Source organism: Sphingomonas sp. LY54 (genome assembly GCF_035594035.1).
Classification (GTDB): Bacteria; Pseudomonadota; Alphaproteobacteria; order Sphingomonadales; family Sphingomonadaceae; genus Allosphingosinicella.
Map to the genome: position 1 here is coordinate 562,637 of NZ_CP141588.1, position 53,647 is coordinate 616,283.

General features: G+C 67.8%; 61 protein-coding genes (1 of these 61 only partly in view). 26 read left to right on the top strand and 35 right to left on the bottom strand.

Features of this window, described 5'->3' with window-relative positions; all coding sequences use genetic code 11:
• The first annotated feature begins 850 nt into the window (after nt 1-850).
• Nucleotides 851-1,441: a GNAT family N-acetyltransferase gene (locus SH591_RS02850; RefSeq protein ID WP_324750436.1), complete on the top strand. Its 591-nt coding sequence runs from the start codon at nt 851-853 to the stop codon at nt 1,439-1,441.
• Here the strand turns inward: SH591_RS02850 and SH591_RS02855 are convergent.
• A complete protein-coding gene (locus SH591_RS02855; RefSeq protein ID WP_324750437.1) occupies nt 1,402-2,127 on the bottom strand; it encodes a hypothetical protein in 726 nt (241 codons plus the stop codon). The genes SH591_RS02850 and SH591_RS02855 overlap by 40 nt on opposite strands.
• 82 nt (nt 2,128-2,209) lie before the next feature.
• Between SH591_RS02855 and lipB the strand changes: the two genes are divergently transcribed.
• From lipB to SH591_RS02870, 3 genes are all read left to right on the top strand, one after another.
• A complete protein-coding gene (gene lipB / locus SH591_RS02860; protein ID WP_324750438.1) occupies nt 2,210-2,944 on the top strand; it encodes a lipoyl(octanoyl) transferase LipB in 735 nt (244 codons plus the stop codon).
• 87 nt (nt 2,945-3,031) lie between these two features.
• The gene (locus SH591_RS02865) at nt 3,032-3,328 is read left to right on the top strand and encodes a hypothetical protein (protein WP_322830747.1); all 297 of its coding nucleotides are present in this window, start codon (nt 3,032-3,034) and stop codon (nt 3,326-3,328) included.
• A gap of 216 nt (nt 3,329-3,544) precedes the next feature.
• Complete coding sequence (locus tag SH591_RS02870) at nt 3,545-4,207, top strand: hypothetical protein (RefSeq protein ID WP_324750439.1); 663 nt, start codon at nt 3,545-3,547, stop codon at nt 4,205-4,207.
• Between the two features lie 18 nt (nt 4,208-4,225).
• On the opposite strand, the gene queE is transcribed toward SH591_RS02870, so the two are convergent.
• From queE to SH591_RS02905, 7 genes are all read right to left on the bottom strand, one after another.
• On the bottom strand, nt 4,226-4,852 hold the full coding sequence (queE, locus tag SH591_RS02875) for a 7-carboxy-7-deazaguanine synthase (protein WP_324750440.1): 627 nt from the start codon (nt 4,850-4,852) through the stop codon (nt 4,226-4,228).
• Nucleotides 4,849-5,541, bottom strand: coding sequence for a 7-cyano-7-deazaguanine synthase QueC (gene queC, locus SH591_RS02880; protein WP_322830750.1), 693 nt, complete (start codon nt 5,539-5,541; stop codon nt 4,849-4,851). The genes queE and queC overlap by 4 nt, the downstream gene beginning before the upstream one ends.
• Before the next feature lie 157 nt (nt 5,542-5,698).
• Nucleotides 5,699-6,139: a DUF3617 domain-containing protein gene (locus tag SH591_RS02885; RefSeq protein ID WP_322830751.1), complete on the bottom strand. Its 441-nt coding sequence runs from the start codon at nt 6,137-6,139 to the stop codon at nt 5,699-5,701.
• 132 nt (nt 6,140-6,271) lie between these two features.
• A complete protein-coding gene (hslO, locus tag SH591_RS02890) occupies nt 6,272-7,195 on the bottom strand; it encodes an Hsp33 family molecular chaperone HslO (RefSeq protein ID WP_324750441.1) in 924 nt (307 codons plus the stop codon).
• A 50-nt stretch (nt 7,196-7,245) separates the two neighbouring features.
• Complete coding sequence (locus tag SH591_RS02895; RefSeq protein ID WP_324750442.1) at nt 7,246-8,436, bottom strand: aspartate aminotransferase family protein; 1,191 nt, start codon at nt 8,434-8,436, stop codon at nt 7,246-7,248.
• Nucleotides 8,437-8,541: 105 nt separating this feature from the next.
• Nucleotides 8,542-8,913 (bottom strand): DUF2721 domain-containing protein, encoded by a 372-nt coding sequence (locus SH591_RS02900; RefSeq protein WP_324750443.1) that lies wholly within the window; start codon nt 8,911-8,913, stop codon nt 8,542-8,544.
• Nucleotides 8,914-9,023: 110 nt separating this feature from the next.
• Complete coding sequence (locus SH591_RS02905; RefSeq protein ID WP_324750444.1) at nt 9,024-9,851, bottom strand: ABC transporter permease; 828 nt, start codon at nt 9,849-9,851, stop codon at nt 9,024-9,026.
• A 65-nt stretch (nt 9,852-9,916) separates the two neighbouring features.
• Between SH591_RS02905 and SH591_RS02910 the strand changes: the two genes are divergently transcribed.
• The 3 genes from SH591_RS02910 (at nt 9,917) to SH591_RS02920 (ending at nt 11,711) form a co-directional block, all read left to right on the top strand.
• Nucleotides 9,917-10,603 (top strand): GcrA family cell cycle regulator, encoded by a 687-nt coding sequence (locus SH591_RS02910; protein ID WP_324750445.1) that lies wholly within the window; start codon nt 9,917-9,919, stop codon nt 10,601-10,603.
• 137 nt (nt 10,604-10,740) lie between these two features.
• A complete protein-coding gene (locus SH591_RS02915; RefSeq protein WP_324750446.1) occupies nt 10,741-10,908 on the top strand; it encodes a hypothetical protein in 168 nt (55 codons plus the stop codon).
• 80 nt (nt 10,909-10,988) lie between these two features.
• The gene (locus tag SH591_RS02920) at nt 10,989-11,711 is read left to right on the top strand and encodes a protein-L-isoaspartate(D-aspartate) O-methyltransferase (protein ID WP_324750447.1); all 723 of its coding nucleotides are present in this window, start codon (nt 10,989-10,991) and stop codon (nt 11,709-11,711) included.
• On the opposite strand, the gene SH591_RS02925 is transcribed toward SH591_RS02920, so the two are convergent.
• On the bottom strand, nt 11,708-12,418 hold the full coding sequence (locus tag SH591_RS02925) for a PilZ domain-containing protein (protein WP_324750448.1): 711 nt from the start codon (nt 12,416-12,418) through the stop codon (nt 11,708-11,710). The two genes, SH591_RS02920 and SH591_RS02925, sit on opposite strands and share 4 nt — an antisense overlap.
• A 137-nt stretch (nt 12,419-12,555) precedes the next feature.
• Between SH591_RS02925 and parE the strand changes: the two genes are divergently transcribed.
• On the top strand, nt 12,556-14,532 hold the full coding sequence (gene parE / locus SH591_RS02930; RefSeq protein ID WP_324750449.1) for a DNA topoisomerase IV subunit B: 1,977 nt from the start codon (nt 12,556-12,558) through the stop codon (nt 14,530-14,532).
• 7 nt (nt 14,533-14,539) lie between these two features.
• Nucleotides 14,540-14,842, top strand: a complete 303-nt coding sequence (locus SH591_RS02935; protein WP_324750450.1) for a hypothetical protein — start codon at nt 14,540-14,542, stop codon at nt 14,840-14,842.
• A gap of 3 nt (nt 14,843-14,845) precedes the next feature.
• Here SH591_RS02935 and apaG read toward each other — a convergent pair whose 3' ends face one another.
• The 10 genes from apaG to SH591_RS02985 form a co-directional block, all read right to left on the bottom strand.
• Nucleotides 14,846-15,244, bottom strand: coding sequence for a Co2+/Mg2+ efflux protein ApaG (gene apaG, locus SH591_RS02940; protein ID WP_322830762.1), 399 nt, complete (start codon nt 15,242-15,244; stop codon nt 14,846-14,848).
• 31 nt (nt 15,245-15,275) lie between these two features.
• Nucleotides 15,276-16,007, bottom strand: coding sequence for a DNA repair protein RecO (gene recO / locus SH591_RS02945; protein WP_324750451.1), 732 nt, complete (start codon nt 16,005-16,007; stop codon nt 15,276-15,278).
• A 15-nt stretch (nt 16,008-16,022) separates the two neighbouring features.
• On the bottom strand, nt 16,023-16,934 hold the full coding sequence (locus SH591_RS02950) for a GNAT family N-acetyltransferase (protein WP_324750452.1): 912 nt from the start codon (nt 16,932-16,934) through the stop codon (nt 16,023-16,025).
• Complete coding sequence (locus SH591_RS02955; RefSeq protein ID WP_324750453.1) at nt 16,921-17,940, bottom strand: polysaccharide deacetylase family protein; 1,020 nt, start codon at nt 17,938-17,940, stop codon at nt 16,921-16,923. Before SH591_RS02955 ends, SH591_RS02950 begins: the two co-directional genes overlap by 14 nt.
• Nucleotides 17,941-17,949: 9 nt before the next feature.
• Nucleotides 17,950-19,872 (bottom strand): excinuclease ABC subunit UvrC, encoded by a 1,923-nt coding sequence (uvrC, locus tag SH591_RS02960; protein WP_324750454.1) that lies wholly within the window; start codon nt 19,870-19,872, stop codon nt 17,950-17,952.
• Nucleotides 19,873-19,976: 104 nt separating this feature from the next.
• A complete protein-coding gene (locus SH591_RS02965; protein ID WP_324750455.1) occupies nt 19,977-20,627 on the bottom strand; it encodes a F0F1 ATP synthase subunit B family protein in 651 nt (216 codons plus the stop codon).
• A complete protein-coding gene (locus SH591_RS02970; RefSeq protein WP_322830768.1) occupies nt 20,620-21,114 on the bottom strand; it encodes a F0F1 ATP synthase subunit B family protein in 495 nt (164 codons plus the stop codon). The genes SH591_RS02965 and SH591_RS02970 overlap by 8 nt, the downstream gene beginning before the upstream one ends.
• A 27-nt stretch (nt 21,115-21,141) precedes the next feature.
• Entirely contained in the window at nt 21,142-21,369 is a 228-nt protein-coding gene (locus SH591_RS02975; protein ID WP_129383163.1) for a F0F1 ATP synthase subunit C, read from the bottom strand.
• 42 nt (nt 21,370-21,411) lie between these two features.
• On the bottom strand, nt 21,412-22,197 hold the full coding sequence (locus SH591_RS02980) for a F0F1 ATP synthase subunit A (protein ID WP_324750456.1): 786 nt from the start codon (nt 22,195-22,197) through the stop codon (nt 21,412-21,414).
• 37 nt (nt 22,198-22,234) lie between these two features.
• Nucleotides 22,235-22,636 carry an AtpZ/AtpI family protein gene (locus SH591_RS02985; protein ID WP_324750457.1) on the bottom strand — a complete coding sequence of 134 codons (402 nt, stop codon included), beginning with the start codon at nt 22,634-22,636 and terminating at the stop codon, nt 22,235-22,237.
• Between the two features lie 106 nt (nt 22,637-22,742).
• Between SH591_RS02985 and SH591_RS02990 the strand changes: the two genes are divergently transcribed.
• A complete protein-coding gene (locus SH591_RS02990) occupies nt 22,743-23,543 on the top strand; it encodes a DUF4163 domain-containing protein (RefSeq protein ID WP_324750458.1) in 801 nt (266 codons plus the stop codon).
• Between the two features lie 36 nt (nt 23,544-23,579).
• Here the strand turns inward: SH591_RS02990 and SH591_RS02995 are convergent, their stop codons facing one another.
• Genes SH591_RS02995 through SH591_RS03005 form a run of 3 tightly spaced genes read right to left on the bottom strand, consistent with a single transcriptional unit; the run spans nt 23,580 to nt 27,338 of the window.
• Nucleotides 23,580-23,975: a YdbL family probable chaperone protein gene (locus SH591_RS02995; RefSeq protein ID WP_322830772.1), complete on the bottom strand. Its 396-nt coding sequence runs from the start codon at nt 23,973-23,975 to the stop codon at nt 23,580-23,582.
• A gap of 1 nt (nt 23,976) precedes the next feature.
• The gene (locus SH591_RS03000) at nt 23,977-24,198 is read right to left on the bottom strand and encodes a YnbE family lipoprotein (protein WP_322830773.1); all 222 of its coding nucleotides are present in this window, start codon (nt 24,196-24,198) and stop codon (nt 23,977-23,979) included.
• Nucleotides 24,195-27,338, bottom strand: coding sequence for an intermembrane phospholipid transport YdbH family protein (locus SH591_RS03005; RefSeq protein WP_324750459.1), 3,144 nt, complete (start codon nt 27,336-27,338; stop codon nt 24,195-24,197). Before SH591_RS03005 ends, SH591_RS03000 begins: the two co-directional genes overlap by 4 nt.
• A gap of 197 nt (nt 27,339-27,535) precedes the next feature.
• On the opposite strand from SH591_RS03005, the gene radC reads away from it, so the two are divergent.
• Nucleotides 27,536-28,219, top strand: a complete 684-nt coding sequence (gene radC, locus SH591_RS03010) for a RadC family protein (RefSeq protein WP_324750460.1) — start codon at nt 27,536-27,538, stop codon at nt 28,217-28,219.
• A 45-nt stretch (nt 28,220-28,264) separates the two neighbouring features.
• Here radC and SH591_RS03015 read toward each other — a convergent pair whose 3' ends face one another.
• Entirely contained in the window at nt 28,265-28,852 is a 588-nt protein-coding gene (locus SH591_RS03015) for an EF-hand domain-containing protein (RefSeq protein ID WP_324750461.1), read from the bottom strand.
• Nucleotides 28,853-29,024: 172 nt separating this feature from the next.
• On the opposite strand from SH591_RS03015, the gene purB reads away from it, so the two are divergent.
• Complete coding sequence (gene purB, locus SH591_RS03020) at nt 29,025-30,338, top strand: adenylosuccinate lyase (protein ID WP_324750462.1); 1,314 nt, start codon at nt 29,025-29,027, stop codon at nt 30,336-30,338.
• A gap of 66 nt (nt 30,339-30,404) precedes the next feature.
• Here purB and dnaJ read toward each other — a convergent pair whose 3' ends face one another.
• Together dnaJ and dnaK are read right to left on the bottom strand one after the other, a co-directional pair.
• The gene (gene dnaJ / locus SH591_RS03025) at nt 30,405-31,535 is read right to left on the bottom strand and encodes a molecular chaperone DnaJ (protein ID WP_324750463.1); all 1,131 of its coding nucleotides are present in this window, start codon (nt 31,533-31,535) and stop codon (nt 30,405-30,407) included.
• A 122-nt stretch (nt 31,536-31,657) separates the two neighbouring features.
• A complete protein-coding gene (gene dnaK / locus SH591_RS03030) occupies nt 31,658-33,574 on the bottom strand; it encodes a molecular chaperone DnaK (RefSeq protein ID WP_322830779.1) in 1,917 nt (638 codons plus the stop codon).
• 129 nt (nt 33,575-33,703) lie between these two features.
• Between dnaK and SH591_RS03035 the strand changes: the two genes are divergently transcribed.
• From SH591_RS03035 to SH591_RS03045, 3 genes are all read left to right on the top strand, one after another.
• Entirely contained in the window at nt 33,704-34,171 is a 468-nt protein-coding gene (locus SH591_RS03035; protein WP_324750464.1) for a copper chaperone PCu(A)C, read from the top strand.
• A gap of 22 nt (nt 34,172-34,193) precedes the next feature.
• The gene (locus tag SH591_RS03040) at nt 34,194-34,655 is read left to right on the top strand and encodes a vgr related protein (protein WP_324750465.1); all 462 of its coding nucleotides are present in this window, start codon (nt 34,194-34,196) and stop codon (nt 34,653-34,655) included.
• Nucleotides 34,656-34,778: 123 nt separating this feature from the next.
• Nucleotides 34,779-35,105: a hypothetical protein gene (locus SH591_RS03045; protein ID WP_324750466.1), complete on the top strand. Its 327-nt coding sequence runs from the start codon at nt 34,779-34,781 to the stop codon at nt 35,103-35,105.
• On the opposite strand, the gene SH591_RS03050 is transcribed toward SH591_RS03045, so the two are convergent.
• Genes SH591_RS03050 through hrcA form a run of 3 tightly spaced genes read right to left on the bottom strand, consistent with a single transcriptional unit; the run spans nt 35,106 to nt 37,944 of the window.
• The gene (locus SH591_RS03050) at nt 35,106-36,317 is read right to left on the bottom strand and encodes a serine hydrolase domain-containing protein (RefSeq protein ID WP_324750467.1); all 1,212 of its coding nucleotides are present in this window, start codon (nt 36,315-36,317) and stop codon (nt 35,106-35,108) included.
• Nucleotides 36,318-36,358: 41 nt separating this feature from the next.
• Nucleotides 36,359-36,904, bottom strand: coding sequence for a nucleotide exchange factor GrpE (gene grpE, locus SH591_RS03055; RefSeq protein ID WP_322830784.1), 546 nt, complete (start codon nt 36,902-36,904; stop codon nt 36,359-36,361).
• Nucleotides 36,901-37,944 carry a heat-inducible transcriptional repressor HrcA gene (hrcA, locus tag SH591_RS03060; protein WP_322830785.1) on the bottom strand — a complete coding sequence of 348 codons (1,044 nt, stop codon included), beginning with the start codon at nt 37,942-37,944 and terminating at the stop codon, nt 36,901-36,903. The genes grpE and hrcA overlap by 4 nt, the downstream gene beginning before the upstream one ends.
• Nucleotides 37,945-38,055: 111 nt before the next feature.
• On the opposite strand from hrcA, the gene rph reads away from it, so the two are divergent.
• Genes rph through hemW form a run of 3 tightly spaced genes read left to right on the top strand, consistent with a single transcriptional unit; the run spans nt 38,056 to nt 40,581 of the window.
• Nucleotides 38,056-38,772, top strand: coding sequence for a ribonuclease PH (gene rph, locus SH591_RS03065; protein ID WP_322830786.1), 717 nt, complete (start codon nt 38,056-38,058; stop codon nt 38,770-38,772).
• Nucleotides 38,769-39,428, top strand: coding sequence for an RdgB/HAM1 family non-canonical purine NTP pyrophosphatase (gene rdgB / locus SH591_RS03070; RefSeq protein ID WP_324750468.1), 660 nt, complete (start codon nt 38,769-38,771; stop codon nt 39,426-39,428). Before rph ends, rdgB begins: the two co-directional genes overlap by 4 nt.
• The gene (gene hemW, locus SH591_RS03075) at nt 39,388-40,581 is read left to right on the top strand and encodes a radical SAM family heme chaperone HemW (RefSeq protein WP_416385204.1); all 1,194 of its coding nucleotides are present in this window, start codon (nt 39,388-39,390) and stop codon (nt 40,579-40,581) included. The genes rdgB and hemW overlap by 41 nt, the downstream gene beginning before the upstream one ends.
• Here the strand turns inward: hemW and SH591_RS03080 are convergent.
• Nucleotides 40,578-41,783, bottom strand: coding sequence for a penicillin-binding protein activator (locus SH591_RS03080; RefSeq protein WP_324750469.1), 1,206 nt, complete (start codon nt 41,781-41,783; stop codon nt 40,578-40,580). The two genes, hemW and SH591_RS03080, sit on opposite strands and share 4 nt — an antisense overlap.
• Nucleotides 41,784-41,795: 12 nt before the next feature.
• Here SH591_RS03080 and rsmI point away from each other — a divergent pair, with 12 nt between their 5' ends.
• The gene (rsmI, locus tag SH591_RS03085) at nt 41,796-42,626 is read left to right on the top strand and encodes a 16S rRNA (cytidine(1402)-2'-O)-methyltransferase (RefSeq protein WP_324750470.1); all 831 of its coding nucleotides are present in this window, start codon (nt 41,796-41,798) and stop codon (nt 42,624-42,626) included.
• Complete coding sequence (locus tag SH591_RS03090) at nt 42,623-42,973, top strand: YraN family protein (protein WP_324750471.1); 351 nt, start codon at nt 42,623-42,625, stop codon at nt 42,971-42,973. Before rsmI ends, SH591_RS03090 begins: the two co-directional genes overlap by 4 nt.
• A gap of 99 nt (nt 42,974-43,072) precedes the next feature.
• Here the strand turns inward: SH591_RS03090 and SH591_RS03095 are convergent, their stop codons facing one another.
• Nucleotides 43,073-45,205 carry a S46 family peptidase gene (locus SH591_RS03095; protein WP_324750472.1) on the bottom strand — a complete coding sequence of 711 codons (2,133 nt, stop codon included), beginning with the start codon at nt 45,203-45,205 and terminating at the stop codon, nt 43,073-43,075.
• 150 nt (nt 45,206-45,355) lie between these two features.
• Between SH591_RS03095 and gshB the strand changes: the two genes are divergently transcribed.
• Nucleotides 45,356-46,300, top strand: a complete 945-nt coding sequence (gene gshB / locus SH591_RS03100) for a glutathione synthase (RefSeq protein ID WP_324750473.1) — start codon at nt 45,356-45,358, stop codon at nt 46,298-46,300.
• Between the two features lie 3 nt (nt 46,301-46,303).
• On the top strand, nt 46,304-46,927 hold the full coding sequence (locus SH591_RS03105) for a DedA family protein (RefSeq protein ID WP_324750474.1): 624 nt from the start codon (nt 46,304-46,306) through the stop codon (nt 46,925-46,927).
• Here the strand turns inward: SH591_RS03105 and SH591_RS03110 are convergent.
• Both SH591_RS03110 and SH591_RS03115 read right to left on the bottom strand, forming a co-directional pair.
• The gene (locus tag SH591_RS03110; RefSeq protein ID WP_324750475.1) at nt 46,924-47,847 is read right to left on the bottom strand and encodes a tyrosine recombinase XerC; all 924 of its coding nucleotides are present in this window, start codon (nt 47,845-47,847) and stop codon (nt 46,924-46,926) included. The two genes, SH591_RS03105 and SH591_RS03110, sit on opposite strands and share 4 nt — an antisense overlap.
• Nucleotides 47,832-48,392, bottom strand: coding sequence for a DUF484 family protein (locus SH591_RS03115; protein WP_324750476.1), 561 nt, complete (start codon nt 48,390-48,392; stop codon nt 47,832-47,834). The genes SH591_RS03110 and SH591_RS03115 overlap by 16 nt, the downstream gene beginning before the upstream one ends.
• A gap of 323 nt (nt 48,393-48,715) precedes the next feature.
• Between SH591_RS03115 and SH591_RS03120 the strand changes: the two genes are divergently transcribed.
• Nucleotides 48,716-49,861, top strand: a complete 1,146-nt coding sequence (locus tag SH591_RS03120; RefSeq protein ID WP_324750477.1) for a glycosyltransferase — start codon at nt 48,716-48,718, stop codon at nt 49,859-49,861.
• On the opposite strand, the gene fsa is transcribed toward SH591_RS03120, so the two are convergent.
• From fsa to SH591_RS03135, 3 genes are all read right to left on the bottom strand, one after another.
• The gene (gene fsa, locus SH591_RS03125) at nt 49,858-50,511 is read right to left on the bottom strand and encodes a fructose-6-phosphate aldolase (RefSeq protein WP_324750479.1); all 654 of its coding nucleotides are present in this window, start codon (nt 50,509-50,511) and stop codon (nt 49,858-49,860) included. The genes SH591_RS03120 and fsa overlap by 4 nt on opposite strands.
• A gap of 78 nt (nt 50,512-50,589) precedes the next feature.
• The gene (locus SH591_RS03130; RefSeq protein ID WP_324750480.1) at nt 50,590-51,270 is read right to left on the bottom strand and encodes a DUF4197 domain-containing protein; all 681 of its coding nucleotides are present in this window, start codon (nt 51,268-51,270) and stop codon (nt 50,590-50,592) included.
• Between the two features lie 25 nt (nt 51,271-51,295).
• Nucleotides 51,296-51,976, bottom strand: a complete 681-nt coding sequence (locus tag SH591_RS03135; RefSeq protein WP_324750481.1) for a hypothetical protein — start codon at nt 51,974-51,976, stop codon at nt 51,296-51,298.
• A gap of 190 nt (nt 51,977-52,166) precedes the next feature.
• Here SH591_RS03135 and SH591_RS03140 point away from each other — a divergent pair, with 190 nt between their 5' ends.
• The 3 genes from SH591_RS03140 to SH591_RS03150 all read left to right on the top strand — a co-directional run.
• The gene (locus SH591_RS03140) at nt 52,167-52,583 is read left to right on the top strand and encodes a nuclear transport factor 2 family protein (RefSeq protein WP_324750482.1); all 417 of its coding nucleotides are present in this window, start codon (nt 52,167-52,169) and stop codon (nt 52,581-52,583) included.
• Nucleotide 52,584: 1 nt separating this feature from the next.
• Nucleotides 52,585-53,193 (top strand): TetR/AcrR family transcriptional regulator, encoded by a 609-nt coding sequence (locus SH591_RS03145; protein WP_324750483.1) that lies wholly within the window; start codon nt 52,585-52,587, stop codon nt 53,191-53,193.
• Nucleotides 53,194-53,440: 247 nt separating this feature from the next.
• On the top strand, nt 53,441-53,647 hold the 5' portion of the coding sequence (locus SH591_RS03150; protein ID WP_324750484.1) for a hypothetical protein. It continues 90 nt past the right edge of the window; the window shows 207 of its 297 coding nt (coding positions 1-207); it begins with the start codon at nt 53,441-53,443; its stop codon lies off the right edge, out of view.

The window sequence follows — 53,647 nt, forward strand, 5'->3', positions numbered from 1 at the left end:
TCTGCCGCCCTTTGCGGCGCGGGATGGCGGGACATCATTGTAGAGATGTAAGTCCTCTCACCCGCGCTCAAAGTGATAATGATGCCCTTTCTAAGGACATTGTTCACGGTGGCCACACTCTCGATTTCGGCAAGTGGCACCCTCCTCCGACCGTAGACGACGAAATCATCACCTCTAAGCGCCAACGCGCAACTGCCTCCCTGTAAAGTTCGCAATGAGTGCGGGAGGTAACGAACGCAAAAGACTGCGATAAACACGCCGCCGAGAGCGGCCCTAAAAGGTGACACTTCGTTAGGGCTTAGGAAGTGGCTGAAGTCCAAAAGGGACCACCCGCCAAGAACGACCCACTGAAGGTGGATAGCCAATAAAAGCGCTGGAAAAAACAGCACTGCCGCAAGGGCGCGAGGAATCGATGTGCTGATCAAACACGTTATCTCACCCACGGCCCGCTCCTTCAAAGCCGCCCCGTGTGCATCGAGCATCGAATGTCCGCAATGGGTCGATTGCAGCCATTCGCGGGCGACATGAACGAACGGCCGCTTTCCGGCATCCGGGGAATGCCCTCCTACGACCGACTTGGGTCGTTAGCGGACATAGCTCGCAAGCCTGAACGAACGTCCGTTTCCCGGCGTCTGCGACAGCGGCCCGAATGGCGGCGATTGGCGCACAGCGGACGACCGATCGCTAAGCTGACCGTCTCCTCCCCACCGCCGCCCCTTGCCATTCCCCCGGCTTCGCGGCATCCGCTTCGCATGATCGGGCTGGACCAGGAACGACAGGCGGCGCGCGACGGGTTCGGCGGCGATGGCGACGCCGCCCTGCCCAGCCTTCCGCCTGGCGCGGCCTCGTCATGAGCCTGATCCCGATCCCCGACGGCGAGGTCGGCGCGGTCGTCACCTATCTCGAGATGACCGAGCGGCCGAAGCCGCGGCCGCTGCCGCCCTCGCCGCTGCGGCTGCGGCCGTGGCGCGCCGTCGATCCGGCCAAGTACCGCACCTTGTTCGCGCGAGTCGGGGGGCCCTGGCTCTGGTATTCGCGGCTGGCGATGGGCGACGCGCAGCTCGCCGCGCGGATGGGCGAGGTGATCGCGGTCGAGGATGCGGCCGGGATCGAGGTCGGGATCATCGAGCTCGATTTCCGCACGCCCGGCGAATGTCTGATCGCCTTTCTGGGCCTCGTCCCCGAGCTCGCCGGCAAGGGCCACGGCCAGTGGCTGTTCGCGCAGGTGATGATGCTCGCCTGGCGCAAGAGCGTCGAGCGGGTGCACGTCAACACCTGCACGCTCGACCATCCCGCCGCGCTCAAGGCCTATTTGAAGGCCGGCTTCCGCGCCTACCGGCGCGCGTTCGAAAGCTTCCCCGATCCGCGCCTCGCCGGACTGCTGCCGGCCGAGGCCGCGCCTCAGATCCCCTTGGTCTCGCCCGGCGCCAGCGCCCGGTAGAGCGAAGCGAACAGGACGATCAGCACGGTCGAGAGCACGGCGCTGGTCAGCGAGTTCAGGATCAGCACCAGCAGGTCGCCGACCTTGCCCGGGCTGATCAGGCGCAGGATCGAGCCGAGCACGGCCGAGATAGCGATGCTGATGATGAAGCCGGTCAGCGCGATGATCAGCACCAGCAGGAAGATCGCCCAGCCCTTGCCCTTGCTGAGCTGCCAGCAGCGGGCCAGCGCGCGCAGCGGGCCCCAGCGCTCGGCGACGACGACCGGGCCGAGCATAGCGAAGCGGCCGAACACGTAGAAGCCGGGCACGATCAGGAAGATGCTGGCGAGGCCGACCGCCGCGCCGGACAGCATCGTCGCGACGAAATAAGCGGGCAGGATCGGCAGCGCCGCGGCGATCGCGCCGCCGACGGTGCGGTCGCCGCCGTCGAGCAAGAGCAGCAGGATCGCGATCGCGCCGACCATGTTGACGATATTGGCGAGCAGCAGCCAGTGCCAGTTCTCGCCGACATAGGCGATCATCGCCGCCAGCGCCTCGCCCGCTTCCGCGGTGGGCTGGGGAATGAAGTGGCCGACCAGCAGGGCCGGCAGGAACAGGAACACGCCGGCGATGGCGAGCACCAAAGCGCTGTTGGCGCGCAGCATCGCCACCGTGTCGTCCCAAACCGCGCTGTAGGAGAATTTCATGCCGTGCCGCTTTCTGTTCGTCGGCGCAGCCATAGCCGCGCCGCCGCGCCGCTTACAAGCAAGGCTTGAACGAAAGCGCGCGATGCGGAAGAGAGCGGCGGCGATGCCGCAACCCGATCCCCCCGCCGCCCCTGCCCCTGGTGGCTCCGGCCCCGCTGGCCCCGCTGCCGCGGTCGAATGGCGCTTCACGCCCGGCCTTACACCCTATCCCGAGGCGCTCGCCGAGATGGAGGCGCGCGCGGCGGCGATCCAGCGCGGCGAGGCGGCCGAATTGATCTGGCTGCTCGAGCATCCGCCGCTCTACACCGCCGGCACCAGCGCCGATCCGGCCGAATTGTTCAACCCGCAAGGCTTCCCGGTGTTCGATGCCGGGCGCGGCGGCCGCTACACCTATCACGGCCCGGGCCAGCGCATCGGCTATGTGCTGCTCGACTTGGGTCGGCGCGGCCGCGACGTGCGCGCCTTCGTCCATGCGCTCGAGGGCTGGGTGATCGCCGCGCTTGGCGAGCTCGGGGTCGCGGCGCACCGCGCGCCGGGCCGGATCGGCATCTGGGTGGACCAGGGCGAGACCGAAGCGAAGGTCGGCGCGATCGGAGTAAGGGTGCGGCGCTGGGTCACGATGCACGGCTTCTCGGTTAACATAAGTCCGGAACTTTCCCACTTCTCAGGCATAGTGCCTTGCGGTATTGCTGAGTTTCCAGTGACCAGCCTCGACGAGATGGGAGTGGCGAACGCGCAACGACGTTTCGATCTGGCACTGAGACAGGGGCTTGACGATTTTCTATTCTCTCTCGGGGGGAGAGTAACCAAGGCTTGAGAGCCTTAAACTTTCCGATTAATGTGCAGCCTGATTTGGCAAGAAGGGGCCTACCCCGTCCAAATCTTCTATCTAGGGAGTTTCTAAATGCGTGACCTTCTCAAGACTGTGATGACCTCGTCGATGGTCGCCGGTGCGGCTCTCCTCGTTGCGGCTTGCGGCGGCGGCGAAAACGCCGAAGTCAACAACACCGCCGACGCGAACCTGACCATGGACACCACGCTCGACGGCACCACCAACGACGTCACCGCGGTCGACGCCGGCACCGGTGCCGATGCCAACATGGCGCTCGACGCCAACATGACGATGGACGCCAACATGGCGAACACCACCGACATGAACATGTCGAACACCACCGACGCGAACATGACCAACGGAATGTAATTTCCGGACCGTCATTTTCGGTTCGAACGGGCCGTCCGGCATTGCCGGGCGGCCTTTTCATTGCCTCCATCCAGCGATCCCAGCCAAGCCGTGCGATTACGACGGTGAAAAAACATGTTGAATCTGGATTGCTTAGAGGGCTGCGTTAATCATAGGGACAGGGGAAACGCCGGACAGTGGCGTGGTGCTTAGAGGGGTCGTGAGATGTCAGGTTTGTTGAACAAAGCGCTTCGAGCCACCGCGCTCGCGGCGGCGGCGTGGACGGCGATCGCGGCGCCGACGGCCGCTTCGGCGCAATTGTTCGTCACCACGCCCAATTTCGCGCGAGGCCCCGTCGAGGGCAGCGATCCGCTGGTCGGGCTGCCGATCCCGGGCGCGACCGCCGCCGAATATCGCGCTCACCTGCTCTGGAACATGCGCGCCGGCCTCAACGTCGCTGCGCTGCAATGCCAGTTCTCCCCGTATCTGCGCGCGGTCGACAATTATAACGGTATCCTCGCCCATCACGGCAAGGAACTGGCCGAGGCCTATGCCACGGTGAACGGCTATTTCAAGCGCACCCGCGGCGCCGCGCAGGGCCAGAAGGCGTTCGACGATTACACGACCATCACCTACAACAATTTCTCGACGCTGCAGGCGATGTACGGCTTCTGCCAGGTCGCGGCCGACATCGCCAAGGAAGCGCTGACCCGCCCCAAGGGCGATCTCCACCTCACCGCCCAGAGCCGCATGCGGGAACTGCGCAGCAGCCTGGTGCCGGCCTATGACCGCACCGCCGTCTATAATCCCTATCTGATCGCGATGCCGGTGATGCCGCGGCTCGAGGATTCGTGCTGGGACCGCAAGGGCAACCTCAAGCGCAAGTGCGCGATCGTCTGAGCGCCGCCACCCTGGCGATCAGGGCAGGCCGAGCAGCTTGTGCGCCTGGAGGCTGAGCTTCCAGCGCGGATTGGCCATCACGAAATCGATTGCCGCCTGCTGCGCGGCCGCAGCCTCGGCGCAGTCCATCGGCTGCACGAGGAAATGATCGAACGACCAGGTCGCGATCTCGGCCGGGTCGACGCCCGCCTGCGGCCAGACCAGTTTGAGCTCGTTGCCGCGGCGCTGGACGACTTCGGCCGTCCCCTTGGGGCTGACGCAGATCCAGTCGATCCCGTCAGGCGCGGGCAGCGTGCCGTTGGTCTCGACCGCAATCTCGAACGCGCGCGCATGGAGCGCCTCGATCAAAGCGGCGTCGAGCTGCAGCAAGGGCTCGCCGCCGGTAATGACGACGAGCCGGCGCACGCTCTCGCCCCACAGCGCCGCCACCCTGTCGGCGAGCGCGGCGGCCCCGTAGCGGCCGCCATTCTCGCCATCCATGCCGACGAAATCGGTGTCGCAGAAATTGCACTGCGCGCTCGCCCGGTCCTGCTCGCGCCCCGTCCAGAGGTTGCAGCCGGAGAAGCGCAGGAAGACGGCGCGGCGCCCGGCCTGCATGCCTTCGCCCTGCAGCGTCAGGAAGATTTCCTTGACCGCATAGCTCATGGCTGGACGGCGTAGACCGTGGGATCGGCCAAGCCCGCCTCGACGAAGCCCTTGCTGCGCAGCCGGCACGCGTCGCACAGGCCGCAATGCACCCCCGCCGGCGTCGGATCATAGCACGACCAGCTCAGCCCGGCGTCGATGCCCAGGCGCGCCGCCTCGGCCGCGATGTCGGCCTTGGTGAAATCGAGCAGGGGCGTGTGGATCGTGAACCTGTCGCCTTCGACCCCGGCCTTGGTGGCGAGATTGGCCATCGTCTCGAACGCCGCGACGAACTCCGGCCGGCAATCGGGATAGCCCGAATAATCGAGCGCGTTGACGCCGATATAGAGGTCGCGCGCGCCCGCCGCCTCGGCCCAGCCGAGGGCGAGAGACAGGAAGATCGTGTTGCGCGCGGGCACGTAGGTGACCGGGATCGCCCCCTCCTCCACCCCGGCCTTCGGCACGTCGATGTCGGCGGTCAGCGCCGATCCGCCGAAGCCGCGCAGGTCGAGCGGCAGGACGATGTGGCGCTCGGCGCCGAACTCGGCCGCGATGCGCCGCGCCGCGTCGATCTCGACGCGATGGCGCTGGTTGTAGTCGACGGTGAGTGCGAGCAGCCGGTAGCCCCGTTCGCGCGCGATCGCGGCACAGGTCATGGAGTCCAGTCCGCCCGAGAGCAGGACGACGGCAAGTGGAGAATGTTCGGACATGGGAAGCGGCGATCTAGGCTTCCCGGCGGGCTTTCGCAAGCACGGCACCAAAGAGCGGGCCGCCTGTCGGCGGCCCAGGTGGGGCTTGAGCCCTAGGGAGGAAAGCGTGCCCAACTCGGCACGCCCTCCTTATACGCCGAACTTGCTAAACGAAGTCTTAACGCGCGCCGCCGCGGCGGGCGGCTTGGCAGGCGCCGGTCCGCCGCGCCTCGAGGCGGTAGGCGAACGGGGCGTTGTCCGAGATGCCCTGGGTGTCGATCTGCGCCAGCCGCGGCGTCTCGACGCGCAGCGACGTGCGGCCGAAGCCGTTGGCCGGGCAGGTATAATGGACCGTCGCGGCCTTGGCGTCGTTGGACAGGACCATGCGCGAGCAGGGCGAATTGCGGTGCTGGACCTGCATCAGCATGTTTGGATCGGCGATGCAGATCGACTGTGCCGGCGCCCCGGCATTGTCGAGGTCGCGCAACTGCCACAGCCCGGGCTCCAGCCGCGACAAGGCGGTCAGCTTCGACGCCTGCGTCCAGGCGGCGGGCGTCACCAGGGCGGCTGCCCCGAGCGCGACGAGCGCCCGGCACAATGCGCCGTTCAACCGTGCCATATGGCCACTCCAAAACTGAGCAGGAGGCCCCCGCCCCTGCCGTGAACGCGGCGAGCCCCCTGCCGCGAATGGAGGCTCCTTAACAGATGTTCAGATTGAAATCGACTTAACGTTTTGCGCGGCAGGCCCCGGTCAGACGCTCAAGTCGCTGCTGGATATGGGAAATACGCGGCTGCAAAATTCGCAGTCGACGCTGATGAAGCCGTCCTGGTCGGCCATGTCGCGCCGCTCGTCCTCGCCGAATCGCGCGATCACGTCGCGAATATATTCGAAGTTGCAGCGGCAGCCCTTGCTGAGCGGGACCGCCGAGAGGACGCGGATCTCCTCCTCCTCGTGGAACAGGCGCCAGAGGATGTCGGCGAGCGGCAGATCGCGGTCGAACAATTCGCTGCCCTTGATCGTCTGGGCGAGCGCATGGACATGCTCCCACTCCGGATGGTCGAGGCGCGTGTGAAGCCGTTCGCGTCCTTCCTCGCCGTCGGGCAGATGCTGGACGAGGATGCCGCCGGCGATATGGCCGGTGTCGTTGACCGCCAGCCGGACGAGGCTCGGAATCTGCTCGGACTGGCAGAAATAGCTTTCGGCCGCCTCGGCGATCGAATTGCCCTCCAACGGCACGATGCCCTGATAGCGTTCCTTGCTGAGCGGCTGATCGAATGTGATCGCGAGATAGCCCTTGCCGAACAGGCTGCGCAAAGTCGGCAGCGCGCCCGGCTCGGCCAGCAATCGCTCGCGATCGAACCGCACATAGCCGCGCAGCTCGCCGCCCTTATAGTCGCAGACGAGCAGGTCGATGATGCCGGCCTCCGTCTGCGCCTGCACCGTCAACTGCCCTTCGACCTCCTTCAGCATCGCGCCCAGCAGGGCGGTGAGCGTCAGCGCCTCGGACAGGATGCGCGCGATCGGGGCCGGATAATCGTGCGCCGACAAGATCTCGTCGAGCAAAGGCCCGAGCCGCACGACGCGGCCGCGGGCATGGCGAGCGGGTATCGTGAAACCGACCGCCTCGTCGAGATTGGCGGTCAGCGCCGCGTCACTGAAATGTTCTGAGGACATGATCTTGGATGTAGGGAACGCCGCAAGCCTTTGCAGTATCCCCCCGGCCCTCAGGCCGCGGCCTGGGGCATGTCATACTGGCGCGCCGCGGCGGACAGCTTCTCGACGAACTCGGTGATATGCGCCTCCTCGATCGTCAGCGGCGGCAGCACGCGCATCACATTGTCGCCGGCGGCGACGGCGAGCAGGCCGTGGTCGCGCAGATAGGTGACGAAGGCGCGGCTGTCGGTCTTCATCTTGAGGCCGAGCATCAGGCCAAGGCCGCGCACGCCTTCGAACAGATGATCGTGGTTCGGGATCATCTGCTCGAGCGCGCCGCGCAGGCGCTCGCCCATGCGGGTGACGCGATCGAGGAACTCGTCATTGGCGACGATGTCGAACACCGCCTGGCCGGCCGCCATGGCGAGCGGGTTGCCGCCATAGGTCGAGCCGTGCGTGCCGATGACCATGCCGCCCGCCGCTTTCTCGGTGGCGAGGCAGGCGCCCATCGGGAAGCCGCCGCCAATGCCCTTGGCCGAGGCGAGGATATCGGGCTCGATGCCGTAATGTTCGTAGGCGTAGAGCTTGCCGGTGCGGGCGACCCCGCACTGGACCTCGTCGAACGCCAGCATCAGGTCGTTCTCGTCGCAAATCGCGCGCAGGCCGCGGATGAACTCCTGGCTGGCGGGGCGGATGCCGCCCTCGCCCTGGACCGGCTCGACGAGGAAACCGGCGGTGTGCTCGTCGACCGCGGCGCGGGCAGCCTCGAGATTGTCGAACTCGACGACCTTGAAGCCCGGCAGCAGCGGCGCGAAGCCATCGCGGAGCTTCTCCTGGTTTGTCGCGCTGATCGTGCCGAGCGTGCGGCCGTGGAAGGCATTGGCACAGGTGATGAGGACGTGGCGTTCCGGCGCGCCCTTGGCGTGGTGGTAGCGGCGCGCGGTCTTGATCGCGCACTCGACCGCCTCGGCGCCCGAATTGGTGAAGAAGACGGTGTCGGCGAAGGTGAGTTCGGTCAGCCGTTTGGCGAAGGCCTCGCCCTGCGGGCTGCCGTAGAGGTTGGAGACGTGGATCAGGGTCGCTGCCTGATCCTGGATCGCCTTGGTGAGATGGGGATGGCCGTGGCCGAGGAGATTGACCGCGATGCCGCTGGCGAAGTCGAGATATTTCTCGCCCTGCTCGCCATAGAGATACACGCCCTCGCCGCGCACCGGACGCACGGGCGAACGGGGATAGACGGGCATGAGCGGCGTGATGGTCATCGGGACACCTCGAAGGCTGTGTGAAGCGAAGAAGGCGACCCCTGGGGCCGCCTTCCCGCGTCTTAGAGATGTGCCCGCCGTCCCGTCAATGACGGGGCCGGCCGATCAGCGGTCCCAGCGGTCGCGACGATCGTCCCGGCGATCGTCGCGGCGCTCGAACTGCAGCCGCTGGCGGAGATTCTGGATACGGTTCTGCAGATCATGATGCTCGCGCTGGTTGATGCCGTTGCGGCGGTAGCGGTCGTAGAGCCGGTCGATCTGCTCGGCCTGGCGCAGGAGGCGGTTGGCTTCGCCCCGCGAGATGCGGTTGCGATCCTCGGCCCGCCGGATCCGGTCCGTGATCTGGTCGAGCTGGCGCTCGATGCCTTGGCCGCCGCGATAGTCGCTGCCGCGATCATAGTCGCGATACTGCGCCGTAGCGGGTGCGGTGACGGCGGCTACCGAAAGGAGAGCCGCAGAAATCAGAAACTTGCGCATATTTACCTCCATCGAACCTGTGGTCCTGGAGAGGATTTTACGCCGCCGGCGCTGCGCGATTGCTGAACGGGGTCGTCAGCGAAGGTTCAGCCCCGAAACGAGGTTTTGGGTCAGTTCTTGAGCTTCCAGCCCTTGCGCAGCAGCGCGTAGCAGAGCGCGGCAAGCCCGACATTGATCAACAGCAGCAGCAAGGCGCCGAACAGCACCGGCGAGTCGGCGGTGCCGAGGAAACCGTACCGGAAGCCCGAAATCACGTAGAAGAACGGATTGGCGTGGCTGATCGCGCGGAACGTCGGCGCGAGGCTTTCGATCGAGTAGAAAGTCCCCGAGAGCAGGGAGAGCGGCGCGACCACGAAATTGGTGACTGCGGCGGCATGATCGAACTTTTCCGCCCAGATCGAGGTGAGCAGGCCGAAGAAAGCCAGCATGGCGCTGCCCATCAGGCCGAACCACAGAATCGCCCAGCCGACCTGCGGCGTGACATGCACCCCGGGCCAGAACAGCATGAAGATCCACACCGCGATGCCGACCAGGACGGCGCGCGTGATCGAGGCGCCGACCAGTCCGGCCATCAGCTCGGTGGTCGAGAGCGGCGGCATCAGATAGTCGACGATGGTGCCCTGGATCTTGCCGACCAGCAGCGAGAAGCTGCTGTTCGCGAAGGCGGCCTGGATCATTCCCATGATGATCAGGCCCGGGGCGAGGAAATCGGCGAACGAAATCCCCATCACGATTCGGCCCTCGCGGCCCAAAGCGACCGTGAAAATGACCAGAAACAGGAGGGTCGTGACCGCCGGAGCCCAGATTGTCTGCAGCTGGACCTTGAAGAACCGGCGCACCTCCTTCAAATAGAGGGTCTTGAGGCCGCCCCAATTGACGCTCCTGATTACCGGGACGCCAGGGTCGGTCCGAACCCAATTCGAAGGCTGATCGTTCATGGCGCCTCCCGCTAGAGGCAGACGCCCGGGGCCGCAAGCCGTAAGCTGCTAAGGATGGAAAACCCATGTCGTGGACCGATGAGCGCATCGACCGGCTGAAGGAGCTGTGGAGCAAGGGCATGACGGCGAGCGCCATCGCCGACGAGCTCGGCGGCGTGTCGCGCAATGCCGTGATCGGCAAGGCCCACCGCCTTGGCCTGCAGTCGCGCCCTTCGCCGGTGAAGCCCAATGAACCGGCCCCGGCCAAGGCCGCAAAGGCGCCCGCCGCGCCGCCCGCTGCCGCTGCCGCCGCTTCGGTCGCCCCGGCCGACGCCCCGGTGCGCGAGCCCAAGCCGGCCAAGGCCGCCCCGCAGGCTGCGCCTGCCGCCCCCGCTGCGTCCGGCGCGCCGCAGCCGGCCGCTCCGGCCCAGCCGCAGCCCCGCATCGTCTCGGTCGGTCCCGGCGGCTTCCTCCGCCAGGGCCCGGGCGACCAGCAGCCGCCGATCCCGCCCGCGCCGCCGCGCCGCCTGGTGCCGGCCAAGCCGAGCGCCGAGGTTGCGGACAAGACCAGTCTGCTCGACCTCAATGAAAAGATCTGCAAGTGGCCGCTCGGCCATCCCGGCGAGCCGGACTTCCACTTCTGCGGCAAGCCGTCCAATCCCGGCTTCCCCTATTGCGTCGACCATTGCGGCGTCGCCTATCAGGCGCAGCTGCCCCGCCGCGACCGGCGTCCGCCGCCGCCGCTGCCGTTCGGCGGGCCGCGCATCCGCTAGAAAAAGGGCAGTTTTCTCCCGTTTCGTTGATCCAAATCAAAGCGATCGGCGGAACGGGAGCAGAACCTGCACGTTGATATTCCTGTGTGCCCGGCCGTCCGGCCGGGCGTGTTTCAGACCAGGAGCGATCAACCGACATGTCGCGGGACGACAGCTTTTATTTTGAACGACGCGCCGAGCAGGAAATCGAGCTGGCGCAGCATTCCAACGACAGCCGTGCCGTCCAGGCCCATTACCAGCTGGCCTCGGCCTATCTCGACCGGATCTATCCGGAGCCCGCGACGAGCGAACCGCTCCCGCAATAGTCGAATCCACCGCAAGACGAGTGACGGCGCCGCGATTGCGGCGCCGTTTTCATTTGTGCGGCAGAGAGTTAGAATAAGCCATGATCCGCCGCCTGGCTTTGCCCCTGCTGGCGATGCTGGCCGCCTCCGCACCGGCCACGCAGGACCGCGCGCGGGAACGCGACCTGATGATCCTGACGATCGACAATATGGCTGCGACCGCGGGCGCGAGCGAAAGCCGGTCCATCACGCCGCGCGTGCTGGCGGCGATGCGGCTGGTCCCGCGCCACCACTTCGTGCCCGAGGACGTGCGCGCCCACGCCTATCAGAACCGGCCGCTGCCGATCGGCCACGACGCCACCATCTCCCAGCCCTATATCGTCGCCTTGATGACCGGCCTGCTCGAGCCGGGCCCGCGCGACCATGTGCTCGAGGTCGGCACGGGCTCGGGCTATCAGGCGGCGGTGCTGTCGCGGCTGGTCGCCCAGGTCCATTCGGTCGAGATCGTGGCCCCGCTCGCCCGTCGCGCGGCCGCGCAATTGAAGGCGCTCGGCTATGGCAATGTCGCCGTTCGCGCCGGCGACGGCTATGCCGGCTGGCCCGAAGCCGCGCCGTTCGATGCGATCATCGTCACCGCCGGGGCGAACCATGTGCCCAAGCCGCTCCTTGCCCAGCTCAAGCCGGGAGGGCGCCTGGTCATCCCGGTCGGGCCCGATGCGGACAATCTGGTGCTGACGGTGATCGAGAAAGACGCGCGCGGCCGCTTCACGCGCCGCGCGGTTACGTCGGTCCGCTTCGTCCCGCTGGTGCGGGCGAAGGACTAGACGCCCCTCTTCTCCCAGGCTCCGGCCTTCAGGCTGGATATCTCCACCCGCTTCGCCATCCAGGCGGCGAGTTCATCGAAACGCAGCGGCGAATCGAACACGATTCCGACCATGCCCTCGCGATACCAGCGGATGCGGCCCTTCACCGCCCGGAAGCTTTCGATAGTGATGACGACGTTCTTGCCGACGCAGGGCCAGACCTCGAGCGCGATCTTCATGCCCGCCAGCGAGATGTCGCGCACCTGGACGCGGTGGTAGAAGCCGTCGATGCGCACGGTCGCGCCGCACGTCACCTCGAGCCGCGGCGGCCGCAGCGTCTGGCCGTTGACGGGGCGGCGGGCGGCGAGAAGTTCGCGCAAATCGACATCTTCGGCAAATTTGACGCCGACCGCGCCGTCGCGCGTCCACACGATCTCGCCGGCGATGCGCTGGTGCGAGTTCAATTCGACCACGACCCGCTCGCCGACCGCGAACGGAGCCGCGCCCTCGGCCATCAGGCCGCCGGCGGAGATGTTGCGGATCCGGCAGAAATCCTGGCGGTGATCGGAGATGAGCCGCGCCGTGGGCAGCATTCCGAGGATGCGCGCGTCGGCGCGCCGCTCGGCCGGCCGCGGCACCTGCGTGCTCAGGGAAAAAGTCGTGGTTTCGAGCGCGAGATCGCGCGGCGTCCGCCGCACCACCACCCGTCTGATGAGCGCTGCCAACATTGCGCCCTCCTTGCGCTTCGAGTCGAACCCGGGAGGGTAGCCGAACAGGGTTAAGCAAGCGTGTCGAAGCGTGTGTGGCAAGGCCGCGCCGGACGAACCGCTTGGCTTCGCAAGCTCCCCGGCCCTATAGATTCGTCATGTCCGATCTGTTCGCGTCCAGCGCCCCAGTCTCCAACGAATATGACGCCTCCTCGATCGAGGTCCTGGAAGGGCTCGAGCCGGTCCGGCGACGGCCGGGCATGTATATCGGCGGCACCGACGAGCGGGCGCTGCACCATCTCGCGGCCGAGGTGCTCGACAATGCGATGGACGAGGCGGTCGCCGGCTTCGCCAACCGTATCGAGGTGACGCTGGAGGAAGGCAATCGCCTTACCATCACCGACAATGGCCGTGGCATCCCGATCGACCCCCATCCTAAATATCCGGACAAGTCGGCGCTCGAGGTGATCCTCACCATGCTGCATTCGGGCGGCAAATTCTCCGACAAGGCCTATGCCACGTCGGGCGGCCTCCACGGCGTCGGCGTCAGCGTGGTCAACGCGCTGTCGACCGACACGGTGGTCGAGGTTGCGCGCAACAAGGAATTGTACCGCCAGAGCTACAGCCGCGGCGCGCCGACCTCGAAGCTCGAGAAGATCGGCGCCGCCCCGAACCGGCGCGGCACCTCGCTGGCCTTCACGCCCGACGGCGACATCTTCGGCGAGACCGCCAAGTTCCGCCCCGCCCGCCTTTATCGGCTGGCGCGGTCCAAGGCCTATCTGTTCGCCGGCGTCGAGATACGCTGGAAATGCGATCCCACACTGATCGACGACGACACGCCCGCCGAGGCGGTGTTCCAGTTTCCGGGCGGCCTCTACGACCATCTGAAGGAGCAGGTCGGCGCGCGCGAATGCGCGACCGCCGAATTCTTCCGCGGCACCCAGGAGTTTCCCGACCGCCAGGGCCGCGTCGAATGGGCGGTGGCCTGGCCGTTGTGGAGCGAGGGCGGCTCGTCTTATTATTGCAACACCATTCCGACGCCCGACGGCGGCACCCACGAGCAGGGCATACGCAACGCCCTCACCCGCGGCATCCGCGCGTTCGGCGAACTGGTCGGGCAGAAGAAGGCCAAGGACATACAGGGTGACGACATCGTCTCGGGCGCCGAGATCATGCTGTCGGTCTTCGTCCGCGAGCCGCAGTTCCAGAGCCAGACCAAGGACCGGCTGACCAGTCCGGACGCGGCGCGGCTGGTGGAAGCGGCGGTGCGCGACCATTTCGACCATTTCCTGACCGACAATATGGACCGCGGCCGCGCCTTGCTCGGCTTCGTGCTCGACCGCATGGACGAGCGGCTGAAGCGCCGCGCCGAGCGCGAGGTGAAGCGCAAGACCGCGACCAGCAGCCGCAAGCTGCGCCTGCCCGGGAAGCTCACCGACTGCGCCAATGACGATCCGGCGGGCACCGAATTGTTCATCGTCGAGGGCGACAGCGCCGGCGGCTCGGCCAAGCAGGCGCGCGACCGCAAGACCCAGGCCATCCTGCCGATCCGCGGCAAGATCCTCAACGTCGCCTCGGCGAACAGCGCCAAGATTGCCGGCAACCAGGAAATCGCCGACCTGATCCAGGCCCTGGGCTGCGGCACGCGCGAGCGCTGCACGATCGACACTTTGCGCTACGAGCGGATCGTGATCATGACCGACGCCGACGTCGACGGCGCCCATATCGCGACCCTGCTGATGACCTTCTTCTTCCAGGAGATGCCCGAGCTGGTGAAGAAGGGCGCGCTGTTTCTCGCCCAGCCGCCGCTCTACCGGCTCGTCTCGGGCGGGACGATCGCCTACGCCAAGGACGACGCCCAGCGCGCGGAGCTCGAGCGCACCTTGTTCAAGAACAAAAAAGTCGAGGTGTCGCGCTTCAAGGGCCTCGGCGAGATGAACCCGTCGCAATTGCGCGAAACGACGATGGACCCGAAGACGCGCTCGCTGATCCGCATCACCCTGCCCCAGGAATATGAGGAACGGGCCGCGGTGAAGGACCTCGTCGACCGCCTGATGGGCAAGAATCCCGAGCATCGCTTCCACTTCATCCAGAATCACGCGGCCGAGCTGGACGAAGAAGAGATCGACGCCTGAGGCAGCGATGACGGGATTGTGGACATTGCGGCGGGCGACCGGGATCGGCGTCGCGGCCGGCCTCGCCGCTTTGGTGCTGTGGCCGGTCTATGCCGCGTGGCAGGAAGCGGTGCGGCTGCCTTATGTCGCCGCGCTCGCGCTCTCGGCTTTCTGCGGCCTCTCGATCCTGGCCTTCACCGCGATCGACCTGGTCCAGCACCGGAAGCGCGGCCGCCGCCTGCGGCCGATCCGCGTCTTCGACCTGGTCCTGGCGCTGCTGCTGGCGGTACCGCCGCTACTCGTCCTGGAGGCGCTGCGGCCCCTGCCGTAGAGCTCAGCTCGTGACGGCGGGCGCGACGAGCGGAAAGCGCGGGATGGCGACGGCGAAGCTGTGGCCGTCGGCGCCGATCATGTGATAGCGGCCCTCCATCGCGCCGGTCGGCGTGTTGAGCGGGCATCCCGAGACATAATCGAAGGACGCGCCGGGCTCGATCACCGGCTGCTCGCCGACCACGCCCTCGCCCTGCACTTCGTGACGGCCGCCGCGGCCGTCGACGATCGTCCATTCGCGGCTGACGAGCTGGACCGCGCGCCGGCCCTCATTTTCGATGCGGACATGATAGGCCCAGAACCAGCGGCCCCGCTCGGGCTCCGACTGTTCGGGGAGGAAGCTGACGGAAACGCGCACGGTGACGTCGCGGGTGGTCGTCGAATGGGGAAAAAGAGCTTTCACAAGAGGACCTTCCACTGTCGCGTGCGCGCCGTCAACGCGTGACCCGCCTGAGCCGCTCCACGAGCCGATCGCGGGCGGCGAGGATGTCGGCCTGGCGCTCGATCAGCAGGTCGCGGGCGAGGAAATGGCGGGTGATCCGGAGCCCGGCGAAAATGTCGTCCCACTCGGCCGCACCGCCGCCAAGGACGAAGGCCGGGAGCGGCAGCAGCCGGTCGGCATAGTCGCCCGCCCCCTCCCGGCTCACCGCGCGGCCGCTCTTCGGGCTGACATAGGCCAGGTCCTCGGTGACGCCCGATGCGGCGCACTGGCTGAGATCGAGGCCGAAGCCGAGCTCGGACAACAGCAATATCTCGTAGCGAACCAGCGAGCTGGCCCAGCCCTTGGCGCTCGGCGCCGCCTCGACCGCCGACAGCAGGCCGTCGAGCGCCTCGTACAGGCGCGGATAGGGCTGGCCCTCGGGCAGGGTCGCGGCGGTGAGCGCCGTCGCCCAGTCGATCGCCGCCGCCGGCAGCGCTTCGACCAGCAGGGGCGCGCGGCTGTGCACCAATTCGACGCCGAGATGGGCGAGCTGCTCGTCGGTGCGGGCGCGATAGTCGGCCTGGACGAGGTTGCCGGCTAGCAGGACCGGGCGCAGCCGGCGCGAGCGGCCGCCGCGCACATAGCCCGGCTGGACGCCGTCGGCGGGCGTCAGCGCGCGCACGATCGCGCCATGCTCGCCATGGGGGCGCACGGCGACGATGATGGCCTGGCTCTCGATATGCATGAGCGCGTCAGCCTATCAGCGCAGGCGGGCGCGGACGAGCCTTTCCAGCCCAGTCTTGGCCAGCAACGTCTTCACGCCGGCGACGGCGCCGTCGAAGGCCGCGAGTCCGTGGCCGAGGAGGCGGTTGGCGAGGGTCGGGCGGAGCAGGAGCAGGTCGACGCAGTCGATCCTGCCGGTCGAGAACAGGCGCTTGTGCTGCCCCTCGCCTTCGGTGAAATCGAACAGGCGGAAGCGGTTCTCGGCCATCAGATCGCGCATCGCCTCGAGCTGCAGCACCGTGCCGGGCGAGAGATCCGCGCAGGCCGGGTCGTAGCCGAGATAGGCGTAGAGCAGAGTGTCACCCTCCGCGGGCGCATAGAGATAGCTGACCGGCTCCTCGTCCAGGAAGAGGATCCACGCCCGCACGGCGTCGCGTCGGGCGAGCGCGCGCATGCCCTCCAGCGCCTCGCGCCCTTCGGGCAGGCCGGCGCCGAGCAGCCGCTCCTGATAGGTCTTGGCCGAAACCGAGCGCGCGTTGCGGTAAAATTCGTCCATCGCCTCCGGCGTGGAATAGGCGCGAACGTCGATCGCGCCGCCGCTCCGCTCGGCGAAGCGGCGCAGCTTGCGCTTCAGGGTCGAGCGGGTCTTGGCCGAGAAGTCTGCGAGATAGGCGTCGTAGCCGCGATCCAGATCGGCATAGCAGCGCTGGTAGGATTGCCGCACGAACGCGATGAGGCCGGCATGGCGTCCCAGCGCGTCAGCATGGACGGCCTGGACCGCGGTCACCAGGTAACCGTCGCTTGCCCGGTCCAGCGGCGGCAGAGACGGCGTCCCGCCGGCCAGCCCCTGGGCGAGCGAGACGGGCACGCGCACGAGCCGGCGGCGGACGCGCCACAGGGTGCGCGGCCCGACGCGGAACGGCAGCGCGATGCCGTCAGCGCGCGGCATAGGTCAGCAATATCTCCAGCCCGGTCGCGGACGTCCCGGACAAAGCGGTCAGCGCCGAAGCGGGCCGCTCGTAGCGAGCCTCGGCCCAAATCTGCTCGGCGACGCGCAGGTTCGTCCGCAGCCGATCGGGCGGCAGCGGGGCCGCCTCTTGCGCGAGCGGCAGCGGACCCAGATCGGCGAAATGCGCGGTCGGAAGGGCGTCGTGCCGTTTGGCCAGGAAGCGGCACAATTTCTCGAAGCGGCGGCACAGCGCCCAGTTGGGGCGGAGGCCATCTCGCGTGGCGAGTTCGAAGCTGTGGCTGACGATCGTCACGAGCGGGTGATCGTTGGCCACCGCGTGGTTCAGGGCCGCCCGCATCTCGGCGGCGGAGACCGCGCACAATTGGAGGTGACGCAGGCGGCCCGGCCGGTCGCGCGCTTGCGTCACGGGAACGATCGTCACACCGCGGTGGCGGACCGGTGCGATCTGCGCGGGGTCGAGCGGCAGCGCGCTCGGCCAGGGATGATGGCTGCCATTGTGGCTGCTGTCGTAGCGTATCCCGAGCCGGTCTAGCGCTGCCAGCGTATCGAGGTTGGCGGCATAGCTGCCGGAGCGGAATGCGATCGGATCGGGCACGCCGGCCTCGACCAGCAAGTCGCGCGCGTCGCGGATGAGATCGTGCTGAAACTCGGGCGGGAACGCGGTCAGCTCGAAAACCGGGTCCTCGCCATTCTCGTCGCCAAGCCCGGCCCAGAACGGGTGGAGATGGAGCTGCACCTCCTGACCGGCCTCCAGAATGGGATCGACCATGCGCCGTACGGGATCGAGCCCGTAATGCAGAGCCGGCATCGGATCGACGAAGAAGCAGGCCTTGAGGCCGTGCTCGGCGAGCATCCGCAGCTGGTAGGGAATGCCGACGCCCGCCGCCGCGTAGGAGCGCTCGAAATTGTCCTGCCACGAGAGGCCGGCGGCATAATGCCGCCAGGTCAGTTCGGTATCGACCGTGAGAAGGACGGGCGTCGCCATCCTCCCTGCTTAGCCGCGCGGATGAAAATAATCGTAAATGCCGCGCGCCATCGCCTTCGAGATGCCGGGCGCCTTCTCCAGATCCTCCAGCGCTGCGCCCTTCACCGCCCGCGCCGTGCCGAAATGCATCAGCAAGGCGCGCTTGCGGCTGGGCCCGATACCGGGGACGTCGTCGAGCGGATTGGCGGCGAAGCTCTTCGCCCTTTTCTGGCGGTGGGCGCCGATCGCAAAGCGGTGCGCCTCGTCGCGCAGCCGCTGCAGGAAGAAGAGGACCGGATCGTTGGGCGGCAGCGTGATCTCGCGCCCGCCGGGAAGGTGGAAGACCTCGCGCCCGGCATGGCGATCGGGTCCCTTGGAGATGGCGACGACGGGCACGTCGTGGACGCCGGCATCCTCCATCACCTCGCAGACCGCATTGAGTTGCCCCTTGCCGCCGTCGATCAGCAGCAGGCTCGGCCAGTCGCCCTTGGTGCGGTCCGGATCCTCCTTCTCGAGCCGGGCGAAGCGGCGGCTCAGCACCTCGCGCATCATCGCGAAATCGTCACCCGGGACGGTCTCCTCGCGCTTGATGTTGAACTTGCGGTAGCTGTTCTTGCGGAAGCCCTCCGGCCCGGCGACGATCATCGCGCCGATCGCGTTGGTGCCCATGATGTGGCTGTTGTCGTAGACCTCGATCCGCTCCGGCGGGCCCTCGAGCTCGAACAGGTCGGCGAGCGCGCGCAAATTTGCATTCTGGGTGCTGCTTTCGGCGAGACGGCGATCGAGCGCCTCCTCGGCGTTGCGCACGGCCTGGCGCATCAGCTTCGCCTGGTCGCCGCGCTGCGGCACCTTCAAGGTCACCTTGCGCTCGGCGCGCTCGCCCAGCGCCTCGGCGAGCAGGTCCGCTTCGGACAGGATGCGATCGAGCAGGATGAGCTTGGGCGGCGGCATCTCCTCATAGAATTGGGTGAGGAAGCTGGTCAGCACCTCCTCCTCGGGCACGTCGTTGGTATGGGCCGGGAAGAAGCTGCGATGGCCCCAATTCTGGCCACCGCGGATGAAGAAGGCCTGGATGCACATCGTCCCGCCCTTGCAGGCGAGGCCGAATATGTCGGCATCGCCCAGTCCCTCGGCATGGACGGTCTGCGAGCCCTGGATGAAGGTGAGCGCGCGCAGGCGGTCGCGGTAGACCGCGGCCAGCTCGAAATCCATGTCCTCGGCCGCCTTGGTCATCAGCAGCCCAAGCTTCTGCTGCACCTTGGTCGATTTGCCGCCGAGGAAGTCCTTGGCGTCGCCGACGAGCTCGTCATAGCCGGCCTGATCGATGCGGCCGACGCACGGGGCCGAGCAGCGCTTGATCTGGAAGAGCAGGCAGGGACGCGAGCGATTGGCGAAGAAGCTGTCCGAGCAGCTCCGCAGCAGGAACAGCTTCTGCAGCGCGTTCAGCGTCCGCGTCACCGATCCGGCGCTGGCGAACGGGCCGTAATATTGGCCCTTCGCGCGCCGCGCGCCGCGGTGCTTGGTCACGCGCGGAAAGGCGTGGTCCTCGCGCAGCAGGATGAAGGGGAAGCTTTTGTCGTCGCGCAGCAGGACGTTGTAGGGCGGCCGGTAGCGCTTGATCAGCTGCGCCTCGAGCAGCAGGGCCTCGGCCTCGGTGTTGGTGGTGACGATCGTCATGTCGCGGGTCTGCGCGACCATGCGCTGCAACCGCTTGGTGAGGCGCGACACCTGGGTGTAGTTGGTGACCCGGTTCCTGAGCGCGCGCGCCTTGCCGACGTAGAGCACCTCGCCCTTGGCATCGAGCATGCGATAGACGCCGGGGCGCACCGGCAGCGTCCGCAGGACGTTGCGGATCGCCGCGACCCCCGCTTCGACGTCGGGCTTGTCGCTGCCGCGGACCGTGTAAGCGGATTTTTCCTCGTGGAATCGGTCGGAAGAGGTGGGATCGTTCACGAGGCGGATTTAGGGGGCCGGCGCGGCGGAGACCAGCCCGAACGCAAGAAGACCGGCCGGGCGGGGTGCGCGCGGCCGGTCATCTTGTAACCCGGAGGCCTGGCTCAGTGGGTGCGGCCGAGACCCGCGATCGTCTGGTCGACCATCGCCTTGTCGGCCGACGCGTCGTGCTGCTGCGCGATCAAAGTCGCGGCGGCGGCGGCGGCAGCCGTAGCGGCCTTGGCCCGGATTTCCTGAACGGCGGCGCGCTCGGCGGCACCGATCTTGTCCTCGGCCATGCGCGTGCGGCGCTCGACCAGGGCAGCGCTGTCGGCCTTGGCCTGCTGCACGATCGCGTCCGCTTCGTGACGGGCGCGGTCGATCATGGTCTGCGCCTCGGCGCCCGCCTGGGCGGCCTTGGCTTCATATTCGGCCTTGAGCGCCTCGGCTTCGGCACGCAGCTTGGCGGCCTCGTCGAGCTGCTCGCGGACACCGGCGATCTTCTTGTCGAGCGACCGCCCGATCGCCGCCGGCACCTTCTTCCACAGCATGATCAGGATGACGATGATCATCGCCAGCGCCACCCACATGGTGGCGTCCATGTTCAGCGCCTCGGGCTCGGCGTGGAGCGCGGCGTCGCCATGCCCCTCGGCCGCCGTGGTCGCGAGGGCGTCGCCGCCGGTATGCGGGACCGCGCCCTGCTCGCCCTCGGTGGACGCCGCGGCGAGATTGGCCGCGACCTCCGCGGACTGCGGATCGATGTTGGTGTTAGCCATTGGCCAGCGCCGCCTTCACTGCTTGCTGCGCCTGCTCGGCGGATACCGAGGCACCCGACAGCTTGGCGACCATGTCCTGCGCGGCGTCGGCCGCGACAGTCTCGATATCGGCCAAAGCGGCGTCCGCGGCAGTGCGGATCTGCGCCTCGGCCGCAGCGACCTTGGCGCCCAACTCGGTGTCAGCCGCCTTGATCTTGGCCTCGGTCTCGCGGGCCGAAGCCTCCTTGGCGGCTTGCGTCACCTTGAGGGCTTCGGCGCGATTGGCCTCGGTCTTCGCCCGATATTCCTCTTCCGTCGCGTCGGCCTGAGCGCGGGCGCTCTCGGCAGCGGCGAGATCGGACGATATGCGTTCGTCGCGCGCTTCCACGGTCGCTTCGATCTTGGGCAGCATCCCCCGGCCGATCACGAAATAGATCAGGCCAAAGGTGATCAGCAGCCAGAACAGCTGCGACGCAAAGGTTGCGTCGATTTGGGCTATCTGAGGCATCGGGCGCTCCGCCTGCTCCGGTCGTTGTTAAGCGACGAAGAGCAGGATCATGGCGACGACGAACGCCAGCAGACCGAGAAGCTCGGCAGCGGCGAAGCCGATGAAGAGACGGCCCTGCTGGCTGTCGGCGGCGGCCGGGTTGCGCAGCGCGCTCTCGAGGAACGAGCCGAACACGTTACCCACGCCGAGCGCCGCCATGCCGACGCCGATTGCGGCCAGACCTGCACCCAACAGCTTTGCGGCTTCTGCGTCCATGATAAACTCCTTTGGTAAAACGTTAGAAAAGTTGACGAAAACTCAGTGCAGGTTGATCGCGTCGTTCAAGTAGAGCGACGTGAGCAGTGCAAAGACATAGGCCTGGATCGCGCACACCAGCAGCTCGAGCAGGGTGATGCCGATCATCAGGATGAAGCTTGGAAGGCTGACCACCGGCGCGACCCACAGGGCCTCGGCGTTGATGCCGTTGATCACGAAGCCGGCGAGCACCTTCATCAGAATGTGGCCGGCGGTCATCGCGACGAACAGTCGCAGCGCGAGGCTGAACGGGCGGACCATGAACGAGACGAATTCGACCGGGATCAGGATCGGCATCATCCACCACGGCGCGCCCTGCGGCACGAACAGCGAGAAGAAGTGGAAGCCGTGCCGGGCGAAGCCGACGATCAGCACGATCGAGAAGGACAGGATCGCGAGGATGCCGGTGACCGTCAGGTGGCTGGTGACCGTGAACGGGTGGATGCCGACGATCCCGAACGGCATCATGCCGAGGATGTTGGCGACCAGGATGAACATGAACAGGGAGAAGATGTACGGCGTGAACTTGCGGCCCTTGGGACCGATGTTCGTCTCCATCATACCCGAGATGAAGCCGGTGACGCCCTCGACGGCCGCCTGCCAGCGGGTCGGGACGAGTTGGCGCTTCATGCCGCCGAGCATGAACACCCACAGCACGACCAGCGAGACCAGCATCCACATCGCGGAGTTGGTGAACGCGATCTGATAGCCGCCGATGTTGAACCCTTCGAAGATGGTCTGCACCTCGAACTGGTGCATCGGGTCGATTTTACCGCCTTCGGCCGCCACGCTTCTGTCCCTGTTCAAATAACCCAAACGCCCGAGTTTACTTCGGGCGCTGGTTGGAAAGCTTGATGATGTTCCAGAACCCGGCTGCCGTCCCGAGGAACAGCATCGCGAGCAGGAGCCAGGGGGAAGTGCCGAACAACTGGTCCAGGGCCCAGCCGATCGCCGCTCCGCCAAGCATGCCCCCGATCAAATAGGACAAGACGCGATTGCCGAGCTGCTCGTTACGATCAGCCGGCTTGCGATCTCGTCCCGTCCTCGCCGCTTCGTCGGCCTGCGCCTGCCGGAGCCGCTCATCGAGCGAAGCCAGCCGCGCATCCTCCGGAAGCTTAGGGGCCTGCCCGGGCTCGTTTTCCGTCACGTCATTCTCCCGAGGTGCAAGGCCGCGCTTTTCGCGAGGCATCGCAGGGGCGTGGGACATGCCGGCGAACGAACCCGCCAAGGCGCGGTTCCTTTAGGAAGGGGGCGAACCCGAGTCAACAGCGATGCCGCACCGGCCGGCCCGCATTGGCCATGGACGGGCCGTAAAATGACGGTAGCGTGGCGTGATGACAAGAACCGCCCTCGCCGCCGCCTTGCTCCTCTCCGCCTGCTCGGCCGAGAGCGACCCCGCCCCCACGGCCAATACGGCAGCCGTTCCGGGGTCCGCCGCGGCTGCGGCGCCGGCCGAGCCGAAGACTGAGCCGGCCAAGCCGCGCAAGATCGAGGACAAGAGCGACCTGCTCGAATTCTCTTATTCCTGGCCGGCCGAAGCCGCGGCGATCGCGCCGCTCAACGCCCGCTTCGAAGCCCAGGCCGCCGAGGCCAAGCCCGAGGCGCTGGCGACGGCCAAGGAGGATCGCGACGGCCGCGGCCCCGATTTCCCGTTCAACGGCCATTTCTTCCACGCGGAATGGGAGACGATGGGCGACACCCCTGCCCTGCTCAGCCTTGCCGGCCAGATCGCGACCTTCACCGGCGGCGCGCACGGCAATTCGGCCTATGACGCCCTGCTGTGGGATCGCGCGGCGGGCCGCCCGATCGCAGCCGCCGACCTGTTCGAGCGCAGCGAAGGGGCGTTCGCGGCGATCGGCCCGGCTTACTGCGCGGCGCTGGACCAGCAGCGCTCGGAGAAGCGCGAGGAGCCGCTTCCGCTCTCGGGCGACGGCTGGATGGTGGAATGCCCGGCGCTTGCCGAGCAGGTGATCGCTCCGGTGGACGCAAACAAGGACGGCCGGTTCGAACTGCTGCGCGTGCTGATCGCGCCTTACGGGGCGGGGCCCTATGCCGAAGGCACTTATGAAGTGGACGTGCCGGTGACGCCGGCGATCAGGAAAATGGTGAAGAAGGCCTATCAAGCGGCCTTCTAGCCCCTCCCGGCGCCCGGGAGGGGTCGAGGCTTCAGATCAGCCGCAATAGCTCGGCAGCGGCACGGGCCCGTCGCCGCGCTTCTGCCAGGCGCCGTCCGTGCCGCGATAATATTGGCCCGGCGCGACCTTGGTGCGGAACAGTTCGCAGGCAGTCGTGGCGGCGACTTCCTCGATCTTGGCGCCGCGCTTGGCGGCGAGATCGGTGTAATAAGCGCGGCGCTTGATGTTGACCGCATCCACCTGGGCGCGGAGCGCGGCCGACGGCGAACCGACGATGCCGAGATAGCCGTCCGCCTGCTCGCCGGCCTGGCCCGAGGAGCGCAGCGCCGCAGAAGCGTCGGCCTGGAACATCGCATAAGCGATGCTGGTGCCGCCCACCGTGGCCGCAAGGCCGATGCCGGCGGCGAGGATCAGTTTCATACGGCGGTTCATGTCAGAACACTCCTGGATTCTCTTTGATGAGATCTCGTACATCCTGCTGAAGACGGACGACAACCTCTTGTCTGATATTGATGTTGAGGTTGATCTCGATCGGCTTGTCGGGGGCGCTGACCTGGACGCACCCGGCCAGCGATCCCCCGACCACGGCCGCCAGCAAGGGGAAACTGGCGGCGCGAGCGCCGAGACGCACTCTCGTCAATATCGCGGCTTTCATGGCATGGACTCGCTTTCTTCAGGCTGAACGGTTGTTGTCTTGGGCGCTTCCCGCAGCACGTCGGGCAGCACGCTTTCGATGAGGAGGCTCGGATCCTCCAGCGAACGGGCGGTGGCGAGCAGGGCCCGGAAGGGACCCCGCACCGAGATGTTGAACTCGAACGGGATCTTGGCGAGCTGGCCGAGGGCCCGGCCCGCGATCATGCCGCTGATCCCGCCGGCGGAAGCGGGCGCCGCCTGGACATCGCGGGCGACGCCGTCGAGCTGGATCTCGGTCAGGAATTCGCCGTCGAGCGAGCCGTTGAGGTCGATCGAGAGGCGACTGTAGCGCAGCGACTTCAGCGCGTCGAAGGCGAGCTTGCCATAGGTGCCCAGATCCTTGTCGGTGAGCTCGCCGATATAGGAGAGCGTGCCGCCGCCCGGCCGCGCCTCGAGATGGCCGTCGACGATGCGGCCGCCGCGATCGTCGAACACCATCGGGATGACGCCGTCGAACGTGCCGGTGGCGGCGATATTGTTGAACTCGAACACCTGCACGAAGCGGGCGGCGTCCATGCCGACGAGGCGGAAGGTCAGCAGCTTCGGGCTCGGCTTGGAGAAATCGAGGATCGTCTCCTCGAGCAGAAGCTCGCCGCCGGCATAGGGCCAGCGGCCCGATTCGACGCGCACCCGCTGATCGGGGAGCAATTGGTAGCGGATCAGACCGTCGAACACGTCGATGCCGGTGCGGATGAGGTCGATATTCGCAACCTGGCCGGGTGCGGTCTGCAGGCCGAGCAGATCGGTGAAGCGGATGGTCGTCGACAAGCCTTCGACCGGACCGAAATTGGCAGCGAAATTCATCTTCTCGGTCGAGAAGGTGCCGGTGCTGGTCGTGCCCTGCGGGCTCCAGGCGATCTCGCCCTGCCCCCTCACGCTGCCGCGCACGAGGGCGACGACGCCGGTGGTGAGTCTGGTCAGCGCCTCGGGCTGGAAGCTCTCGCCAAAGGTGATGCCGGGCACGTCGAGCACGGCCCGGCCGGTGCCGGTGCCGAGATTATGGGCGATCGTGACGTCGGTGACGTGGGTGCCAGTCTCCGGATCACGCAAGGCGCCGCCGGCCTCGATCCTGTTGTCGCGCAGGGTCAGGCGGAAATTGTCGGAATCGAGCGGATAGAAGCGTGCCGGATCGGCCTGGTCGGCGACCCGAAGCCGCCCGTCGAGCGCGAGCGCGCCGTCGACGAGGCTCCAGCGACCGTTCGCCTGGCTGATCAGGAGCGGCACATTGGCGATCTGGCCGTCGCCGCCGGTGAAGGCGCCGGTGACCCCGCGGCGATCGACGCGGCCGGACAGGCTGGCGAGATCGAGCCGGTTGACATAGCCCGCGCCGCCGAGCCGGATCGCGACGTTCGAACTGGTGAAGCTCGGCCCGTCGAGGGCGAAGCGGAAACGGTCGGCGGCCAGCCGCATGGGCGTTCCGCCCAAAGTTCCGGCGAGGCGCGGCGCGCGCAGCTCCGCCCCGCCCTGCACCGCGCCGCCATTCGACCAGACCAAGGCGCGCCCAATCGGGCAGAGCGGCAGCCGCGTGGCTCCGAACCGGAAGCCGGAGGCCTCGAGCGAGCGGAAGCTGACATTGGTGCAGCTTTCCCCGAACGCGAAGCCGCCCCCGCCGACGCGGCCGCGGATCGGCACGACCAGCCCGGTCACGCGGCCGTCCCCGAGCGGGCCATCGATCAATGCGGCGGTTTCAATGCTTGTGCCGCGGCCCTCGGCCCGAAAGCGGACCGGCGCGAGCTGGAAGCGGGCGCCGCCGGCGCTCAGCGGCGCGATCCGCGCCTCGCCGCTGATCGGTCCGCCGCCGCGCGGCTGGCTGAGGCTGAGCCGCGTCGCAGGGAAACCGCCGCCGGACAGAGCGAACTCGCCATCGGTCCGAACCACGCCCAGCGGCCAATAATAAGTGACGCCCTGCCCCCCGGCGAGGCCGAGGCGGGCGCCGCTGCGGCTGGTCGCGTCGAGTCGGCTGGCTCGCACCGCGCCGCCCTCCGGCCCGTTGACCAAAGCGAAGGCGCCGTCGACATCCAGCGCGCGGCCCGCGCGTGCGGCCGCCGCGGCCAGCGCCTCGCCGATCGGCGCGAGCGGAGTACCGCCGGCGCCGGACAAAGCCTGCACCGCCGGCCGCAACGCGGCCTCCGGAACGACGATCCCGCGCGCGCCGCCATCGGCGAGCAGCGAGAGCCGGTTGCCGTCGGGCGAGAAAGCATATTGCCCGTCGATCGCCGGACGCGCCGCGCGGAAGCCGGCGATCCGGCCTTCGGCAGCGGCGAGCTCGACGCGGCCGCGCGTCAGCGCACGGGTGCCGGAAAAGCCGACCTTGCCGCGCACGCCGGCCAGCCGGTCGGCGCCGACCCGCGCCTCGCGCGCCTCGACCGTGACTCCGCCCAGCCAGCTGTCGAGCGTTTCCGGAACGGTGAGGTCGAGCCCGAACCGCGGCAGCACGACGTCGGCATCGAGCTCCGGGCACAGAATCCGGGCGGCGCCGGCGGGACCGTCCAGGGTGGGCCGGCGCGCCGTGACCGCGAGATTGGCGAAGCCGTAGGCGCGGTCGACGGCGCAGCCCGCCAGCAGCAGCCGCGGTGCCGCCATGCCGATCTCGCCCCGGAAGCCGTTGGCGAGATTGCCGCGCCCTTCGACGGCGAGGCCGATGCGCCCGGCCGGCGTATCGAGCGAGATTGCGGCGTCGGCCAGGTCGACCGCCTGGTCGGGCAGGCGGAACGGCGCGCCGGTGGGCGGCGGCAGCAGCTTGTCGATCTGGCCGAGCGAGAGCTTGCCGTCGACGATGCGGCCGAAGATGCGCACGCCGCGGGCCGTGATCAGCTCCACCTTGGGCGCGCGGAAACCGAGCGAGATCTGCACCTCGACCCAGCGCGCCACCGCGTCCGGGCGGCGCGGATCGCCGATCACGAGATTTTCCAGCCGCTGCGTGCCGAAGCCGACGCGCTTCACCTCGTAGCTCGCCTGCACGCCGCGGCGTTCGAGCTCGCGGTCGATGAAGTCGGCGGCGATCGTGCGGCGCTGCGTCCACAGGATGACGATGACGAAGAGAACCACCAAGGCCAGGCCGACGGCGACGAGGCGCCAGCCTTGCCGTCGCCGGCGCGTCACGGGCGGGTCTTCATCCTCCATCGCGCAGGCTCAGCGGCGGACGAAAAGCGTTACAGGCAGTGTAAACAGGCGCATCGCCCCTCAACCTCCGTCAGTCGGGTTACGTTCCGCCCCCGTCACCTTCTTTCGGCCGTGGACGCCGCCGTCAATCCGCCGGCGCATTTGCCTCAAGCCAGCATCAAGCTTAATCCAAGCTGATGGCGGACCTTTCGACGGACGGAAGCGGCCACCGCGCTCGGCTTCGGCAACGCCTGTTCGAGGGCGGACCCGACGCCTTGCTCGACCATGAACTGGTCGAATATCTGCTCGCTTTGGCCCTGCCCCGCCGCGACACCAAGCCGCTCGCCAAGAAACTGCTCGCGGAGTTCGGCGGCTTCGGCGCGCTGCTCAGCGCCGACGCCGAGGCGATCGCGCGCGTCGGCGACATTTCGGAAGGCGCGGCGGCGGCGCTCAAGATCGCGCAGGCCGCAGCCTTGCGCCTGCTCCAGTCGGAAGTGCGCGCGCGGCCGATCCTGGGGTCTTGGCAGGCTTTGCTCGACTATCTCCATGCCGACATGGCGCACAATCCGGTCGAGCGGGTCCGCGTCCTTTTCCTCAACGCCAAGAATATGCTGATTCGCGACGAGGCGATGTCCGAAGGGTCGGTCGACGAGGCCGCCGTCTATGTCCGCGAAGTGATGCGGCGCGCGCTCGATTACCACGCCACTGCCCTGATCCTGGTCCACAACCACCCGAGCGGCGATCCGAGCCCGAGCCAGCAGGACATCCGCCTGACGCGCGACATCGTCGAGGCCGGGCGGCACCTCCGGATCGCGGTCCACGACCATGTCATCATCGGATCGAGCGGCCACAGCAGCCTGCGCGCGATGGGGCTGATCTAGGAACTCGGGCCGGAAGAAGGGGCGGCCGCGGCCGCCCCGTCAGGTTTATTGCGGCGAGTAAGCCATCAGCTCTTCGCGGCTCACCATCCAGTCGCCGTTGGTGTCGGCCCTCGCCAGCGCGCCGGCCGTCATGTTGAGCACGTTGATCGCCGGCAGGTTGGACTGGCGGCCGGTGCGGGTCGCGTCGACCCTGGCGTTCATCGCGCCCTGGCCGTTGGCCTCCATCATCCACTTGCCGAACTCGAGCGGGGTCAGGCTGCCATTGCCGTCGCTGTCGTAGCTGCCCCACTGGCGCTGGATATCGGCCGGGCCGCCCATGCCGGTCGATGCCGCCGAACCAGTCGAGGCGCCCGTCGCCGTGCCGGTCGTGCGCATCGTGTCGGTCGCGATGCCGCCGGCGCTGGTGTCGGGCTTGGGAGCGTCAACTGTGCCGGTCTGCGTCGTCGGCTGCTGGACGGTGCCGGTGGCGGTGCTGGTGGTCGTCTGGCCGCTGGGTTGGTGCTGGTCGTGGCCTGCCGAACCCGTGGCGACGCTGCCGGGCCGCGGCTGTGACAGGTCGTCGTTGGTCGAGCTCTGCGCGCTGGCGGCGCCGGCCAGCGCCAATGCGCTCACCATCAGAATAGGCTTGATCACTGGTCCTTCTCCATCATCTTGATGTCGCTTGGAAAGTTCTCGCCTGTACGACGGCGCGTAAGCATGGTTAACAAACCCGCAAGGCCGTCGCGGCGTTCCGCGATTTCGACTGATTGCCGCTGGAGCGCGACTTTGCTAACCGCCGCGCAACACTCCAGCAGATAGGCATTCCATGATCCCTCGCTACGCGCGCGCCCAGATGACGAGCATCTGGGAGCCGGAAACCAAGTTCAGCATCTGGTTCGAGATCGAGGCCCATGCGCTCGAGAAGATGGCCCGCAACGGCGTCGTCCCCGAATCGGCGGCGCAGAAGGTGTGGGACTGGTGGGCGACCAACCCGGCCATCGACGTCGAGAAGATCGACGGCATCGAGGCAGTAGTGAAGCATGACGTCATCGCCTTCCTGACCTGGGTCGCAGAGGAAGTCGGCCCGGAGGCACGCTTCCTCCACCAGGGCATGACGAGCTCGGACGTGCTCGACACCTGCCTCGCCGTGCAGCTGAAGCGCGCCGCCGACCTGCTGATCGACGATCTCGACCAGCTGCTCGAAGTGCTCAAGCGCCGCGCGTTCGAGCATAAGATGACGCCGACGATCGGCCGCAGCCACGGCATCCATGCCGAGCCGGTCACGTTCGGCCTCAAGATGGCCGAGGCCTATGCCGAGTTCGCCCGCAACCGCGCCCGCCTGGTCGCGGCCCGCGACGACGTCGCCACCTGCGCGATCTCGGGCGCGGTCGGCACCTTCGCCAATATCGATCCGAGCGTCGAAGACTATGTCGCCGAGAAGATGGGCCTCGCGGTCGAGCCGGTCTCGACCCAGGTGATCCCGCGCGATCGCCACGCCATGTTCTTCGCGACCCTGGGCGTGATCGCCTCGTCGATCGAGCGGCTCGCGACCGAGGTCCGCCACCTGCAGCGCACCGAAGTGCTCGAGGCCGAGGAATATTTCTCGCCCGGCCAGAAGGGCTCGTCGGCGATGCCGCACAAGCGCAATCCGGTGCTGACCGAGAATCTCACCGGCCTCGCCCGCATGGTGCGCTCCTACGCGCTGCCGGCGATGGAGAATGTCGCTCTGTGGCACGAGCGCGACATCTCGCACTCCTCGGTCGAGCGCTATATCGGCCCAGACGCGACGATCACGCTCGATTTCGCGCTCGCCCGCCTCACCAACGTGATGGACAAATTGCTCGTCTATCCCGAGCGGATGCAGAAGAATCTCGACCGCATGGGCGGCCTCGTCCACTCGCAGCGCGTGCTGCTCGCGCTGACCCAGGCCGGCGCCAGCCGCGAGGACAGCTACCGCCTCGTCCAGCGCAACGCGATGAAGGTATGGGAATCGGACGGCGAACTCTCGCTGCTGGAACTGCTCAAGGCCGATCCGGAGGTCGCCGCCTTGCTCTCGCCGCAGGAGATCGAGGAGCGCTTCGACCTCGGCTATCATTACAAGCACGTCGACACGATCTTCGGGCGCGTCTTCGGGGGATAAAGGAAAAGGCCCTCTCAGCAAGTGCGGAGAGGGCCTCATTCGTTCAAGGGGACCGGCCGCCGAAAGTCAGTCCGTCAGTTCTTCCCAGAAGCCCTTCAGCTTCCTGAAGAAGTTCGAGCTCGCCGGGCATTCGTCGCCGGTTTCGGTCGAGCGGAACTCCTCCAGCAATTCGCGTTGTTTGGCGCTGAGCTTGGTCGGAGTCTCGACCTCGACCTGAATCACCATGTCGCCATGGCCGCGGCCGTTCAGCACCGGCATGCCGGCGCCGCGCTGGCGGATTTGCTTGCCCGACTGGATCCCGGCCGGAATGCGGATCTCGTGCCTGCTGCGGTCGAGCCCTGGAACCTCGATCACCCCGCCCAAAGCTGCGGTCGTGAAGCTGACCGGGCAGCGCGCGAACAGGGTCGAGCCCTCGCGCTGGAACAGGGAATGGCGGGCGATGTGGATGAAGATGTAGAGATCGCCCGACGGTCCGCCGCGCGCGCCGGCCTCGCCCTCGCCGGTGAGGCGGATGCGCGTGCCTTCGTCGACCCCTGCCGGGATCCGGACCTCGAGCGACTTCTGCTTCTCGATGCGCCCGTCGCCGCGGCAGCGATCGCAGGGATCGGCGATCACCTCGCCCACGCCGCGGCAACTCGGGCAGGTGCGCTCGACGACGAAGAAGCCCTGGCTGGCGCGGACCTGGCCGCGGCCCTCGCACATGGTGCAGCGCCGCGCCGCCGTACCCGGCTTGGCGCCAGACCCGCCGCACGGTTCGCAGGCGACCGTCCCGTCGATGCGAAGCTCGACCTGCTTGCCTTCGAACGCGTCCTCGAGCGTGATCTCGAGGTCGTAGCGCAGGTCCGAGCCGCGCAGGACATTGCTCTGCCGGCCGCCCTGGGCGCCGTTCATGAACTCGCCGAAGATATTCTCGAAAATGTCGGAGAAGGAGCCGAAATCCTGCGCCCCGCCGCCATTGCCGAAGCCGCCATTCTGGAAGGCGGCATGGCCGAACCGGTCATAGGCGGCGCGCTTCTGCGGGTCCTTCAGGCAGTCATAGGCCTGGCTGATCGCCTTGAACCGCTCCTCGGACGTCTTGCAGCCGGGATTGCGGTCCGGATGGCATTCCATGGCGAGCTTGCGATAGGACGATTTGATCGTCCGCTCGTCGGCCGTCCGGTCGACCTGCAGCAGCTCGTAATAATCGGTATTCAACATCACAGCCCCCGGGCAACCCGGCCCGCCCGGACCGCCCCTGCAGCCGCCATCCCGCCTTCACCATCGAAAGACAAGGCGCTAGGCGCTGCGGAGAACGCGGTACGAGCGGGCCGTGCCATGGCTTAGCCCTTGGTGTCTTCGTCGACTTCGGAGAATTCGGCGTCGACGACTTCCTCGGCGTCCGCCGTGCTGCCGGCGGCTTCACCGTCGGCGCCCGGAGACGCGGCCGAGGCCTGCTCCTTCTCGTAGATCGCTTGGCCGAGCTTCATCGCGACCTGGGCCAGCGCCTGGGCCTTCTCGTTCATCGCGTCGGGCTCGCCGCCTTCGACCGCCTTCTTGGCCTCGTCGATCGCGGCCTGGATCTCGCCCTTCAGCGATGCGTCGACCTTGTCGCCATGCTCCTCGAGCTGGCGCTCGGTGGTGTGGACCAGGCTCTCGGCATTGTTCTTGGCCTCGGCCGCGGCGCGACGCTTCTTGTCGTCCTCGGCGAACTGCTCGGCATCCTTGACCATCTGCTCGATGTCGGAGTCCGAAAGGCCGCCCGACGCCTGGATGCGGATCTGCTGCTCCTTGCCGGTGCCCTTGTCCTTGGCGTGGACGTTGACGATGCCGTTGGCGTCGATGTCGAACGTGACCTCGATCTGCGGCACGCCGCGCGGCGCCGGCGGAATGCCGACCAGATCGAACTGGCCGAGCATCTTGTTGTCGGCCGCCATCTCGCGCTCGCCTTGGAAGACGCGGATCGTAACCGCATTCTGGTTGTCTTCGGCGGTCGAATAGGTTTGCGACTTCTTGGTCGGGATCGTCGTGTTGCGGTCGATCATGCGGGTGAAGACGCCCCCGAGCGTCTCGATGCCGAGCGAGAGCGGCGTAACGTCGAGCAGCAGGACGTCCTTGACGTCGCCCTGCAGCACGCCGGCCTGGATCGCGGCGCCCATGGCCACGACCTCGTCCGGATTGACGCCGGTGTGCGGCTCCTTGCCGAAGAAGTCCTTCACCGCTTCACGCACCTTGGGCATGCGGGTCATGCCGCCGACGAGAACGACCTCGTCGATCTGGTCGGCCTTGAGGCCGGCGTCGGCGAGCGCCTTCTTGCAGGGCTCCATCGTGCGCTTGATCAGCTCGCCGACGAGACGCTCGAGGTCGGCGCGGGTGATCGCCTTGACGAGGTGCTTCGGGCCGGTCTGGTCGGCGGTGATGAAGGGCAGGTTCACTTCGGTGGTCTGCGCGGAGGACAGCTCGATCTTGGCCTTCTCGGCCGCCTCCTTGAGGCGCTGCAGCGCGAGGCGATCGCCGCGCAGGTCGATGCCCTCGGCCTTCTTGAACTCGTCGGCGAGATACTGGACGATATGAGCGTCGAAATCCTCGCCGCCCAGGAACGTGTCGCCGTTGGTCGACTTCACTTCGAAGACGCCGTCGCCGATCTCGAGGATCGAGATGTCGAACGTGCCGCCGCCAAGGTCGTAGACGGCGATCGTCTTGCCGTCATTCTTCTCGAGCCCGTAGGCGAGCGCCGCCGCGGTCGGCTCGTTGATGATGCGCAGCACTTCGAGGCCGGCGATCTGGCCGGCATCCTTGGTCGCCTGGCGCTGTGCGTCGTTGAAATAGGCCGGAACCGTGATCACCGCCTGGGTGACGGTCTCGCCGAGATAGGCCTCGGCCGTTTCCTTCATCTTCTGCAGGATGAAGGCGCTGATCTGCGACGGCGAATAGTCCTGGCCGCCGGCCTGGACCCAGGCGTCGCCGTTCGAGCCCTTGACGATGTGGTACGGGACCAGCTCGGTGTCCTTCTTGGTCACCGGATCGTCGAAGCGGCGGCCGATCAGGCGCTTCACCGCGAAGATGGTGTTGTCGGGATTGGTCACGGCCTGGCGCTTGGCCGGCTGGCCGATCAGGCGCTCGCCATCCTTGGCGAAAGCGACGATCGAAGGCGTCGTGCGCGCGCCTTCAGCATTTTCGACCACCTTCGGCTTGCCGCCTTCCATCACGGCGACGCAGCTGTTGGTGGTGCCGAGATCGATACCGATAACTTTTGCCATAAAACCCTCTTATGCCCCAATAAAGTCGAAGCCCGCGCGCCTTCTGTCGAGGTGCCGCGGGGTGTTACGGATGCGATATAGGAGCGCTTTCGGTTGCGACAAGAAGCGGCTGGGGGCTAAGAGCACGGCATGCAAATCCTGGCCCGTATCGGTACTCTCGCTGCGCCCGCGGCGCTCCTCTTCCTCGCCGGCTGCGACGGCGCCCCGAAAGCGCCCGAAGTTGCGGTGAAAGAAGCCTGGGTGCGCCTCCCCGCGGTGGCGGGCCGGCCGGGCGCGGCATATTTCACGCTCGACAGCAACGTCGCGCCGATGAAGCTGGTGAGCGTCACCAGCCCCGACGTCGAGCGTATCGAGCTGCACGACAGCATGAGCGAGGGCGGCATGATGAAGATGGCGCCGCTCACCGACACGACCTTCCCCGACGGCGGCGAGATGGAATTCGCGCCCGGCGGCAAGCATGCGATGCTGTTCGGAATCGACCCCAAGATCCAGCCGGGCGGCAAGATCCGCCTCAATTTCACCTTCGACCCGGCGCCGGCCGTCACCGCCGAGGCCGAGGCGCACGCGGCCGGCGACCCCGGCCACAGCAGCCATTGAGGCGCGGGCGGATGGCGCAGCCGTGACCGTCCGTCCGCTCACCACCGGCGAGCGCGCACTCGCTGCATCGGTATTCGGCGCCGCGATCGCCTATGACTCGGTGACGATCCAGCGCCGCAAGTGGATCTTCTTTCAGCCGCGCAACACCGCGATGGCGCCGTGCGGCCACATCCACTTTCACCCCAAGAGCGATTATTGGAGCGAGGATTACAGCCAGGAGCGGCTCGGCCTCCAGGGACTGTTCCTGCACGAACTGACTCATGTCTGGCAGGCCCAGCAGCGCGGGCGATTTTACCTGCCGCTGATGCGCCACCCGCTCTGCCGCTACGATTATGCAGTGCGGCCCGGGCTGCGCTTCGAACGCTACGGGCTGGAGCAGCAAGCCGAGATCGTCCGCCACACCTTCCTCCTGCGCCGCGGCGCGACCTTCGCCGGCGCGCCGCCGCGCGAGCAGCTCGAGACCATCCTTCCCTTCACGGTCTAACCACCCGCGCTAACGCTGCGGCAACCTCAATGCAGTATTGATACCGCCTGACTTTCCTCAGCCCGGGTTTCGATATCGGGACGTGAAACCCGGCCATTGCCAGAGGAGGCACCGTAAGCGGCCATGAAGGATTTGCGCCTGCTCCACCCCTTGCTGCTGGAGCTTTTTCCGGACCGGCTCGACCGCGCCTTCGCGTTCGGCGACGTGCTGGTGCTGATGGGGCATGACGGCTTCATCGTCGAAGGTGCCGGCTTCCGCATCCGCTACAGCCGCGAGCGCGGCGCGGCCGACGCCGCGACGGTTGCCTGGGCCGAGAAGGGCCCGACGGCCGAGGTTTCGGAGCGGCTCGACGCCTTCCTTGCCGCGATCGACTATCTCCGGATCGTGCACGAACAGGATGCGCGCGAGGCGCGCCTGTCGGCCGACAGGAACGCGCGCGTCCGCAAATGATCAGCGCGGCCGGCTGAGCCGCGCCGCCAGCCACTCCTCGATCGCGCGATAGGCCGAGCGGCCGCGCGGCGGATCCTCGCCATTGTTCGCCGACAGATAGGCGATGCCCTCGCCTCGCTCGGGATCGATCCACAGCCCGGAGCGGACGCCGTAAGCGTCGCCGGCATGGCCGGAGACGGCGCGGCCGTCGGCGAACAGATCGTCCCGACATCCCGCCACGTCGCGCACCGGCAGCTTCTGCACCGCAAGGCCATAGGCGCAGTAGAAGCCACTCTCGGTCGCGCCATTGGCGCCGTCGTAGCGCCAGTGCGGTGCCAGCAGCGCTTCGATGCTTTCGGGCCTGAGGAAGGCCGCTCCCTCGTGCCGGCCCCGATTGAGCAGCAGACGGCCGACGGTGGCGAGGTCGCGCGCGGAGATGCGCAGGCCGCCCTGGGGCGAGAAGAGCGCGCCGTTGCTGCCCAAGCGGTAGGATTGCAGAGCGCAGCTTGCGTCCGCCGCGGGCACCACCGGGCAATCGGGCCGGCGGCCGCCGAGATCGTCGCGCAGCACCGCCCCGTCGCCAGCGTAGAGCACCACCGCGCGAGCCATCGCCGCATCGCTGCACGTGGTCCAGTTGAAGCAGGCGTCGAGGCCGAGCGGGCCCAGCACCAGCCGCCCCATCAGCCGATCGAAACGCTCGCCGGTGACGGCCTCCATCACCGAGGCGACGACCGGGAAATTGAGGTTGGAATAGCGGAAAGAGGTGCCGGGCGCGTGCGCCGGATCGAACGCCTTCGGGTCCGCCACGGCGGCCTCGACGCTCTTGCCGAGCGGGATCGCGTAATCGACCTCGTCGCGCAGCCCGGAGCGGTGGGACAGCAGCAGGCGCAAGGTGATCGGCGTCGCGGGAAAGGCCGGGTTGCGCAGCCGCCAGCCGAGATAATCGGAGACGTCGCGATCGAGATCGAGCCGGCCCTCCTCGACCAGCCGCATCACCCCGAGACCGACGACGAGCTTCGAGATGGACGCGATCCGCACCGGATCGTCGACCGTCAGCGCCCGCCCCCGCGCGCGGTCGGCGAGGCCGCCGGCACCAACGGCGCGCTCGCCGTTCGTGTCGAACGTCACCCAGGCGTAGCTGACGCCCGGCACGGGAGGCGGCGGCGAAGGCCCGACCTGCGGCGCGACGCAGCCGGCGAGCGCGAGGCAAAGAAAAAGGGAGAGGCGGATCACCGTCTCTCCCTTAATCGAGTTCGTTACGGTGCGAAACCGATTCAGCCCTTCCTGGCGACCCCGACCAGAGCCGGCCGCAGCAGCCGGTCCTTGATCGTATAGCCGGGCTGCATTTCCTGGACGATCGTGCCGGGTTCGGCGTCGCTCGGCACCTCGATCATCGCCTGGTGCTTGTTCGGGTCGAGCGGCTGGCCCATCGCTTCGACGCGGACGATGCCGTTGCGCTGGAACACCGCGTCGAGCTCGCGCGCGGTCACTTCCACGCCGGTGATCAGGCCCTTGAACTTCTCGTCCTGGAGCAGCTCGTCGGGAACCGCCTGCAGGGCACGGTCCAGATTGTCCTTCACGGACAGCAGGTCGCGGGCGAAGCCAGTGATCGCGTAAGCCGTCGCGCTCTGCTTCTCCTGCTCCAGCCGGCGGCGCACATTCTGCGTCTCGGCCTGCGCGTAGAGGACGTGCTGGCGCACCTCCTCGAGCTCCTTTTCCAGCTCGGTGAGGCGGTCGGCTTCGGCCAGTTCGGGCGCTTCCGCGGCGGTTTCCGCGCGGATTTCCTCAGCTTCGTCTCTCACCTTCTGATCGTCATTCATCTCATCAATCTCGATAATGCCTGTGCTGTGAAATCAACCATGGGCACGACCCGGGCATAGTTCAACCGGGTCGGCCCGATCACGCCGACGACGCCGACGACCTTCCCGTCGGTGCCGCGATAAGGCGCCGCTATCACCGACGATCCGGAAAGCGCGAACAATTTGTTTTCCGAGCCGATGAAGATTTTCATGCCCTTGCCGGCGCGTGCCCTGTCGAGCAGGCGGGCAATCTCCTCCTTGCCCTCCAGTTCGTCGAGCAGCTGCCGCACTCGGTCGAGGTCCGCCGCCGCCTCGTTGTCGAGCAGATTGGCCTGGCCGCGCACGATCAGCACCGGCCGCTCGCTGCCGTCGCGCGACCAGATGGCGAGGCCGCGCGCGATCAGCTCCTGGGCGACCGCGTCGAGCTCGGCCTCGCCAGCGCGGATTTCCTCGCTGAGGCGCAGTTGCGCTTCGCTCAGAGTGAGGCCCGAGAGCCGGGCGCTGACATAATTGCCGACCTCGGCCAGGACCGAGGGGGTGACGCCCTGCGGGAGGCTGACGACGCGGTTCTCGACGGTGCCGTCGCTGCCGACCATCACCGCCAGCGCCTGGTCCGGCGACAATTGCACGAAGCCCAATTGGCGCAGCACAGGCTCCCTTTTGGGAACGAGCACGATGCCGGCGCAGGCGGACAGGCCCGAAAGCGCCGCCGTCGCCGAGGCGAGCGCTTCCTCGATCGGACCGCCCCGCTCCAGCCGCCCCTCGATCACCGCCCTCTCCTCGAGGCTGGGCTCCGCCGCCTGCATCATGCCGTCGACGAACAGGCGGAGGCCGCCTTCGGTCGGCACGCGTCCGGCCGAGGTATGGGGATGGCTGAGCAGGCCCAGTTCCTCGAGGTCCTGCATGACGTTGCGGATCGAGGCCGGCGACAGGTTGATGCCGGGCAGCCGCGAGACGGTGCGCGACCCCACCGGCAGGCCGTTATCGATGAAGCTTTCGACCACGAGGCGGAAGACATCCCGAGCGCGATCGTTGAGTTCGGTGATCGGGGCAATGGACATGGCGCCTATGTAGGCGGGCTGCCGCGCCGGCTCAACGGCCGATATGGATCGGCGGTGGACGCGCTCCCGGCGCGCGGCTAAGTGCCCGGCAAAGAGCAGAAAGGAACATGCATGCGCCCGTCCGGACGCGCCCCCGACCAAATGCGGGCGATCAGCATCGAGCCGAACTTCACCCGCCACGCCGAAGGCAGCGTGCTGGTCAGCTTCGGCGATACCAAGGTGCTGTGCACGGCCTCGGTCGAAACCAATCTGCCGCCCTGGCTGCGCGGCAAGGGCAAGGGCTGGGTCACCGCCGAATATGGCATGCTGCCGCGCGCCACCCACACCCGCGGCCGGCGCGAGGCCGCCGGCGGCAAGCAATCGGGTCGCACCCAGGAGATCCAGCGCCTGATCGGGCGTTCGCTGCGCGCCGTGGTCGATCTGGAGAAGCTCGGCGAGCGCCAGATCACGCTCGACTGCGACGTCATCCAGGCCGACGGCGGCACGCGTACCGCCGCTATTTCGGGGGCCTGGGTCGCGCTCCGCATCGCGGTCGACAAATTGATCGCGGGCAAGCAGCTCGAGGTCGATCCGATCATCAGGAAGGTCGCGGCGGTCAGCTGCGGCATCCACGGCGGCAACGCGGTCCTCGACCTCGATTATGACGAGGATTCGACCGCCGGCTGCGACGGCAATTTCGTGCTGACCGACGACGGCAACATCGTCGAGGCGCAGGTTACGGCCGAAGGCGAATGCTATGACGAGGAAGGGCTGCTCCGCCTGCTCCGCCTCGCCCGCATCGGCTGCAAGGAGATCTTCGCCGCCCAGGACGGGGCGACCGGCCGATGAGCCGCCGCCTCCAGCCCGGCAAGCTCGTCATTGCCAGCCACAATGCGGGCAAGGTCCGCGAGATCGCGGAGCTGCTCGGCCCCTATGGCATCGAGCCCGTTTCGGCCGCCGACCTCGACCTTCCCGAGCCGGAAGAGACCGGCAACAGCTTCGCCGACAATGCCGAATTGAAGGCGCGCATGGCGGCGGACCTGTCCGGCCTGCCAGCGCTCGCCGACGACAGCGGCCTGTGCGTCGACGCGCTCGACGGCAAGCCGGGCATCCATTCGGCGCGCTGGGCCGAGCCGCCCACCGCCACGCCGCAGCTTTCGCCCGACGGTGAGCCGGGCGAAGCCAAGATCGAGCGCGACTTCGGCTATGGGATGCAGCGCATCGCGAGCGAACTGGAAGCCCTTGGGCCGGACGCCGGCCGCGGCGCCCATTTCGTCTGCGCCCTGTCGGTGTGCTGGCCCGACGACGGCCAATGCGAGACGTTCGAAGGCCGGGTCGACGGCACCCTCGTCTGGCCGCCGCGCGGAAGCCAGGGCTTCGGCTACGATCCGATGTTCCAGCCGGTCGGGCACGAACAGACATTCGGCGAGATGGACCCGGCGCAGAAACATGCGATGAGCCACCGTGCAGACGCCTTCCAGAAGCTCATCGCCACCCTCTTCTGAGGCAGCGGGACCGGGGTCGGCGCCGCTGGCGCTCTACGTCCACTGGCCCTTCTGCGTCTCGAAATGCCCGTATTGCGACTTCAACAGCCACGTCCGCGAGGCCGTCGACCAGGCGCAATGGCGCGACGCCCTGCTCGCCGACCTCGCTTATGAGGCGCGGATCGAGCCGGGCCGCAAGCTCACCTCGATCTTCTTCGGCGGCGGCACGCCGTCGCTGATGCCGCCCGAGACGGTGGCTGCGATCCTCGACGCGGCGGCGGGCCACTGGGGCGTCGCCCCGGACATCGAGATCACGCTCGAGGCCAACCCGTCCTCGGTCGAGGCGGCGCGCTTCGCCGATCTGGCGCAGGCCGGCGTGAACCGGGTGTCGCTCGGCCTCCAGTCGCTCGACGACACGGCGCTCGGCTTCCTCGGCCGCGCCCATGACGTGCGCGAGGGGCTGGCCGCGCTCGACACCGCCCAGCGGGTATTCGGCCGCGTCAGCTTCGACCTCATCTACGCTCTGCCCGGCCAAAGCGAGGCGGCGTGGCAGGCCGAGCTCGACCGCGCCTTGTCGTTCGGCACCGGCCATCTCTCGCTCTACCAGCTCACGATCGAGCCCGGCACGCGCTTCGCCACTTTGGTCGCCAAGGGGGAGTTCGAGCCTGCGGACCCGGACCATAGCGCCGGGCTGTTCGAGCTGACCCAGCAGATGACCGAAGCGACCGGCCTCCCCGCCTACGAAATCTCGAACCACGCCCGGCCCGGCGAGGAGAGCCGCCACAATCTCGCTTATTGGCGCTACGACAATTATCTCGGCGTCGGGCCGGGCGCGCACGGCCGCCGCGCAGGCGCCGTCACGCAACGCCACAAGAAGCCCGAAAACTGGCTGTCGGGCCTCGCCCGCAACGGCCACGGCATCGTCGACGAAGCGCCGATTCCACCGGCCGACAAAGCGGTCGAGGCGCTGCTGATGGGGCTGCGCCTCCGCGAGGGCGTCGAGCGTGCCCGCATCGCCGCCTTGGCCGGCCGGCCGTTCGGACAGCTCGTCGATCAGCGCGCGGTGACGCGCCTCGCCGGGCAGGGGCTACTCGCGGACGAGACGGAGCGCCTGCGCGTCACCCCGGCCGGTATGATCCTGCTCGACGCGATCCTCGCCGAGATCGTCACCTAGCGCCTCTTGCCTGCGCCGCCCCCGAAGCCGCGCGGCGCCGGCGACACGGTGGTGACGCCGCCTTGCCCGATCTGCAGCACTTCGAGCGAACGCTCGGCAACGCCGTCGCGGCGGAAGCGGAACGCGCCGTCGACGCCGACGAAGCCTTCGGGATCCATCAGGTCGGCCGCCGGGAACGCCCTGCCGACCCTCCAATTGCGGCCGATCCGCACCGTCAGCAGTACCGCGTCATAGCCGAGGCTTCCGAGCCGGTAGGGATTGACGCCGTAGCGGGCGCGGTAGCGGGTGCGCAGCTGGTTGAACATGTCGTCTGAGACGCCGGCGAACCACGCGCCGCGCAGCGCCGCGGTGGCGCCGAGGCCGCTCTCCATCTTCCAGAGCTCGGTGCCGAGGATCTTCGCGTCGGCCGACGACCCCTTGCGGATGAGCGGGGCCACGCCTGCCGCGCTCTTGCCGGTGTCGGCGATCAGCACCGCGTCATAGCCCGACTGGTCATTCAGGCGGTTCACAGCCGAATTGAGCCCCTTGGGCGTGCGGTCGTAATTCTGCATCGCGACCATGCGGCCGCCGGCTTTCTCGACCGCGCCGATCAAAGCCTGGCCGACACGGCGGCCATAGACGCCGTCGGGGACGAGCCCGGCGAAGCGCTCCACGCCCTTGCCGCGGGCATAAGTGACGACGCGCCCGACCGACTGCTCGGGATCGAAGCCCATCACGTAGACGCCGTTGCCGGCGATGCTGGTATCGTTCGAGAAAGCGATGACCGGGACATTGGCCTTGCGCGCGAGCGGCGCGACGGCCGTGACGTCTTCGGCGAGCAACGGTCCCAGGAACAGCCGGTTGCCGTCCGCCAAAGCCTCGTTCGCCGCCGCCTGCGCGCCGGCCTTGGCGGTGTCGTAGATGGTGATGCGGATGCCCTCCCCGCCGGCATCGAGCAAAGCGAGGTTGGCTGCATTGGAAATGGACTTGCCGACGCCGCCATTCTCGCCGGTCAGCGGCACCAGCACGGCGACGCGGTTGCGGTTTGTGTCGGTGGGGAGGCCCGGCGTGGGCTGGGCCGGCTCGGGGGGTCGCTCGGGCACCGGCGCGGGGCGCGGCTTGGGCACCATCTGGCAGCCGGCGAGCGCCAAACCCAGGACCGCCGCCGCGGCCAACCCGATAAAGGTGCGCCGCGCTTGCGGGTGGTGGGACTGCTCTGCCATGACGATCTTCCTATGCGCGAACCAATGCCCCCGGGCCTCTATATCGTGGCGACGCCGATCGGCAATCTTTCCGATCTCAGCCCGCATGCCGCCGCCGTTCTGGCCGGGGCGGACCTTATCGCCTGCGAAGACACGCGGGTGACGGCGAAGCTGCTCCACCATATCGGCGAAAAGCGGCCGATGACGCCCTATCACGACCATAGCGACGAGCGAGTGCGGCAGGATCTGATCGCGCGCATGGCGAGTCAGGCGGTCGCGCTGGTCTCGGACGCCGGCACGCCGCTCATCTCAGACCCCGGCTACAAGCTCGTCCGCGACGCGCGCGCCGCCGGGGTGGCCGTGCACACGGTCGCCGGCCCTTCCGCGGCGATCGCCGCCCTCACCCTCGCCGGCCTCCCTACCGACCGCTTCCTATTCCTCGGCTTCCTGCCCGCCAAAGGCGGCGCGCGGGCGTCGGCCATCGGCGAGATCGCCGCAGTTCGCGCGACGCTCATCCTCTACGAGAGCGGGCCTCGCCTCGGGGCGGCGCTCGAAGCCCTGCACAAGGGGCTCGGCGACCGCGACGCGGCCGTCGTGCGCGAGATCAGCAAGAAGTTCGAGCAGACCGTAACCGGCACGCTGGGCGAGCTTGCCGAGCGCTACGCCGACGCCCCGCCCAAGGGCGAGATCGTGATCGTCGTCGGCCCGCCGGGCGAGGCCGAGCCCGCCGGCGAAGCCGAGATCGATGCGGCGCTCAAGGAAGCGATGACCCGACTTTCCGCCTCGCGCGCAGCGGCCGAAGTGGCGGCGACGCTCGGCCTGGCCCGGCGCGACGTCTACGAGCGGGCGCTGGCCCTCAAATGACGCGGCGGCGCGCCGAACGGGGCGGCCGGCGCGCGGAGACACTGGCCGCCTGGTGGCTGCGCCTGAAAGGCTGGTCGATCCTCGCCCGCCGCGTCCGCACGCCGCGCGGCGAGGTCGACTTGGTCGCGCGCCGCGGCCGCATTGTCGCCTTCGTCGAGGTGAAGGCGCGGGCGGCCGAGGCGGACATCGCCCTTTCGCTCGACGATTACCGCCTGCGACGGGTGGCGGCCGCCGCCGAGGCGCTGGCTCAGCGCTTCGTCCGCCCCGGCGACGACATGCGCATCGACGCCGTCTTCATCGTGCCGCGACGGCTGCCGCGGCACCTCCCGAACGTCTGGCGCGGCTGAACCCTCCGTCATTGCGAGGGGAGCGAAGCAATCCAGTCGCGCCCTCTGCGCCGCTGGATTGCCTCGTCGCTGCGCTCCTCGCAATGACGAACGCGCCGCTTAGCGGACGCCCATCTCGTCGAGCAGGCGCTGGGCGCCGTCGACCTTGTCCATCACCCACAGCATGTAGCGGCTGTCGACGTGGATCGTGCGGTTGATCGATGGTTCGTACCACCAGTCGGCGATGACTCCGTCGAGCGTGCCGTCGAAGGCAAGACCGACGAACTCGCCCTGTGCGTTCAAGGTCGCCGAGCCCGAATTGCCGTTGGTGATATCGACCGTCGACAGGAAATCGACCGGCAAGGTGCCGAGCTCGGGCGAGGCGTAGGGGCCGTAATCCTTGGCTGCGACCAGGGCGACCGCCTTGTCGGGCGCGTCGAACTCGCCCTTGCCGGTATGCTTGGCGGCCATGCCCTCGGCGGTGGTGAACGGCGTCCAGATCTGGCCGTCGCGCGTGCGGCCGGTGACCTTGCCGTAGGTGAAGCGCAGGCTGCCGTTGGCGTCCGGATACATCGGTTTGCCAGTCGCGGCGGCGTAAGCAAGCATGCCCTTCATATAGTCGGAGCGCGCGCGCTGCAGGCGTCCTGCGCGGTCCTTGTCGGCCTTCTCCTTGGCGAGCTCGGACGGCGCCATCGCGACGGCGAGCTGGAGGAACGGATCGGCCGAAGCCCCGAACTCCGCCCCCGGCTTGTCGAGCCAGGCGAGGCGCGTCGCCGTGTCGCCGAGCTTGGTGCCGGCATAGAGGCGGTCGGCGCCGATCGCGGCGAGCTTCGCCTCGAAGGCGGCGTTGCGCCTGGCGGCCGGCAGCTTGCGGTATTCGGCCAGGGCCGCGTCGAACAAAGCGCGGTCCACTTCGGGCACGAAGCGGCGCTCGATCTGGCGCAGGCGCTCAGTGACGAGCTGGCGGTCGCGGTCCTGGTAGCCCGGCTCGCGCTGCGCATCCGGCTTGGCGCGCTCGAGCGACCAGCGGTAGAGCGTGCGCGAGGCCGACAGCAGCTGGGCGCGGTTGATGAGGTTGGCGCGAAGGTCGCTGAGCGACGCCTCGTTGGCCTCGGCAATCAGCGCGTCGAGCGCTGCGATGCTGGCGCCGTAGCGCTTCTGGCGCTGCGGATCGGCGGCGACCCAGGCACGATATTCCGCTTCCTGCGCCTTCTTCTGCTCGCCGAGCCGGACAGCGTCGGCGCCGGCCATCTGGCCGAGCAGCTTCTTCTTGTAATTGTCGGTGCCCTGCAGGATCGACGCATATTTGATCGTCGCATCCGCATTACCGGCGGTGGCGCGGCCGATCGCCGCGGAATAATCGGCGAGCAGCTTCTGCATCGCCGGATAGTAGCTGTCGTAATAGAAATCGGCTTCGGCCGCGCTGCGCAGCCGGTCGGTAACGCCTGGGAAGCCGGCCACCATCACATAATCGCCGTCCTTGACGCCCTGCTGGGCGATCTTGAGCCAGCTCTTGGGCTGGTAGGGGACGTTGGCATCGGAATAAGGCGCCGAGGAGCCGTCAGGTGCGACGTAGGCGCGGTAGAAGCCGAAATCGCCGGTGTGGCGCGGCCACTGCCAATTGTCGGTCTCGCCGCCGAAATTGCCGATGCCTTCGGCCGGTGCGTAGACGAGGCGCACGTCCTTGATCTCGAGCTGCTGCTGCAGGAAATAGGTCGCGCCGCCATAATAAGCGCGCACGTCGCAGCGACGGTTGGGTTGCTTCTCGCAGGCGCTGATCAGCCCCTTCCGGTTGGCCTCCATACGATCGTAGCGCTGCAGCCCCGACATGGCCGCAGTGACGCCCTTGTTCATCGCCGCGCTGACGTCGCGCAAATCCTCGATCACGAAGACGCGCGTGCCCGGCGCGGCCGGAACCTCGTCCTTGAGGGTGCCTGCGAGGAAGCCGTTGGTCAGATAATCCTGGTCGGGCTTGGAATTATACTGGATCGAGCCCTGCACGCAGTGGTGGTTGGTCGCAACCAGGCCCTGCGGGCTGACGAACGAGGCCGAGCAGCCGCCCAATGAGACGATCGCGTTGAGCGGCGCCTTCTGGAGATCGGCGAGCACGGCCGGATCGAGCGTGAGGCCGGCCTGCTTCAAGGTCGGTGCGAGGCTGGGAGTCTGGCTAGGAAGCCACATCCCCTCCTCGGCGCCCGCCTGGGTGGCGAGCAGAAAGGCGAGCGTCACGAAACCGGCGGCGTGTCTGATCATTTGGGAATCCCTGCAAGATGTGGCGGGAGTGGTATCAGAACCGGTACTGCGCGCAACATCGTGCCGCCCGCACGGCCGCGCCCGAAGCCCGCGGGTGACAATCGCCTCGTCCTCCCCTAGGGGCGACGCAATCGTGGGGAGCCAGAGTCTATGCTGTTGCGTGTCGCCGTCCAGATGGATCCGATGGAGAGCATCAACATCGCGGGCGATTCCAGCTTCGCGATCATGCTCGCCGCGCAGGCGCGCGGGCACGTCCTCTACCATTATCTGGCGCCGCACCTTTCCTATTCGGACGGCCGCGTCCGCGCCCACGCCCGCCCGGTGCGCGTGCGCCACCAGCATGGCGACCATTTCGAGCATGGCGAATGGCAGGTGATCGACCTCGTCGACGATGTCGACGTCGTGCTGATGCGCCAGGATCCGCCCTTCGACCTCAGCTACATCACCGCCACCCACCTGCTCGAGCGCGTCCAGCCGCACACCCTGGTGGTCAACGACCCGGCCTCGGTGCGCAACGCGCCCGAGAAATTGTTCGTGCTCGACTATGCCGAATATATGCCGCCGACCCTGATCACGCGCTCGCTCGAGGAGACGCGCGCCTTCCAGGCCGCGCATGGCGACATCGTCGTGAAGCCGCTCTACGGCAACGCCGGGTCGGCCGTGTTCAAGATCGGCCGCGACGGCAACAACCTGCCGGCGCTGACAGAATTGTTCAACCACGTCTGGGTCGAGCCGTTCATGGTCCAGGCCTTCCTTCCGCAGGTCGCCGAGGGCGACAAGCGCATCGTCCTGATCGACGGCAAGGCGACCGGGGCGATCAACCGCGTTCCCGGCCAGGGCGAGATCCGCTCCAACCTCGCCGCCGGCGGCACCGCGCTCGCCACCGACCTCACCGACCGCGAGCGCGAGATTTGCGACGCGCTCGGGCCGGAGCTGGCGCGCCGCGGCCTGCTGTTCGTCGGGATCGACGTGATCGCCGGCTATCTGACCGAGATCAACGTCACCTCGCCGACCGGAATCGTCGCGATCGACCGGTTCAACGGCACCGACACACCGGGCATCATCTGGGATGCCATCGAAGCCAAGGTCGCTTAAAACATGTCTGACTGGGTCATCCGCCTGATCGAGCAATCGGGCTATCTCGGCGTCGCCTTCCTGATGTTCCTGGAAACGGTGTTCCCGCCGATCCCGTCGGAGGTGATCATGCCGCTCGCGGGCGTGGCCGCCGTCAACGGACCGATGACCCTGTGGGGCGTCATCGCCAGCGGCACCACCGGCGCGATGTTCGGCAACATCTTCTGGTATCTGGTCGCACGCGTGATCGGCATCGAGCGCTTCCGGCCGTTCATCGAGAAGCACGGCCGCTGGCTCACTGTCGACTGGTACGACGTCGAGAAGGCCGAGCGCCTGTTCGGCCGCTTCGGCTCGGTGCTGGTCGGCGTCGGGCGGATGATGCCGACGATCCGCTCGGTCATCTCTATCCCCGCCGGCCTGCTCCACATGCGGCTGAAAAGCTTCCTGATCTGGTCGACGATCGGCACCGCCGGGTGGAGCTCGGCGCTGGCGATCGCCGGCTACATGCTCGGCCGTCGCTTCGGCGAGATCGAGACCATCCTCGGCCCGCTCTCCTCGGCGATCATCGGTCTGATGATACTCTTCTACGTCTGGCGCCAGCTCACCTGGCGCAAGCGCCACCCCGAGACCGAAGGCGAGGCGCGTTAGGCCCGCGGATGGGCGTTGCGATAGACGTCCATCAGATGCGCGGCATCGACCGAGGTGTAGATCTGGGTCGAGGACAGGCTGGCATGGCCGAGCAGCTCCTGGAGCGAGCGCAGGTCCGCGCCGCGGCCGAGCAGATGGGTCGCGAAGCTGTGACGCAGCGCGTGCGGGGTGGTGCGGTCGGAAAGGCCGAGCGCGGCCCGCGCTTTACGCACCGCGCGCCGCACGATCTCGCCGCGCAGCGGCCCGCCCTTGGCGCCGCGGAAAAGCGGCACCTCCGGCCCCGCGGCATAGGGACATAGTGCGGCGTAACGCATGATCGCGTCGCGCACCTGCGGCAGCAAGGGCACGATCCGTGTCTTGGCGCGCTTGCCGGTGACCGAAATCGCTTCGCCGAGCGGCAGCGCACTCCCGGTCAGGCCGAGCGCCTCTGCGACGCGCAGGCCCGAGCCGTAGAGCAGCATCAGCACGGCGAAGTCGCGCGCGGCGATCCATTCCTCGGCGGCGTCCTCCGCCACTTCCTCCGCGAGCGCCACCACCTCGTCCGGCGAGATCGGCCGCGGCACGCTGCGCGGCCTTTTCGGGCCCTTCAGCCGCGGTGGCGCGGCCTGCTGCCCGCTTTCCGCTGCGGCGAAGGCGAGGAAGCCGCGCACCGCCGAAAGCTCGCGCGCGGCCGAGCTGTTGCCGAGCCCGCTTGCCCTGCGGCTGCCGAGAAAGGCGCGAAGGTCGGCTGCCTGCAGCCCCGCCAGCGCCTCGGCCGTGACGGCGCCGCCGAGATGGCCGGCGAGGAACTGGATCAGTCGATGCGCGGTCGCGCCATAGGCCCGCACCGTATGCTCGGAGCGGCGGCGGTCGCGGGTGAGATGGTCCTGCCAGCGGGCGGCAATGGCGCGCGCGGGATGGTCGGTTAAGGGATCAGCCACCGGGCCATGCAGCGTGTGAGGACGCGTCCGAGGAAAACGAGCAGTTCCGAGCCGTGGCGGGTCTCGAAGCCCTGGGCGCCGCGCTGACCGAGCGCGAGCAGGCCGCGCGGCAATGGCGACACGCTTTCGAGCCGCACCAGAGCTTCGGCGCGAATGAGGTCGCAGGCGGGCCCGAACAGAGGATGGCCGCGCTCGCAGCCGCGCAGCACGACCCCGTCGAACTGCTCGATCGAGCGCTCGATGATCTGCGGGTCGACGAACTGCATGCCCGACGCGTCGGCACGCATGCCGCGGTCGCCGACGAACAGGGCGACCGCCACCGCGTCCAGGCCGAGGATCTGCGGCCATTCCTGCGTGACGATGTGAATCAGATGGTCGAAGCCCTCGGCCTCGACCGCGGCGAGCACCGCCTCATGGATCGAGGCGACCGCGCCGCTATGGCCGCGCGCGAAGGCGATCAGGTCCTGGTTCGCTTCCTCGGCGGCAGCGACGCGCGCGCGCAGGTTCGCGACCGCCCTGTCCTCGAAGCTGATGACCTTACCCATCGGCCGAGCTTAACCTTAAGATGGTTAAGATGCGATGGCGAAATGAATGCGGCTATCCGGGCTCAGGAAGTGCCGAATCCGCCTTCCCCGGCGCCACCGGTCCCGAACGAGGCGTCCGAGGCGCGGAAACGCCTGAGCGACGGCGCCGTCCAGACCTGGGGGCGGCTTTCCCCGCCGCCCGATGCGGCTGAGAACTCTTCGGCATGCGTCTGTGGCTTGTCAGTCATGGCTGCCCCCTCTTTTTGGAGAGCCGAACGCATACCATGGTGGACCCGCAGCAACAATCGCGCGCGGGTCCGCGCTCCCTGTGGCATGTAACGGCCATGCTGCGTGCGCTGATCCTCTCCAGCCGATTTCCCGACGCGGTGCGGCCCTATCTCGGCAATTTCATCCTGCGCCAGGCGGCAGCGCTGGCGGAACGGGACGGCGTCGAGGTTCGGGTCGTCGCGCCCGTTCTGCAATCCACGAGCCCCGCGGGTGTTGGGGTGGACGCTCTGCCCATGCCACCGGAGGAAGATGTCTGGAAGGGCGTGAAGGTCTATTGGCCACACGTGTCCCGCTGGACTCCCGACAGCTGGTCGCGCGAGCTACTGCCGACGCTGCGGCGCCTCCGCGACGACTCTGCGTTCGACGTCATCCATGCCGACTTCTTCTGGCCCGACGGGCCCGCCGTTGCGGCGCTGGCGGCCGCGCTCGACGTTCCGTTGTCGATCAAGGCGCGGGGCGCAGATCTCGACGCCTGGAGTCGCGACGCAGCGGCGCGGCAATCCGTCATCGGCGCGATACGGAGAGGCGGCGGCCTGCTCGCGGTCAGCGCGCGGCTGCGCGACCGCATGATCGGCCTCGGCCTGCCTGCCGATCGCATCTCCGTCCACTATACCGGCATCGATCGCACGATTTTCAAGGTTTCGGACCGGGCGGCCGCCCAGGCCGCATTGAGACTGAAGGGACCGGTCCTGCTGCTGGTCGGCAATCTCATCGCCCGCAAGGGCCAAGCGCTCGCGATCGAGACGCTCGCCCATATCCCCGAAGCGACCCTTCTCCTCGCCGGCGGTGGCCCCGACCGGGAGGCGCTCGAGGGCAAGGCGCGGGCGTTCGGTCTGAGCGACCGTGTCCGGATGCTGGGCCCAGTTCCCCAGGAATTGCTGCCCTCGCTCTATGCGGCGGCCAGCGTCACGCTCTCGCTTTCGCAGGAAGAGGGGCTCGCCAACGTCCAGCTCGAATCGCTGGCCTGCGGCACGCCGGTCGTGGCGACCGACATCGGCGGCGCGCGCGAAGCGATCAGCAATCCCGCCGCCGGCCGCCTCGTCGACGCCGACCCGGTTGCGATCGCCGCCGCGGCGGAGGAACTGGTGCGCCGCCCGCCTGACCCTCGGGACACGGCGGCATCGGCGGATCGCTTCAGCTGGGACCGAAACGCCGAAGAGCTCGAGGAGCATCTCCGGCGTCTGGTGGCCCCGAGGCCTTAGCCGATCGTCTGGCCGGTCTTTTCCCAGTCGGCGAGGAAGGCCTTGAGGCCGTTGTCGGTCAGCGGGTGCTTGACGAGCGCGCGGATCACCGAGGGCGGCGCGGTCATCACGTCGGCGCCGATCTTCGCCGCTTCGAGCACGTGGATCGGATGGCGCACCGAGGCGACCAGAATCTGCGTCTCGAAATCGTAATTGTCGTAGATCATGCGGATGTCGGAGATTATCTGCATGCCATCGAAGCCGATATCGTCGTGACGGCCGACAAACGGCGAGATGAAGGTCGCTCCGGCCTTGGCCGCGAGCAGCGCCTGGTTGGCGGTGAAGCACAAGGTGACGTTCACCATCGTGCCGTCCTCGGTGAGCTTCTTGCAGGTCTTGAGGCCGTCGATCGTGAGCGGCACCTTGACCGCGATATTGTCGGCGATCTTCCGCAGGATCTCCGCCTCGCGCATCATCTCGGCATGGTCGGTCGCGACCACCTCGGCCGAAACCGGGCCGGGGACGATCTGGGCGATCTCCTTCACCACCTCCAGGAAGTCCTTGCCGGACTTGTGGATGAGCGAGGGGTTGGTGGTGACGCCGTCGAGCAGGCCGGTCTCGGCGAGTTCGCGAATGTCGTTCGTGTCGGCGGTGTCGACGAAGAATTTCATGTGATTCGGTTCCTCGGGAAGTGGTTTGCCGCGCTCATAGCGCCACCCCCCTCTCCCGTCACCCCGGCGGCGCCGGCCTCAGGCGAGGATGCCGAACACGCGCGAGAGCAGTGGGTCGCCGGTCGCCTGCGGATCGGCGCGGATCGTCGCTTCCTCGCGGCCGATGGCGCGATAGATGCCGTCGCTGGCCTTCAGCGTGACGTCGCGCTGCAGGCCTGCGAAATCAATGCCAGTCGCCGCGCCGAGGGCGCGCGAGACGATGCCGTTGTCGAGCAGGCGCAGGGCGTTGCCGACGCCGGGCAGCATCGCGTCGAAGATCGCGTTGCCCATGCTGCGCTGGAGATAGGATGTGGCCGCGGTCGATCCGCCGCGGACGATACCGATCGCGTCGACGATGCTCATGCTGCGGATCGAATCCATCACCATCGGCGCCGCGGCATCCGCCGCATCGGCGGCCGCGCGGTTGACGATGCGCAGCAACTGATCCTGCACGGCGCGCGTCCGCAACAAAGCGGCGAGCACGCTGGTCGCTCCGGTCCCGCCGAGCGCGGGCGGCAGCGTCACCCGCGCCACCTCGTCCTGGAAAAAGCCTTCGTCCTGCAGCAGATTGGCGAAGGCGCGCTGCGACGACAGGGTCAGCAGGCGTCGCACCGCATCCTCGACATTGAAGCCGGGAAACGTGGTGCAGCCCGGAAGTGCGAGCAAGGGCAAGGTGAAGCCGGCGCCGATCAGCGCGCGCCGGGAAAGCAACTGGTCCATGAATCAACTCCGATCGTGACGCGTCTCAAACGGTCCCGGCGTCACTCCGTTGCATCTCTCCGCGCTCGTCCTCCGTCGTCCGCCCACCCCAGGGCGCGAGCGCGGCGCTGAACAGGAACCAGCCAAGCATCGTGAGCAGCACGCCGAGGCTGGCGCTGGAGTCCGCGCCTTCTACCGGGCGGAGGAGCAAAAACTGGAGCGGCAGCAGCAACAGAGCGAGCCCGAGCAGGAAGCGATTGGCCATGCCCGGCGCGGGCGTCGCCAGCGTCGGGGTCCGCCACGCCCAGAGCAGCCCGAGGAGCAGGAACAGCCCATCGAGGGCAGGCGCGACCACTGCGAGCGACACTTCCAGCCCGACCCGGTCGTCGCGGACATGGAACGCTTCCGGCCGCGTGCTGACATTGTAAAGCGTGTCGGCGAACATCAACGCCAGATAGGCGACGATCGACCAGCGGACGCGACCGTTCGGGGCGCGCCAGCCGAACCACAGCAAGGCGACGCCGAGCGCCGCCTTCACCGCGGCGAACCAGAAGTCGCCGCCAAGGCCGGCCCCGCCGAAGCGCATACCGAGCAGACCTGCGGCCCACCGATAGCTCCCCCCTTCCATGATGCCGCGGGCAAACGACTGCCACGGCCCCAGGAACAGCAATGTCAGCCAGATCATGACGATGACGTGCACGAAACGTGCGGTACGGTAGCCCATCATTATCCCCCGTGTTCGGCTCTGCGGCCTTTCGGCTGCACGCTAGCCGCAACAGTGAGGCCCCCTCAACCTCGAAATGCAGAGCCTCCAGCACCCGCTCGAGCAGGTGATCGGCATAAAGAGACGGTCATATTGCAATGAGACTGGAATCTCATTATAAGCTGGGAAGATCATCGCTCTGCCGGAGGATCGGATGACCCGCGAAGAGATGGACCGGAAGATGGACGAGCATTTCCGCTTCGAGGCGGCCGACGACGTCGAAGGCGTGCTCGCCACCTTGTCCCATGACGTCGAGCACGACATCGTCGGCACGCCCGCCGGCCCGACCCATGGCCGCGATGCGGCACGGGCCTTTTACGAGGCCTTGTTCACCGATCTCGCCGACAGCCGTATCGAGTGCGTCCGTCGCCTCTATGGCGACGGCTTCCTGGTCGATGAATCGCGGTGGAGCGGCCGTGCGCCGGGCCGGCCGTTCGGGCTGGAAGGCCGCAATCGCCCGCTCGCATTCCGCATGCTGCACGTCCTCGAATTCGCGCAGGACGGCGCGATCCGCCGCGAGAATGTCTGGCTCGATCTGGGCTCGATCCAGCAGCAATTGCCGCAGGCCTGACGTGGCGGATGCCGAACCGACGGGCGCGCGCTCCAACCAGCGCCGCCGCACCCGCAAGGACCTGCTCCAGGCCGCCGCGCGGCTGATGAAGGAAGGGCGCAAGCCGAGCCTCGAGGAGATCGCCGAAGAGGCCTTGGTGTCGCGCGCCACCGCCTATCGCTACTTTCCGGGACTCGACGCCCTGCTGCTCGAAGCCTCGCTCGACGTCGCCGTGCCCGAGCCCGGCGCCCTTTTCCGCGGCGCGCCGACCGACGACCCGGTCGCCCGCGTCGAGATGGTCGACGGCGCGCTCGAGGCGATGATCCGCGCCAACGAACCGGCACTGCGCATGCTCGTCGCCCACACGCTCCAGCCGGGCGAGCAATCGTCCAACCTTCCCGCCCGCCAGAACCGCCGCTCGCCGTTGATCGAGGCGGCACTGATCCCCGTCGCCGGCCAGTTCGTCCCCGCGGCGCTCGACCGGCTCGCCAAGGCGCTCGCGCTCGTCGTCGGCACCGAGGCGCATATCGTCTTCAAGGACGTGCTCCAGATCGACGAGGACGAGGCGCGCGCCATCCGCCGCTGGATGATCCGCAGCCTGGTCGCCGCGGCGCGGAGCAACGCGACCTGATATCGGAGAGACAACAGGTTTCGCGAAATATCGGAAAGCTTGATCTGCATCTAATCCGCCAACATTGCGCGCTTGCCCGAAATGAAAATTGGCTCTTTCACTGGCGCCGTGCTAGGCGAGTGCATCACCTGAATAATCCGCGGGCCCCTCGTGACTGAGAGTCGACAATGCTCTCGCCTGCATAATGATTGGTGATCTTGAAATGGAACAGACTTATTGGCTCAGAAGGGCCCGAACCGCCGCCGGCATGGCCGAGAACGCCGTCTCCGCCGAGGCGCGCCTCGCGCATCTGGACCTTTCCGGACGCTATAGCTTGAAGGCCGCCGCCGAGGCCGCGTCCGCCCGGCCCCCCGGGCACGCGCCGCTCGCCAGCGTCCCGAAGGCAGCCCTCGCCCCACAATCGGATTCCACCCATTACGCCCAGCTGGAAAGCGGCGCGCGCTATCTCGCCGCC

Excerpts from the sequence above, each read along its gene's own strand:
- SH591_RS02850 (WP_324750436.1), top strand. The coding sequence starts at position 851 with ATGAGCCTGATCCCGATCCCCGACGGCGAGGTCGGCGCGGTCGTCACC.
- SH591_RS02855 (WP_324750437.1), bottom strand. The coding sequence starts at position 2,127 with ATGAAATTCTCCTACAGCGCGGTTTGGGACGACACGGTGGCGATGCTG.
- lipB (WP_324750438.1), top strand. The coding sequence starts at position 2,210 with ATGCGGAAGAGAGCGGCGGCGATGCCGCAACCCGATCCCCCCGCCGCC.
- SH591_RS02865 (WP_322830747.1), top strand. The coding sequence starts at position 3,032 with ATGCGTGACCTTCTCAAGACTGTGATGACCTCGTCGATGGTCGCCGGT.
- queE (WP_324750440.1), bottom strand. The coding sequence starts at position 4,852 with ATGAGCTATGCGGTCAAGGAAATCTTCCTGACGCTGCAGGGCGAAGGC.
- queC (WP_322830750.1), bottom strand. The coding sequence starts at position 5,541 with ATGTCCGAACATTCTCCACTTGCCGTCGTCCTGCTCTCGGGCGGACTG.
- SH591_RS02885 (WP_322830751.1), bottom strand. The coding sequence starts at position 6,139 with ATGGCACGGTTGAACGGCGCATTGTGCCGGGCGCTCGTCGCGCTCGGG.
- hslO (WP_324750441.1), bottom strand. The coding sequence starts at position 7,195 with ATGTCCTCAGAACATTTCAGTGACGCGGCGCTGACCGCCAATCTCGAC.
- SH591_RS02895 (WP_324750442.1), bottom strand. The coding sequence starts at position 8,436 with ATGACCATCACGCCGCTCATGCCCGTCTATCCCCGTTCGCCCGTGCGT.
- SH591_RS02900 (WP_324750443.1), bottom strand. The coding sequence starts at position 8,913 with ATGCGCAAGTTTCTGATTTCTGCGGCTCTCCTTTCGGTAGCCGCCGTC.
- SH591_RS02905 (WP_324750444.1), bottom strand. The coding sequence starts at position 9,851 with ATGAACGATCAGCCTTCGAATTGGGTTCGGACCGACCCTGGCGTCCCG.
- SH591_RS02910 (WP_324750445.1), top strand. The coding sequence starts at position 9,917 with ATGTCGTGGACCGATGAGCGCATCGACCGGCTGAAGGAGCTGTGGAGC.
- SH591_RS02915 (WP_324750446.1), top strand. The coding sequence starts at position 10,741 with ATGTCGCGGGACGACAGCTTTTATTTTGAACGACGCGCCGAGCAGGAA.
- SH591_RS02920 (WP_324750447.1), top strand. The coding sequence starts at position 10,989 with ATGATCCGCCGCCTGGCTTTGCCCCTGCTGGCGATGCTGGCCGCCTCC.
- SH591_RS02925 (WP_324750448.1), bottom strand. The coding sequence starts at position 12,418 with ATGTTGGCAGCGCTCATCAGACGGGTGGTGGTGCGGCGGACGCCGCGC.
- parE (WP_324750449.1), top strand. The coding sequence starts at position 12,556 with ATGTCCGATCTGTTCGCGTCCAGCGCCCCAGTCTCCAACGAATATGAC.
- SH591_RS02935 (WP_324750450.1), top strand. The coding sequence starts at position 14,540 with ATGACGGGATTGTGGACATTGCGGCGGGCGACCGGGATCGGCGTCGCG.
- recO (WP_324750451.1), bottom strand. The coding sequence starts at position 16,007 with ATGCATATCGAGAGCCAGGCCATCATCGTCGCCGTGCGCCCCCATGGC.
- SH591_RS02950 (WP_324750452.1), bottom strand. The coding sequence starts at position 16,934 with ATGCCGCGCGCTGACGGCATCGCGCTGCCGTTCCGCGTCGGGCCGCGC.
- SH591_RS02955 (WP_324750453.1), bottom strand. The coding sequence starts at position 17,940 with ATGGCGACGCCCGTCCTTCTCACGGTCGATACCGAACTGACCTGGCGG.
- SH591_RS02965 (WP_324750455.1), bottom strand. The coding sequence starts at position 20,627 with ATGGCTAACACCAACATCGATCCGCAGTCCGCGGAGGTCGCGGCCAAT.
- SH591_RS02970 (WP_322830768.1), bottom strand. The coding sequence starts at position 21,114 with ATGCCTCAGATAGCCCAAATCGACGCAACCTTTGCGTCGCAGCTGTTC.
- SH591_RS02975 (WP_129383163.1), bottom strand. The coding sequence starts at position 21,369 with ATGGACGCAGAAGCCGCAAAGCTGTTGGGTGCAGGTCTGGCCGCAATC.
- SH591_RS02990 (WP_324750458.1), top strand. The coding sequence starts at position 22,743 with ATGACAAGAACCGCCCTCGCCGCCGCCTTGCTCCTCTCCGCCTGCTCG.
- SH591_RS02995 (WP_322830772.1), bottom strand. The coding sequence starts at position 23,975 with ATGAACCGCCGTATGAAACTGATCCTCGCCGCCGGCATCGGCCTTGCG.
- SH591_RS03000 (WP_322830773.1), bottom strand. The coding sequence starts at position 24,198 with ATGAAAGCCGCGATATTGACGAGAGTGCGTCTCGGCGCTCGCGCCGCC.
- radC (WP_324750460.1), top strand. The coding sequence starts at position 27,536 with ATGGCGGACCTTTCGACGGACGGAAGCGGCCACCGCGCTCGGCTTCGG.
- purB (WP_324750462.1), top strand. The coding sequence starts at position 29,025 with ATGATCCCTCGCTACGCGCGCGCCCAGATGACGAGCATCTGGGAGCCG.
- dnaJ (WP_324750463.1), bottom strand. The coding sequence starts at position 31,535 with ATGTTGAATACCGATTATTACGAGCTGCTGCAGGTCGACCGGACGGCC.
- dnaK (WP_322830779.1), bottom strand. The coding sequence starts at position 33,574 with ATGGCAAAAGTTATCGGTATCGATCTCGGCACCACCAACAGCTGCGTC.
- SH591_RS03035 (WP_324750464.1), top strand. The coding sequence starts at position 33,704 with ATGCAAATCCTGGCCCGTATCGGTACTCTCGCTGCGCCCGCGGCGCTC.
- SH591_RS03045 (WP_324750466.1), top strand. The coding sequence starts at position 34,779 with ATGAAGGATTTGCGCCTGCTCCACCCCTTGCTGCTGGAGCTTTTTCCG.
- grpE (WP_322830784.1), bottom strand. The coding sequence starts at position 36,904 with ATGAATGACGATCAGAAGGTGAGAGACGAAGCTGAGGAAATCCGCGCG.
- hrcA (WP_322830785.1), bottom strand. The coding sequence starts at position 37,944 with ATGTCCATTGCCCCGATCACCGAACTCAACGATCGCGCTCGGGATGTC.
- rph (WP_322830786.1), top strand. The coding sequence starts at position 38,056 with ATGCGCCCGTCCGGACGCGCCCCCGACCAAATGCGGGCGATCAGCATC.
- rdgB (WP_324750468.1), top strand. The coding sequence starts at position 38,769 with ATGAGCCGCCGCCTCCAGCCCGGCAAGCTCGTCATTGCCAGCCACAAT.
- SH591_RS03080 (WP_324750469.1), bottom strand. The coding sequence starts at position 41,783 with ATGGCAGAGCAGTCCCACCACCCGCAAGCGCGGCGCACCTTTATCGGG.
- rsmI (WP_324750470.1), top strand. The coding sequence starts at position 41,796 with ATGCGCGAACCAATGCCCCCGGGCCTCTATATCGTGGCGACGCCGATC.
- SH591_RS03090 (WP_324750471.1), top strand. The coding sequence starts at position 42,623 with ATGACGCGGCGGCGCGCCGAACGGGGCGGCCGGCGCGCGGAGACACTG.
- SH591_RS03095 (WP_324750472.1), bottom strand. The coding sequence starts at position 45,205 with ATGATCAGACACGCCGCCGGTTTCGTGACGCTCGCCTTTCTGCTCGCC.
- gshB (WP_324750473.1), top strand. The coding sequence starts at position 45,356 with ATGCTGTTGCGTGTCGCCGTCCAGATGGATCCGATGGAGAGCATCAAC.
- SH591_RS03105 (WP_324750474.1), top strand. The coding sequence starts at position 46,304 with ATGTCTGACTGGGTCATCCGCCTGATCGAGCAATCGGGCTATCTCGGC.
- SH591_RS03115 (WP_324750476.1), bottom strand. The coding sequence starts at position 48,392 with ATGGGTAAGGTCATCAGCTTCGAGGACAGGGCGGTCGCGAACCTGCGC.
- SH591_RS03120 (WP_324750477.1), top strand. The coding sequence starts at position 48,716 with ATGCTGCGTGCGCTGATCCTCTCCAGCCGATTTCCCGACGCGGTGCGG.
- fsa (WP_324750479.1), bottom strand. The coding sequence starts at position 50,511 with ATGAAATTCTTCGTCGACACCGCCGACACGAACGACATTCGCGAACTC.
- SH591_RS03130 (WP_324750480.1), bottom strand. The coding sequence starts at position 51,270 with ATGGACCAGTTGCTTTCCCGGCGCGCGCTGATCGGCGCCGGCTTCACC.
- SH591_RS03135 (WP_324750481.1), bottom strand. The coding sequence starts at position 51,976 with ATGATGGGCTACCGTACCGCACGTTTCGTGCACGTCATCGTCATGATC.
- SH591_RS03140 (WP_324750482.1), top strand. The coding sequence starts at position 52,167 with ATGACCCGCGAAGAGATGGACCGGAAGATGGACGAGCATTTCCGCTTC.